Consider the following 57,671-nt stretch of genomic DNA (forward strand, 5'->3'; position numbering starts at 1 on the left):
CTGCAGGGCCGTCTTATGCTTGTCGCCTCTGAACGAGCCGCCTGCGCTTTAGGTGGCTGCTAGCTCCGGCGGCTAGAGGCTCGAGGTCATAAGTCAACCCTGCCAAAAAGGCAAAGAACGCCTTTCCGGCAGGGCCGTCTTATGCTTGTCGCCTCTGAACGAGCCGCCTCCGCTTTAGGTGTCTGCTAGCTCCGGCGGCTAGCCCCTCGAGGTCATATCTAAAAAATCCCCAAAGGCAAAAAACGCCTTCAGGGATTTTTTAGATATGCTTGTCGGGGCTGAGCAAGCCGCCTGCGCTTTAGGTTTTTAAAACTTAATTTTCTCCTGCAAGAACGCTTTTACTTCACTGATTGGCATTCTGACTTGATCCATTGTGTCACGGTCACGAACGGTTACTTGACCGTCTTCTACGGAATCAAAATCGAAGGTGATGCAGAATGGTGTCCCGATTTCGTCTTGACGGCGATAGCGTTTACCGATGGATGCCGTTTCGTCGAAGTCGATCATCAGATCCTGAGAAAGCTCTTCGTACACTTTGAAGGCATCGTCAGAAAGCTTTTTCGAAAGTGGCAGGACAGCAGCCTTGAATGGAGCCAGCGCCGGATGGAAGCGTAAAACGGTACGTGAATCATTCTCTAGCTCTTCTTCTTCATATGCATCACAAAGGAATGCAAGGGTCACGCGATCCGCCCCCAGTGAAGGCTCGATGCAGTATGGTACATATTTTTCATTGGTTTGTGGATCCATGTAGTGGAAGTCCTCATTTGAATGTTCCATATGACGCTTAAGGTCGAAGTCCGTGCGATCTGCCACGCCCCATAGCTCTCCCCAGCCAAACGGGAATTTGTATTCGATATCCGTTGTTGCATTGCTGTAGTGAGATAATTCATCTTTGTCATGATCACGCAGTCTCATGTTGTCTTCACTCATGCCAAGGTTGAGTAACCAGTTTTTACAGAATTCACGCCAATACGAGAACCACTCCAGATCTTCTCCTGGCTTACAGAAGAATTCCAGTTCCATTTGCTCAAATTCACGGGTTCTGAATGTAAAGTTACCCGGTGTGATTTCATTGCGGAAGCTTTTTCCTACTTGTGCAATACCAAATGGCATTTTTTTGCGCATAGAGCGCTGTACATTTTTGAAGTTTACGAAGATTCCTTGTGCTGTTTCAGGGCGTAAGTAAATTTCATTTGTAGAAGACTCCGTCACACCTTGATGGGTTTTGAACATCAAGTCGAACTGGCGGATGTCGGTGAAATCGTGGCTTCCGCAATCAGGACAGGCAATGTCGTGTTCTTTAATGATTTCTTCCATTTTATCGAAAGAAAGACCGTCGACGATCATTTCGATCCCTTTTTCTTCTAGCGCGTTTTCAATGATTTTATCTGCACGGTGACGTGTTTTACATTGTTTACAGTCAATCATCGGGTCGTTGAAATTCCCAACGTGACCGGAAGCCACCCATGTTTGAGGATTCATAAGGATACTTGCATCAAGACCCACATTATAAGGGGATTCCTGAACGAATTTCTTCCACCATGCTTTTTTGATATTATTCTTCAACTCGACTCCAAGCGGACCGTAATCCCATGTGTTGGCAAGTCCTCCGTAGATTTCTGATCCAGGAAACACAAATCCCCGGTGCTTTGCTAAGTTGACTACTTGTTCCATTGACATATAAGTCACTCCTTTTCTTTTTATGTAAATAAAAAAGCTCGTCCTTAGGCGCTTAAGGCCTAGGGACGAGCTTGATACTCGCGGTTCCACCCTAGTTGATATGCATATGCATACCCACTTTTCATCGGTAAGTTGCTCAGGATTTCCGTTTCCCTGCCTTCTGGGCTTTCACTGTCCCCAGTCGCTTATCGGTTAGCAAGTACTTATTGATCCATCATAGCATTATTGGTTGTAAGATGAAGACATTTTATCATGATAAAGAAATAAAAACAACTACAGTTTGATCCAAGTGAAATGATTTGAAGTTTTGTGTTAAAACAGATACTCTTTGTAAAGTGAAATTTTAACTATAGGTTGTCACAAATGGATGATAATATGCTCTTTTCATTTTGCTTGAATAGTATATAATATTTCATATAAAGTATAACATAAATCGTTTGAACGTTAGGTGGTGAGTAACAATCGAACTTAATAAGCGTCAAGAACATATTTTACAAATAGTGAAAGACAATGGACCTATCACTGGTGAACAGATTGCAGATCGATTAAACTTAACAAGAGCGACCTTAAGACCTGACCTGGCGATCCTGACCATGGCGGGATATCTGGATGCACGACCAAGAGTGGGGTATTTCTATACCGGTAAAACAGGGACCCAGCTGCTGACAGAGAACCTGAACAAAATTTATGTGAAGGATTATCAATCCATTCCTGTCGTGGTAAATGAAAATGTTTCCGTGTATGATGCAATCGTGACCATGTTCTTGGAAGATGTGGGTACATTGTTTGTTGTGGACGCCAATACATACTTAGTGGGGGTCCTGTCCCGTAAAGATCTTTTAAGAGCAAGTATTGGGAAGCAGGAACTCAGTACGTTGCCGGTGAATATCATTATGACAAGAATGCCGAATATCACGGTCTGTGAAAAAGATGACCAGTTGATTGGTGTGGCGAAGGACTTGATTCATAAACAAATTGATTCCGTCCCTGTCGTAAAGAAAACCGGGAATGGCGATCTCGAAGTCATCGGGAGAATTACGAAGACCAATATTACTAAAGCATTTGTAGCATTGGCAGATGAATATTAGAAGGTGGTGAACGATCGTGAAAGAACCGATCATCTATGTTGTATCCGACTCGGTGGGGGAAACTGCCGAATTAGTGACAAAAGCGGCGATAAGCCAATTCAATGGTTCCAATACGGTCATTAAGCGCTTTCCGTATGTAGAGGATCTGGAACACATTGACGAAGTGATTTCCTTAGCGAAATTGAACCAGGGATTGATCGTTTACACTCTGGTCAAGCCGGATATGCGTGCGTACATTAAAGAACAATCTGAAAAAGAAGAGCTTTATGCTTTCGACATCATCGGTCCATTAATGGATAAATACCAGTCTTCCTACCAAAAGGAACCTTTGTTTGAACCTGGGACTGTCAGAAAGCTTGATGATGATTACTTCAAGAAGGTGGAAGCCATTGAGTTTGCCGTCAAGTACGACGATGGGCGTGATCCCCGTGGTATCCTGAGAGCGGACATCGTGCTTGTAGGGGTCTCGAGAACCTCGAAAACACCTTTATCACAATACCTTGCTTTAAAAAGGATCAAAGTGGCCAATGTCCCTCTTGTACCGGAAGTCGATCCCCCAGAGGAATTATTTATGGTTTCTCCAAAGAAATGCTTTGGCCTTAAGATCAGCCCTGAGAAATTGAATACCATCCGCCGGGAAAGACTGAAATCTCTAGGTTTGAATGATCAGGCAAGCTACGCTAATATTAAGAGGATTGAAGATGAGCTCCAGTATTTCGAGAAAATTACTGACCGCATCGGATGTCATGTCATCGACGTAACGAACAAGGCAGTCGAAGAAACGGCCAATGTCATTACAAACATCTATCAAAATTCCAACGACTGAGCATAATTAAAAAAGATGATTCCCTTGAAATAATGGGGGAATCATCTTTTTATTTTTTAATGAAATTACGAACACCACCAAAAACCTCAAACAAATCAAGTTTTTATAGTGGTCAAACTTGTCCGATTATACTATAATAAAAAATTGTGATAAAAATATTTAAAATAGGTTTAGACTAAACTCTTAAGGAATAAACTAATTATTGTGATATGTCAAGTCTCGTCTGAATTACAATTCGACAATTTTAATCAAATCTCTAGGAAAGTTCCTAAAGAGAGAAGGAAAATACGGAGTGATGTAGAATAGTTAGTAATAGCGAACATAACCCTGCTGTATATGTAGATGCAGATGCATGCCCGGTAAAACAGGAGATCATAAAAATTACAAGAGGTTATGGCTTTAAAGTCATTTTTGTTGCTTCCCATGCCCATCGAAAGAATACACCTGACGAGGGTGAATGGGTATATGTGGATAGTTCGAAGGAATCAGCCGACTTGTACATCATGAATCACGTAAAAGAAAAGGATGTACTGGTGACGCAGGATATAGGACTTGCAAGTCTGGTGTTACCGAAAAAAGTTTATGCCATCTCTCCCAGGGGAAAAGCCTACAGGGAAGAGAGTATCGTGACAGCGCTTGATTATCGGTATCTTGCAGCAAAAGAACGCAAGAGAGGTAACTACGGTAAAGGTCCCAAGCCTTTCACTAATGAAGACAGGGTAACATTCTGTACATCCTTTGATAAAATCTTGTCGGAAATTGCAGGAGATTCGTAATCAATACAGAATGGATTAAGAGGGTTAATAAAAACAGGTGATAGAACATGTCTGAAAGAATCCCTGAAGATAAGTTGAATAAAATTTTGTCGTCGACAGATATTGTTGACGTTGTCAGTGACTATGTGCAATTGAAAAAGCAGGGACGTAACTATTTTGGTTTATGTCCGTTTCATGGAGAAAATACTCCATCTTTTTCTGTTTCCCCTGACAAACAAATATTTCACTGCTTTGGATGTGGTGCAGGTGGAAATGCGTTTACGTTTCTTATGGATGTGGATGGTCTAAGCTTCCTTGAAGCGGCCCAGAAACTTGGATCCAAAGTAGGCGAAGATATTTCCATTCAAACCCAAACAGCTGACCAACCGCTTCCTCCTCAGGAAGACGAGAAACAAATGATGGAAGCTCATGGCTTATTAAGTAAATTTTACCATCATCTTCTCCTAAATACAAAGGAAGGTCAGGACGCTCTGGAATATTTATTAGCTAGGGGCTTTACAACGGAAAGCATCACGAAATTCCAAATTGGATGGTCCCTACCGAGTTGGGATTTCACGGTCAAGTTCCTTGAAAAGCGAGGCTACTCTTTGGAACTGATGGAAGAGGCAGGCTTGCTCGTGAGAAGGGAAAGGGATAATTCATTCCTTGATCGCTTCAGGGGAAGAATCATGTTTCCGATTGTGGATGCGAAAGGCAATACCGTTGCTTTCTCAGGCAGGACCATTGATAAGGATGACGAACCAAAATACTTGAACAGTCCTGAAACAAAGATTTTTAATAAAAGTAGCATCCTTTATAACTATCACGGTGCAAGGTCGATGATCAGAAGAAAACAGCAGGCGATATTATTCGAGGGATTCGCCGATGTGATTTCAGCGAGCGAAGCCGGGGTGGAAAATGGTGTAGCCACCATGGGGACATCATTGACAGAGCAGCAAATCGGCCTTTTAAAACGATTAACGGATTCCATCACGATATGTTACGATGGTGATTCTGCCGGAGTGGAAGCTGCATTCAGGGCAGGGAAACTTCTTCATAAACATCAGCTGGACATCCGTGTGGCTACGATACCCGAACAGTTAGACCCTGATGACTACATCAGCAAATATGGTTCTGCCAAATTTCAACAGGATGTAATAGGGGCAAGTTTAACGTTCATGGCATTTAAGCTTCGGTATTACAAGCTGAATAAAAACTTAAATGATGAAGGAGATCGCCTCAAGTATATAGAAGACATACTTAAGGAAATTACTCAATTGAGTAAAGCGGTGGAAAAGGATTATTATTTGAGGTATTTGGCCGATGAGTTCGAATTATCCTTAGAGGCTCTTCAGCAACAACTATCCGAATTACAAGGTCCGGAAAACCGCGCATCTAATCCACCTAAACAGGTCGGTATGCAAGGTGATTTCAAACGGCATACGCAGACTAAATTGCTGCCTGCGTATCAAACCGCTGAACGAAGGTTGATTGCATACATGCTGAAGGATCCGAATATCGCTTATAAGGTCCAGGAGTGGCTTGCAGGTACGAATCTTAATATTGATGAACACCAGGCTATTATTACTTATTTATTGGGATATTATGAAGAAGGACTGCCTCCAAGTGCGAGTGCTTTTGTCGGGTACCTCCCTGATGAGAGGCTCAGAAGGATCGTGACGGACATAGAAATGATGTCCATTAGCGAAGAAAGTACGGATCAGGAATTAGCGGATTATGTAAATCAGGTGTTAAAACATCAAAAGATGTTGAGAATAAAGGAAAAAGAATTAGAAAGAAAAGAAGCGGAAAGATTAAAGGATTACAGGCAAGAAGCACAAATAGCGATGGAAATCTTACAGCTACGTAAGTCTCTATAAAGTTTTGTCAGGAAGTTGGAAGGAGGGGAACAAATGGCTGAAAAGTCAGCGCGTTCCAAGCAAATAGCGTCAGAATTAACTGTTGATCAGGTGAAAGAATTCTTAGTTAACCAAGGTAAGAAAAGAGGAGTCCTCACATACGAAGATATTGCCGATAAATTATCGGGCTTCGAATTGGATTCTGATCAAATGGATGAATTCTACGAACACTTAGGTGAACAAGGTGTAGAAATCGTTAATGAAAACGACGAAGATGATGATCCGGGTGCCACAGAGTTAGAGAAGGAAGAAGAAGAAGAGTTTAATCTGAATGATTTAAGCGTTCCTCCAGGGGTTAAAATAAATGATCCGGTTCGTATGTACCTGAAAGAAATCGGGAGGGTCGATCTTTTATCTGCAGAGGAAGAGATCAATCTTGCCAAGCGAATCGAAGATGGTGATGAAGAGGCGAAGCGACGTCTTGCCGAAGCAAACCTGAGACTTGTTGTCAGTATTGCCAAACGCTATGTAGGGCGCGGTATGCTGTTCTTAGACCTTATTCAAGAAGGGAATATGGGACTCATCAAAGCGGTTGAAAAATTTGATTACCGTAAAGGGTACAAATTCAGTACGTATGCTACATGGTGGATTCGTCAAGCCATTACCCGTGCGATTGCTGACCAGGCAAGGACGATTCGTATCCCGGTTCACATGGTAGAAACCATCAATAAACTGATCCGGGTCCAAAGACAATTACTTCAGGATCTAGGTCGTGAACCAGCACCGGAGGAAATTGCCGAAGAAATGGACCTGACTCCTGAAAAGGTCCGGGAAATACTCAAAATTGCTCAAGAGCCTGTTTCACTGGAAACACCGATTGGGGAAGAAGATGATTCTCACCTTGGTGACTTCATTGAGGATGCAGAAGCTCAGTCACCTTCGGAACATGCTGCTTACGAACTATTGAAAGAACAGCTTGAAGATGTTCTGGATACTCTTACAGACAGAGAAGAAAATGTTCTAAGACTGCGCTTTGGTCTGGATGACGGCAGAACACGTACACTTGAAGAAGTAGGTAAGGTGTTCGGTGTTACTCGAGAACGTATCCGTCAAATCGAAGCGAAAGCTTTAAGAAAACTGCGCCATCCGAGCAGAAGCAAACGATTAAAAGACTTTTTGGAATAGAAATATCCAATTACTGCCTCTATTGTGCATAGGGGTGGTTTTTTTTTGTCCAACTTAAAGGGTTTTTCCTGTTCTTTGCCGAATAAAGCTATAGGATTCAACAATAGAAGGTGTGACATTTGTGACAAGAACGAAGGATTCGAAAACAGAAACGATCATCAGGGAAATTCAATTTTGGAAGCAGACCAAATTACTTCCGGAACAATATTGTGATTACCTGATTGCATTCTATACAGGTGGGTCAGGAATCAATGATCGAAAGCAGGCCGTAAACCGGAGGTCGATCACATTTACAGACGTTTTAATTTCAATGTGCATTTTAGCGATTTCATTATTTGTCATTTATTTTACTGAATTGTCAATCGTTTTGCAAACAGCGATTTTGGCAGGTTTTGTCGGATTATTATTGGGGATGGGGATTTATTATACTAAGAAACAATTATCTCCTATGCTTCTCTATGCTTCGGCAGCATGTATCCTCCTTCTTTCATCTATTGATGTGTCTGAGGTGGTTTTTAAAGGAAGCTCTTTGGAATTATACATAACCTTGTTTCTCAACTGCTTCCTGTGGATGGGAGCAGGAGTGAAGTGGAAGCAGAATTATTTCTCCTTTGCAGGCTTTATAGGAGTAGTGCTCGTAAGTATTTATATATTACTATAACTTCTGAAAATTAAAAAGTTTTTTAAAGTTGAGAAAATTCACTTTCCCCTCTTATAATAGGAATGAGAGCGTATTCATAGAATTGTATGTGTATGCTTGAAAGCGCTATTATCATTCGAAGAAGTCTAGGGCTTTCAGTCATCAAAGTTAGACAAGGGGGATAAGGATGAATTTCGACTTAACACAAGAACAGGCAATGATTAAAAAGACAATCAGGGAATTCGCTGAAGAAGAGGTGGCACCTGGCGCATTGGACCGGGACCGTACAAAGGAATTTCCTAAAGAAATCTTTAAGAAGCTTTCGGACCTTGGTATGATGGGTCTTCCCTTTCCGGAAGAGTATGGCGGAGCCGGGGCGGATACCGTCAGTTTCGCCATCGTAACAGAAGAGCTTAGCCGTGCATGTGCCTCTACGGGGATCACGTACTCTGCCCATATTTCACTCGGTGGGGCTCCGATTAATCTATTTGGTACACACGAGCAGAAACAGGAATATCTGACGCCGATATGTACAGGGGAGTCATTTGGGGCTTTCGGTCTGACCGAACCTAATGCGGGTTCAGATGCAGGCGGAACCCAGACGACTGCTGAAGATAAAGGGGATAAATGGGTCGTTAATGGTAACAAGTGTTATATTACTAATGCCAGTTATGCAAATCATCTAGCGTTAACGGCGATTACAGGAAGAAACAACGGCAGTAAAGAGATAAGTGCCATCATCGTACCTACCAAAGCGGATGGATTTACCGTCATTGATAATTATGAAAAAATGGGTCTTCATTCCTCCAATACAACAGAGCTTGTGCTGGAAGACGTGGAAGTGCCGAAAGAAAATCTGTTAGGGAAACAAGGGGAGGGATTCAAGCAATTCCTTGTAACCCTCGACGGAGGTAGAATTGGAATCGGGGCGATGGCAGTCGGTGTTGCTCAGGCTGCTTTTGACAAGGCGCTTCAATATTCAAAAGAACGAAAACAATTTGGTAAGACGCTATCACAATTCCAAGTGACACAATTTAAACTGGCAGACATGGCGATGAAGATTGAACTTGCCAGGAACATGGTTCATAAAGCAGCCTGGTTAAAGGACCAGGGTAGACCATTTTCAAAGGAAGCTTCTATGTGTAAGCTATACGCTTCAGAAATCAGTATGGAAGTAGCGGACGAAGCGATTCAGATTCATGGTGGATACGGTTATATGAAAGAATACCATGTAGAGCGCTACTTACGTGATGCAAAACTTCTTGAAATCGGAGAAGGGACTTCAGAAGTGCAGAGAATGGTCATTTCAAGGTTGATCGGGTGCCAATAGGGTGAAAGCCTATATGTGAAAGGAAGGAGCTCAGCTGGTCCCCTATGGACTGACAGAGCTCCTGTCTTTATACTGTTTTAAGGTTTATATAGAATCGTTTTAGGGTGGATGTTAGGAAAAAAGAAGGAAATGTGTCTAATTTGTGAGAAAGATGGAAAAGTTAATTGATAGTACTTTTACTTTGTCAGTTTTTACAGTAAAATATAAGGTGTTGAAAAAAGCACTATTTTTGGATGTTTTACATAAGGGAGGTTAAATCATGAATCGTAATCCAATTATTCCATTCGTACTTATCATGGCTCTTGGAATTGGTCTTGTTTTCTTCTTGTCGATTGAAGGCCTTAACAATGCTGATGAGAAAGCGAAAGAAGAAAAGCATGGGGAGATGGCCGGTAAAGAAGGCGAAGAGGCTTCAAGCGGCGAATTCGATCCGGAAGCCAAGTACAAGGAGTCTTGTGTATCTTGTCATGGTGGGAACTATGAAGGTGGCGCTGGTCCTGCACTTAAGGGTACGAAACTATCTAAAGACGAAATCAAGGATAGAATCAAAAATGGTGGAGGCATCATGCCGGCTGGCCTTGTAGCAGATGAAAATCTTGATGCGATGGCAGACTGGATCAAATCACTTAAATAATGTGTGAATGAAAAAGGTTCTTTGTCTTTAGGCAAAGGGCTTTTTTTATATAGAAAAGTTGGTTAGAATGAGTAACATATCAAGAATCCAATAGAGTAAAGGTGAACAAATGAATATTCAACAATTATCAAAACGACTTGAAACAGTGGTCTCATACATACCTAAACAATCTAAGATTGCCGATATAGGGTCAGATCATGCTTATCTTCCATGTTATGCAGTGAACAAGGGCATTGCTTCGTCTGCCATCGCAGGCGAAGTGGTGAAGGGCCCGTTTCTTTCAGCCAAGAAACAAGTAGAGGATGCACAGTTGACGAAGGAAGTAGAAGTGAGATTAGGCAATGGTCTGGAAGTCATAGCTCCTGGAGAAGTAGAGTGTATTACGATTGCCGGAATGGGTGGCACATTGATAGCATCGATTCTCGAGGCCGGCAAGGACAAGCTTACGAATGACCCAAGATTGATTCTGCAGCCGAATGTAAGTGCGAGATCGATCCGGACTTGGCTGATGGATAATGAATGGGATCTAATTGGAGAAGAAATCCTTGAAGAAGATGACAAACTTTATGAAATTTTAATTGCGGAAAAAGGAAACCCAAAGAGCCATTACTCCAAGGACATTGAGAAAGAGTTGTTGCTCGGTCCATTCTTGATGAAAGAAAAGAACGCCGCTTTCATTAAAAAATGGAATCAGGAACTTCATCAATGGAAGAATATATTGAATAACATGGAACGAGCAGAAAAGACGGAAGCATTAGAACAACGAAAGAATGAGCTTAATAAGAAGATCAAAATGGTAGAGGAGGTCCTTAACCCATGAAAACAGTAAATGGTCATCAGATCATTCAGCTTTTCGAAGAATTCGCCCCTAAACACCTGGCTGAAGAAGGCGACCCGATCGGACTCCAAATTGGCAAGCTGAATGAAAAAGTCGAGAATGTCATGATCACACTGGATGTTCTTGAAAACGTAGTGGATGAAGCAATCAAGAATAATGTCAAATTGATCATTGCTCATCATCCGCCACTTTTCCGTCCTTTAAAGGCGTTGCATACAGATTCTTATCAAGGAAGAATGATTGAGAAATTAATCAAGCATGATATCGCCGTGTATGCGGCTCATACCAACCTGGATATAGCAACCGGCGGTGTTAATGACATGCTGGCTGACATGTTACAGCTACAGCAACCGTCAGTGCTCGTTCCAACCTACCAAGAGGAACTTAGGAAACTGACAGTATATGTACCGAAAGACCATGCAGAGGAACTCCGGATCGCCCTGGGTAAAGCAGGCGCAGGACATATCGGTCTTTATTCTCATTGCAGCTTCTCAACCGAGGGAAAGGGCAGATTTCTGCCTGAAGAAGGGACAAATCCTCATATAGGTAAGCAGGGGGAGCTTGAGGAAGTGACAGAAGAAAAGGTAGAGACTGTTTATCCCGTTTCTCTGGAGAAAAAAATCCTGAAGGCGATGTTCACCCATCATCCATATGAAGAGGTCGCCTATGATATTTATTCATTAAATAATGAATCGCCTGCCCTCGGACTTGGCAGAATAGGGTATTTACAAGAGGAAATGAGTCTTGAGGACTTTGCACTGGTGGTGAAGAAAACCTTTGGCATGGACGGGATCAGGATGATAGGTGATGGGAAATCGAAGGTGAAGAAAGTGGCGATACTCGGCGGTGATGGCAACAAGTTCATCGGGAAAGCCAAAAGACAAGGTGCAGATGTGTTTGTCTCCGGTGATATCTATTATCATACTGCTCACGACGCCATGATGATGGGGCTGAATGTAGTGGATGCAGGTCATCATATTGAGAAAGTGATGAAAGAGGGAGTGGCCGCTCATTTAGCTAGAAGATGCTCTGAGAAGGGATATGTCGTCAATATCTTTGCATCAAACGCAGAAACAAATCCCTTTACGTATCTGTAAAATAGAAAGACCCATTACCAGAATCTGGTAATGGGCCTTTGTTTATTTAGTTCCCATTTTCGCTTTACGCACTTTAGGGAGAATTTTATTTAATGGAACATTGCGCTCTCTTGTCCATGTGGACTCATCATTAGGGTCAAAGGCTTCAAGGAACTTAATGACTTCCTTCACGATCGGTGTAGGAGTTGACGCCCCTGCGGTAACCGCGACGATTTTTGAATCCTTGATCCATTCAATGTCCAATTCGCTAATATCTGAAATACGATGTGCAGGAGTACCAGCGATATCTTTCGAAACTTGAGCAAGTCGATTGGAGTTGTTGCTCTTCGGATCACCCACAACGATGAGAACATCTGCATCTCCGGCCTGCTCGGCCACTGCTTCCTGTCGGACTTGTGTTGCAAGGCAGATCTCTTTGTGCAGCTCAACGTGAGGGTACATCTCCTTCACTTTGTCCATCGTATCCAATACGTCCCACTGACTCATTGTCGTTTGGTTCGTTACAATGATCTTCTCGTTGTTTATGGATAATTTTTCGACGTCCTCCGCTGTTTCTACAAGATGAACGACGTCAGGTGCGACCCCAACAGCGCCTTCAGGTTCAGGGTGTCCCTTTTTTCCGATATAAATGACATCATAACCCTCAGCTTCTTTTGCGCGAATCAAATCATGTGTCTTCGTTACATCAGGACAGGTTGCATCCAGGGTGACAAGTCCTTTTTGCTTGGCGATTTCCTTCACTTCAGGAGATACACCGTGAGCCGTGAAGATCACTGTTCCTTCATTTACCTGTTCAATGATTTCTTTTCTATTGCTTCCATCAAGGGTAATGATTCCATCTTCTTCGAATGCATCGGTCACATGCTTGTTATGGACAATCATGCCCAGAATATAAATTGGACGAGGAAGCGATTTATCTAATGCAGCATTTCTTGCAATGACCATTGCGTCTACTACACCATAACAATAGCCTCTCGGAGTAATCTTAATAATTTCCATCTATGAATATCCTCCTACATGAGAAAAGGTTTTGTCTTCATTATAAAGGAGATTGTTCTATCTGACAAAGAGTTCGATATCCGGGGCGGATTTCCGTATTGCCCCATTTGTGCTTAAAGCCAAAAAAATAATCCCTGTCGGGTGATTCTTAACCCTTAGGGATTCGGCTTTTTTAAATATAAAGTTTTGGCTTTGAACGTGATTGGGCATGTGTAATATTTTGCTTTTCTTCATCATCCGATAATTCAACGGGTGCCTTTTTCTTCTTTTTACTCTTAACCGGGGCTTCAGCTTCGGGAATGTCAGTTTCATCTGTGCTTTCTATATCATCTGTGTTTTCTTCTGGCGCATCTGACATATCTTTTAGCCCCCGATACAGCTTCCACAGAGACGGGATGTTTTTGACCATTGGACCGTATTGTTGAAACATGGGGCCTAATTGTTGAGCGGTCTGTAGCATCTGTTGTGTATTGGATAAAAAAGAATTTACATTTCCCGGATTGAGGAGGGTCTGTATAATTCCACCTGCTGCCTGTGGAGAACGCTCAAACCCGGTTGAATTGGCAGAGGCATCTCCCCTGGAAAACTGTTGAAGGAGTCCGCCCCCTCCGTCAGCACCACGGTTTTCACCTTTTTTCAAAAGCTTAGACAACAACCCTTTGCCTTGTCCCCGACCCTTTCCTCTCTGATTCATCCCCATATTAAAGCCAGGGTTCGGGTTCTGCCTTCCAAATTGAAATGGAGGGGGTTGTGTCTGTCCCAGTCCAAAATTATTTCTGCCAGGTTGCTGCAATCCAAAGCCGTTGCCCCGCCGCTGTCTCATTCCGAAAGGGTTTCGCATATCCTGACCTTCATTTCTCATTCTTCTAGGCGGCATGATGACAGCCTCCTTTCATTGAATAAATTCATTAACACTATAGAGTATGCAATAGCTTAAAAAAGGGTATTGTGACAATATCATCTGAAATAATATCAGGATAACCTAGATGTTTTGCTGAAAATTGATTATAATGATTAGATGTTCTTTAAATATGACGCTTGCTAACGTTAAAATATAATCACTGACCATTTAAAAAGTGATCCGTACATTTTATATAGATATTTGTGGTGATGATGTGAACGGCATACGGCATCCATCCCGATGACAGCGTAAATAAAAGGATAGTAAGAAAAAAGGAGATGTAAAGAATGAAAAAGAATTTATTTCTACAATTTGGTTTCAAGTCATTCATCAATGAAGCAGTAGAAGAATTAGGATTTTACGAACCAACAGAAATTCAAAAGAAAATGATCCCTTTGATCTTAAAAGGGCAAAGCGCGATCGGCCAATCTCAAACGGGAACAGGAAAAACCCACTCGTATCTGTTACCGATCATCGAGAAGGTGGATGCAGCTTCTGAACAGGTACAAGCTGTCATTACTGCACCTACACGAGAATTGGCACAACAGATATATCAGGAAGTACTGAAGATCACGAAGGACAGCGACATCGTATCCCGTTGCTATATCGGTGGAACGGATAAGCAGAGAACCATCGAGAAATTAAAGCACCAGCCCCATATCGTAGTAGGGACGCCTGGACGTATCAATGATCTGGTGAAGGATCAGGCATTATTTGTTCATACAGCCCCACTGCTTGTCATTGATGAAGCGGATTTGATGCTTGATATGGGATTCATTGAAGATGTGGATCAAATTGCTGCAAAGATGCCGGAGAAACTGCAAATGTTAGTATTTTCTGCCACCATCCCGGAGAAGCTGAAGCCTTTCTTGAAAAAGTATATGGAAAATCCTCAATATGCGCATGTAGAGCCGGAACAGCTGTCGGCGAAGAATATTCAACACGTGATCGTTCCCTTAAAGAGTAGGGATAAAGTCAATCTTCTGTACAATATTTTAGTGGAGATCAATCCATATTTAGGGATTGTGTTCACGAATACGAAGCAAAAGGCGGATGAAGTGGCAGATGCCCTAATTGCTAAAGGATTGAAGGTCGGACGAATTCACGGAGATCTATCTCCACGTGAGCGTAAGAAAATGATGAAACAAACAAGGAACCTCGATTATCAATATATTGTGGCCACTGATCTTGCTGCCAGGGGAATAGATATCGAAGGAGTCAGTCACATCATTAATTTTGAACTGCCTCAAGACCTTGATTTCTATGTTCATCGTTCAGGTCGTACAGCTCGTGCCGGGAACAGCGGTATTGCTTACACCATTTATACGCCTTCAGATGAAGATGCATTGAATCGCTTGGAGAAGATGGGGATCAGCTTTTCACATCGGGATATTAAAAAAGGCGAATGGTCCGAGCTTCCACCTCTGAACAAACGTAAGAATCGTCAAAAATCGAACGTCGATGAGATTGATGAAAAGGCGAAGTCTTTGGTTCGTAAACCAAAATCGGTGAAACCGGGATATAAAAAGAAGATGAAATACAAAATGGATCAAATCAAAAAGCGGGAAAGAAGAATCAAAAATAGAAATAAGTAAGTGTTTGAACGTGATTCATTTGTACACATTCGATACAATAAAGAGAGATTTTCTTAGGAGTTGAGAAGAATGGTTAAGATTGGATCCCATGTTTCCATGAGTGGAAAGAACATGTTGCTCTCTTCAAGCGAAGAAGCGGTTTCGTATGGTGCGAATACCTTCATGATCTATACCGGTGCACCTCAGAATACGAGAAGAAAGAAGATCGAAGACTTAAATATAGAAGCTGGACTCGCTCATATGAAAGAAAATGGAATAGAGGACATCGTCGTGCATGCGCCTTATATCATTAACATTGGCAACACGACAAACCCGTCTACATTTGAGTTGGGTGTCAATTTCCTCCGATCTGAAATGGAACGCACTGAGGCTCTCGGTGCAGGGCAAATCGTGCTTCATCCCGGTGCTCATGTTGGGGCTGGGGCAGATAAAGGAATCGAGAAGATCATTGAAGGTCTGAATGAAGTATTGACCAGGGATCATAAAGTTCAGATTGCCTTGGAAACAATGGCCGGTAAAGGTTCCGAATGCGGCAGATCATTTGAGGAATTAGCTCAGATCATCAATGGAGTAAAGTTGAATGATCGCCTATCTGTCTGCTTTGACACATGTCATACCCACGATGCAGGATATAATATTGTGGAAGATTTCGATGGTGTATTGGAGGAATTCGATAAAATTGTTGGAATAGATCGCTTAAAGGTGCTTCATATTAATGACAGCAAGAATGAACGGGGAGCCGCTAAGGACCGTCATGAAAACCTAGGTTTCGGTCATATTGGATTCAAGGCACTTAATTATATTGTGCATCATCCGCAGCTTAAGGCAGTTCCTAAGATTCTGGAAACTCCATATGTAGGGGAAGATAAGAAGAATAAAAAAGCTCCTTACAAGTTCGAAATTGACATGCTGCGCAACCAATCCTTTGATGAAGATGTTTTAACGAAAATATTGAATCAGTAAAGAGTAGAGGAGGTCATCTCTCAAGATTTGAGGAAGCCTCCTCTTTCTATACTATCTGATAAGCTGTAAAAAGAGCTGGTTGATTTCCTTGGCTTTAGCTGGTCCGATGACCCTGGCAAGATCTTTCACTAGTTTGCTTCTCTTCGTATCATCGAAAATATTGATGTTTTTTCCTTTCACCTTGGCAACAATGCTTGTAGCCTGATCGGGCGTCAGTGAAATATTATATTGTTTGGCATACTTTAGCAGTTCATCATTTGTAATATGGTTGATTTTGTGATTGATCACATTTTGTAATAGCTTCATGTTTATCACTCCTCAACAGATACATATGTAGTTTTCATCAAGAAAGTGACACTTTTATTAGAAAATAAACTGAAAGGAAAGGAATTGGCGATGACTCAAAGAGTGCATAAGAAAGAAAGTCCCCTCCATTTCATTTACCGTCTATTCTTTATTACTATCGGAGCCGGGTTGGCAGCAGTTTCGATTGAGCTGTTTCTTGTACCGAATAATATTATCGATGGGGGGATCATTGGTATCTCACTGATCATGAATTATTTGGTTTCGGATTCAATCCCTTTCCTTAATTTTTCAACCCTGTTGGTTTTACTCAACCTTCCGTTTATGTATTCAGGGTACAAACAAATAGGAAAGACGTTTGTCGTGTCATCACTGTTTGCCATCGTCGCGTTGGCGATCATTGAAAGCCTCCTTCACCATATGGATCCATTCGTGACAGAAGAGATCCTTGCGACCGTCTTCGGGGGATTGATTCTTGGGGTAGGTGTAGGACTGGTCATCCGTCATGGAGGCTCGTTGGATGGAACTGAAATCTTAGGGATCCTATTGACTAAGAAATTGCCATTCTCCGTCGGTGAGTTTGTGATGTTCATGAATATTTTCATCTTCGGTTGGGCGGCATTTGTCTTTGGTATCGAAGAAGCCATGTATTCTGTCATGACTTATTATATCGCCTTCAAGACAATCGACACGGTCATTCAGGGAATGGATGAAACGAAAGCGGTCATCATTGTTTCGGATCATTACCTCGAAGTATCGGATGCCATTTTACAAAGGCTTGGAAGAGGTACAACCATGTTGAAGGGACGTGGTGGCTATACGGATAATGATAAAGAAGTCATCTATGTCGTGGTCACAAGACTTGAAGTGACGAAATTGAAATCCATCGTTTCGGATGTTGATGCGAATGCTTTCATCACGATCATGAGCACGCAAGAAACCAAGGGGGCACGTTTCAAGTCTGCCATTCATTGATACATGACGAATCATTCAAATTGTATAGAGAGAGGCTGGGACATAACTAAATCTATACACTCTAAAGACGAACAATGAGATTACGTGTTACACCGCTGCCCGATTCCGTGCAAGACTTCGCTTTCCTCGGGCGGAAGGCGAGCCTCCTCACAGCTTGCGCTCCTCGAGGGGTCTCACCTATTCCGCTTTTTCCCGCAGGAGTCTTCGTCTTGCACTCCAATCAACAGCTAGAACCTGCTTAATACATGGATAATAAAAGTTATAATCCGAACGAGTTAGATTTTTATCATATCACTCGTTTGGATTTTTCTTTATCTGAAACCCTTTTGTTCCAGCCTCTTTTAAATGAGGTACGGAATCATTTACAATTGATCACGCATCCTGTATACTACCATATGTGCTTTTAAATCGTAATGATTCTTATAAAGAGAGTTGATGAACATGGATACGACTTATCCAGTGATTAAAATAGAAGATGTGAATTTCCGTTATGAGCGTGAAAGAGTGCTCGAAGATATTAACTTAAACATCCCAAAAGGGGCTTTTCTAGGCATCGTGGGTCCAAATGGTTCGGGAAAATCCACATTGTTAAAGCTTGTCCTTGGTCTCTTGCGGGTGAAGCAGGGGAACATCGAGTTGTTCGGGATCCCTCAGCAGAAATTCAAAGAATGGGACCGCATCGGCTTTGTATCCCAGAAGGCGAACAGCTTCAATACTGGATTTCCGGCAACCGTATATGAAGTGGTTGCGAGTGGACTGGCTAAAAAGGTTGGCTTATTCAAGCGGGTTTCTTCTGCATACAGGCAGGATGTGTACGAAGCGATTGAATCTGTCGGGATGAGCAGGTTCACCAAGCGGAATATCGGCGAGCTATCAGGAGGTCAGCAACAGAGAGTATTCATCGCCAGAGCCCTCGTGAGCCGTCCTGAAATATTGATACTTGATGAACCTACAGTGGGCGTAGACAGCAAAAACGTTCAAAACTTCTATGATATGTTAGAAAAGTTGAACAAAGATTTAGGGATTACCCTTGTACTTGTCACACATGATATTGGATCGATTTCGAATAAAGTGACTCACGTTGCCTGCTTAAATAAACATTTACATTTCCATGGCAAAACAGAAGAGTTTGAAAAGCTTAAAGAAAATCAGCTTTCCTCTTTCTATGGTCATGATGTACATTTCTTAAATCATGAGCATGAACACCATCATTCATGATCGATTGGAGGGAAGACAATGATTCAAGCTATTTTTCAATATGAATTTTTACAAAATGCCTTTCTAACAGGGATACTGATTGGGATCATTGCCCCACTATTGGGAGCTTTCATCGTGGTAAGAAGGCTTTCTCTTATTGCGGATGCCCTCAGTCACGTCACCTTATCAGGGATTGCAGCTAGTCTATATCTGAGTAAAACCGTACCTGCTCTATCAGGGTTGAATCCCCTTTACTTCGGAATGGCGTTCTCTGTTATGGGTTCGTTATTTATTGAACGTTTACGTATGGTATACAAGCATTATCAGGAACTTGCCATTCCGATCATCTTGTCAGGGGGAATCGGAATCGGGGTCATTTTCATTTCATTGGCAGATGGCTTCAACACCGATTTATTTAGTTATTTATTTGGTAGTGTCAGCGCAGTCAGCAGAGGGGACTTGTATCTGATCGGGGGAATCAGCATCCTAGTGATCGGTGTCATTTCCTTATTATACAAAGAACTGTTTCTCCTATCATTTGATGAAGATCATGCAAAGGCGTCAGGAATCCCTGCAAAGGCGATACACTTTATCTTTATGATCATGGTGGCCCTTGTGATTGCCGCTTCCATGCGTATTGTTGGAATCCTTCTTGTATCTTCTTTGATGACATTACCGGTTGCAGCAAGTATCAGGATTGCCAATGGCTTTAAGCAGACGATCGGATTTTCCCTATTATTCGGTGAAATTTCTGTCATCGTCGGTTTGGTCAGTGCCTTTTATCTGAATCTTGCACCAGGTGGAACAATAGTGATGACGGCGATTTTGATTTTGCTTATGACAATTGTATATAAGAAACTGAGAACAGTGAATCATTCTTCTAAAGTAGAGGTGTAATAAATTGAATGTAACCGAAGCAATGGATCTTCTAAAAGCAAAGGGTTATAAACATACTGGAAAACGGGAGCAGTTACTTGAATTGTTTTCAAGTTCGAATAAATATTTAACCGCCAGGGAAGTGTTGGAATTCATGAAAGCTGATTATCCTGGTCTCAGTTTCGATACCATCTACCGTAATTTAAGCTTGTTTGTAGAGCTTGGGATACTCGAAGAGACGGAATTATCAAGTGAAAGGCATTTCCGATTTACGTGTGAAAGCCATCACCATCATCATCACTTCATTTGTATGGATTGTGGAAAAACGAAGGAAATACACACATGCCCCATGGAGGCGCTAAAAGAAAACCTGGCTGAAACCGGGTATGATATTTCAGGTCATAAATTCGAAATTTATGGTAAGTGTCCTCAGTGTCAATAGAGATCCTTTCAGGATCTCTTTTTTCATTCCTGGCACCTTCCCGTGTTTAATCACCTATAAACGAGGGAAAAAATAGTTGTATCAAAAGAAGAGGAGATGTAGCCATGGAATCCGTACCATTCACACACTGTCCCACCAATAAGAAAAACTGTGTCAGCACGATCGACCTTACATCCTATCATCGCATTGCACCTCTTCCCATCAGCGGAAGGATTGAAGATACGAAAGAGCGAATTCATAAGACCTTGAATCAATTTGAACATGTGGAAATCCAGGAGGAAGAGTCCCACTATGTGCATGCGGTCTTTACATCCAAATGGTTGAAGTTTAAGGATGACCTGGAAATTTACATTGATGAAAACACCAACCTGCTGCATATGAAATCGGGTTCGCGTCTCGGTTATTATGATTTCAAAGTGAATAGAAATCGTGTAGAACAATTCAAATCATTTTTTAACAAGCAATAGAAAAAGCCCCTGTCAGAGGCTTTTTCCATCATTGATTTTTTAGCCAGTTTTGAACCCAGGAGTTCGCTTCATGCCAATCATTCACGCGGATGACCCCATCGGGAATCGGCTTTTGATTGTAGGGCGTATTAAATAATACAACGGGTATGGAAAGTTCTTCTGATATGGCCACGGCATTATCGTGCTTATCTTCAAAGAAGATATCGACTCCATGCTTTTTAGCAGTTGAAATTTTATCATGCGATCCGATTAATTCGATATGATGATACATAAGGTCCTTTGCATCGAACCATTCCCTTGTGATTTGGATGAGATCCGATCTTCTGGCACTGATGAAATAAAGCTCATGACTTTCTTTCCACTGATCAAGGATCATCTTTGCACCGGAAGCAAGGGGAGATTCTTGATAGATGGATGGTTCTGCTTCTTTAAACCATTTCCCAAAAGTTTGAGGTGAAATATCCAGAACTTCGGTCAGTTCGTATTGGGTGATGTCCTGTAATGTCAAATTCAGTTTAAAATGATCATTTATGTGAGGCAGTAAAGATTCAGGGGACGTGACTGTCCCATCGATATCAATTCCAAAACGTTTCATTCTTTATCAGGCTCCTCTGTATAAAAACTCCTTCAATTTTATCATATTCCCCGTTTTGAAATAACCTTGTAAGAAATAAATCTTCAACTGAATGATAAAAATGCATGCCAACTAACAAAAATGACAAAGATTAGCATAGTAAAATAGCTGAACTGACACACAATAAGAAGGCTCCCAAACACAGAAAGTGAGGGATTGCTGTATGAGTGATGAACGACGCGAATTAAACAGCGTTGATCGAAATCTTCAAGATATCGACGTGTATTACGACAATCCGGAAACAGATGTGGATAGAGATGATTACAGAGAAGAAACAGCAGCAGAAATCGCTGCTCCAATGAACGTCAGCCGCGACTTTGAAAATGATGCCGTGGAAGATACGACAACATCAGGTCGTGTGTTAGGATACTCTGCACTTGCCTTGTCCATCCTTTCCTTATTCATTCTCCCGGTTATTATGGGGGCGGCAGGAATCGTACTTGGATTTGTGGCAAGACGCCGTGGAGCAGAAATGCTCGGAGCCTGGGCAATTGGAATTGGGGCCGTATCGATAATCGTAGGATTATTTGTACTGCCGTTCTTTTAAAATAAATCGTTTTTCTTGAAATTGGGAGCGTTTCAGGAAACCAGAAAAGAGGGCTGATCTTTGATCAGCCCTCTTTTCATCATTGCATTAAACTTGCTCCTGTTCTTTCTTTTCAGCTTCCTGCTTTGCGAAGTATTCTTCTGCAATCTTGTCGATTTCTTTCTTTAATTCTTCAACCATTGTTTCCTCAGGTACTTTACGGACCGTTTTTCCTTTGCGGAATAGAAGTCCTTCCCCACGGGCCCCGGCTATACCGATGTCAGCCTCTCTGGCTTCACCGGGTCCGTTCACTGCGCATCCGAGGACGGCTACTTTGATCGGTGCCTTTATGGTTGAAATGTATTCTTCCACTTCATTGGCGATTGAAATCAAGTCGATTTCGATACGGCCGCAAGTAGGACAGGAAATGAGTGTAGCTGCATTAGCTGCCAATCCGAATGATTTTAATAATTCCCTTGCAACTTTCACTTCTTCGACAGGGTCAGCGCTCAATGAGATACGAACCGTATTACCGATTCCGAGGCTTAGGATGGCCCCAAGACCTGCGGCGCTCTTTACGGTTCCTGCAAACAACGTACCTGATTCTGTGATCCCAAGGTGAAGCGGGTAGTCAAATGCCTTCGCTGCTTTCGTATAAGCCTCAATAGCTAAATTCACATCTGAAGCCTTCATGGAAACGATGATGTCATGGAAATCAAGGTCCTCAAGAATTTTAATATGATGAAGGGCACTTTCGACCATTCCATCAGCTGTTGGGTACCCGTACTTTTCCAGGATCTTCCTTTCTAAGCTTCCTGCGTTTACACCGATTCGAATCGGGATGCCTTTTTCTTTCGCTGCTTTGACGACAGCCTCCACTTTTTCACGGCGCCCGATGTTTCCCGGATTGATCCGGATTTTATCAGCGCCGCCTTCAATGGCTTTAAGTGCTAGTTTATAATCAAAATGTATATCGACAACAAGTGGAATATTGATTTGCTTTTTGATGTCAGCAATCGCGTTAGCAGCACGTTCGTCTGGACATGCGACACGCACAACTTGACATCCTGCTTCTTCAAGACGGTGGATTTCCTTAACCGTTGCTTCTACGTCATGCGTTTTAGTAGTTGTCATGCTTTGGATGACCACTTCATTATTACCGCCAATTGTTAAATCTCCGACTTTGACCGGACGTGTTTTTGAACGATGTATAATTTCACTCAAGTGTAATTCGCTCCTTTAGAAAGGTTCTCAAAGTTTCATTATAAGTAATACGAAGCTATTGTAACAGTGTTTTATGTGAAATGACAAGAAATAGGTGTTTTTTCGACTTGCAGAATTATTGATAATTCGGTATTTTATACGTCTTTCCTATCTGTATTTTCGCCGGAGGGACATCATTCAATTCTTCAAAGTCAGTGATGACCTTATCAATGGAAACAGGAATGGATGCATCAAGGAGATCTTCAACCAGGCTCAGCACTGTATCACCTGGCTTTACTTCCATTTCTACATAAGGAAGAGAAGAAGGCTCCCGGTCTCCATCAACAGGGGTAGAAGGCTCCGTTTGATTTACATTCACACGGGGCGCTGAATTTGCAACGGTGGCTTCTTTATACAAGAGCTTTAACGTTCCATTGTTTAAATCATAATAAACACTGTATAGAAGAATGATAATACCAAAGAATATAGCCATTCTTTTCATCCGTTTTTCCTCCCGATTAGTTTGATGGTTGAATGGTCATTGAAGGAGTTGTAAATTTATGAGGGATAAGCTTCTTCCATTTGTGATTGGTTTACTACCTATATTGATGGTGCTCGGGAACTCTATGCTTATTCCAATCATTCCCGATATTGAAGCAGATTTGCATTTAAAGTCCGGGTGGTCCGGGTTCATATTAAGTTCATTTACGATCCCGGCTGCCCTTGTCATTCCATTTACTGGGGTACTGTCAGATCGTTATGGGAGAAAGCGATTGATCCGCATTTCCTTATGGATCATGATTCTGGGAAGTCTATTATGTATATTCAGCAGAGAGGATATTAGTCTTTTTATGATCGGCAGAGGATTACAAGGTGTTGGGGCGGCAGGGACGACACCTCTTGCCATGGCGTTGATTGGCGACCTTTATCATGGGCAGGAACGATCACGGATGCTTGGCTCTTTGGAGGTTTTCAATGGTATCGGCAAGGTAGCAGCCCCCCTTGTTGGTGCGACTCTCGCGCAGCTTATTCTTTGGCACCAGTCCTTTTGGGTGTTCCCGTTTATATCGATCATGATTTTAGGCGGTTTACGATATACGGTTGAGTCTAGAGAACCTAAGCAGAAAATGGATAAACAATCATTCTCAGCTATCTTTCTGTCGAAGGGGCGTTTATTGATCCCCCTGTATGCGATCGGGGGAACAGGCTTATTTTTATTATTCGGCATGCTCTTCCATCTTTCCTACCATATTGAAAATACTTTTCAAATCGATGGGTTCTTCAAAGGGTTCACATTCATTTTTCCCCTTGGAGCGATGACACTTTGTTCCTATTGGTGTGGGAAAAGACTTAAGACGGATGAGGAATTGGGGTGGAAGTATTTAAAATATGGTTTGATCATGATGGCCGTACCGTTAGGATTGTTAATTGTGTTTCCGGCATTAGGATCTCTGATGTTCTTGATCACGATAAGTTTTGGTGGATTAGGCTTAATGCTGCCTATCATCAATACATTTATCACAGGGAGCGTGCCGGAACAGGATAGAGGGCTTGTTGTCAGTCTCTATGGAGCGGTAAGGTTCGGCGGTGTTGCTTTGGGGCCGATTGCCTTTGACATGTGGAGGCAAGATTCTGCACAGCTGTATGTGATTGCATTTAGCTTCTCATTGATCAACATCTTTCTTTATATCTTTCTTTCTTTACGGACAAAAGAGATTCACCCAGAGATTCAATAGTAATTATAGATAACAAAATCCCCGTCAGATCAACGGGGATTTTGTTTAATGACGAATTTTCCTTTGAGGAATTTCTTTCACTACTAAATAAAGGATAATGGTAATCACAAACCAATCCAAAATGGGAGCAGCGGGAATCTTGGTTTGCAATAATTCCATTAGGGTAAAAAATAACGAAGAAACAGTAGCTGAATAGGCTGTGATTCGAAAGCTCTGACGGTATTGCAAATTTCGCTTAAGGACATTTGCGAAGGTAACACCAATAAGAGCAAAAATGGTTATTTTCAAGAAGGTCATCCCCGAGGTGAACAGATATAGTATGAAGAGGGCAACGGGAATCAGTATCCATTTCAAAGCAGTGAGGGAATCAATCAAATCAAGTAAGCCTTCTTTCGATAAGGCGGTATCCCCAAACAGAGAGTAGGAGGAAGACTGTACGTGACCCTGGTTGATTACAACGAAATTCTTCTTCAGGAAAGCAATGGTATTTTCCTGTTTGTCAAGGTCCCCTTCTTTTATCTCGCCAGAATCATCAAAGATGATGGTCATATTGTCTTTTTCAATCGTCAGCGGTTCTGACTGCTCAGAAGATAAGGAACCGTCCTTAATTGTAAATGGTGGAAGTTCCTTATCGACTGATCCCTTCAAGGTATCGAGGGCATTACCGGTGAATGCTACAAAGTGTACGGCTGTTGGGATGATAGAAATAAGTGCCAACAAAAAAATGAAACGAATCGTCTTTCCGATCCCCTGGAACCGGAATTTTGCAATATCTTTTGGGGAATAGATACTCTTATACAATTGCTGAAATACATTCATTAATCAATTTCTCCTTTCATGCACGCTCTATCTATTTTATGCTTGTCTTTATGCTTCAGCAAGTATAGACCCTGAAAACAAATTAAAATCATTATCGTTTGTAATGTTACTGTAATAAAAGACGACTTTTATTAACCTATTGTAAATTTGGTGTGAAAAGTATTTACGTAAGCTCCATAATATATTAAAAATGATATGGGGTTTTTGTTGTTTAATGTCGAAAATATATGTAGGGGTTGAAAAGATGGAATTAAATTGGCAAGAAATGTTGTTTCAGTTCTTTGGAGGATTGGGTATTTTCCTCTTTGGGATAAAGTATATGGGGGACGGACTTCAAAAGTCTGCCGGTGAACGCCTGAAGGAAATCCTGGATAAGTTCACGACCAATCCATTCATGGGTGTATTGGCAGGTATCTTTGTAACGGTCCTGATTCAGTCAAGTAGTGGTACAACGGTTATCGTTGTCGGACTGGTAAGTGCCGGTTTCATGACCCTTAGACAAGCAATCGGAGTCATCATGGGTGCCAATATCGGTACTACGGTTACAGCATTCATCATTGGTGTGGATATCGGAGAATACGCCCTTCCGATTATCGCTGTCGGAACGATCATGCTATTCTTCTTCAAAAATAAGAAAATCCATAACTTTGGACAAATGATTTTTGGATTCGGTGCCTTATTCTATGGATTGGAACTAATGGGTGGAGGAATGAAGCCGCTTCGTTCTCTTGAGGCTTTCCATGATTTAACCGTTAGTATGAGTGATAACCCTATCCTTGGAGTTGTGGTGGGTACATTGTTCACTGTCATCGTACAAAGTTCTTCCGCTACGATCGGTATCCTGCAGGAGTTATACAGCTCAAACCTTGTTGACCTGCAAGCTGGATTACCAATCCTTTTCGGGGATAACATCGGTACAACCATTACAGCTGTACTGGCAGCCCTTGGTGCATCTGTGGCAGCAAGGCGTGCAGCAGCAGTCCATGTACTTTTTAATTTAATCGGAACAACTATTTTCTTAATCATATTGCCGTTTTTCACGAAGTTTGTAGTCTTTCTACAATCTACATTTAATCTAAATGAACCAATGACGATTGCATTCGCTCACGGAACGTTCAACTTGACGAATACGATCATTCAATTTCCGTTCATCGCCATCCTGGCGGTCATAGTAACGAAATTAATACCTGGACAGGACTCTATTGTCGACTATAATTCAAAGCATTTAGATCCTGTGTTTATCGAGCAATCTCCGTCCATCGCATTGGGACAGGCGAAAGAAGAGGTTCTCCGAATGGGTGCCTTTGCTGTTAAAGGATTGCAAGAAACAAATGAATTCCTCAAGACAAAGAGCTCGAAAAACGCTGAAACAGCATATCAGATTGAAGGTGCAATCAATAATCTTGACAAGAAGATCACAAATTATCTCGTTGATCTATCATCCTCGTCACTATCTGAGTCTGAATCAGAGCGTCATTCCATCCTTATGGATACCGTACGTGACATTGAGAGGGTCGGGGATCATTTTGAAAACATTATTGAATTAATCGAATATCAGCAATCCAATAAAGTGAAAATTACAGATGATGCCATGTCAGATCTTGAAGTCATGTTTAATTTGACCATTGAAACAGTTGAGAAAGCCATCAAGTCATTAGATTTGAATGATACTGAAATTGCCAGAGAAGTGGCTGAAAAAGAAGATCAAATCGATAAGATGGAACGTAAGCTGCGCAAACAACATATCCTGCGTCTGAATGAAGGCAAATGTTCAGGACAGGCAGGTATCGTATATGTGGATATCATCAGTAATTTAGAGCGTATTGGTGATCATGCCGTTAATATTGCTGAAGCAGTATTGGGAGTAGAATAAGACAGTCAGACTGACCTCTTTGATATTTGTCAAAAGGGGTCAGTTTTTTTTATACTCAAAGTGAGGTGTTGGAATATGGAAATTGTTTACTGGAGTATCATCATCGTACTCATGATCTTATCTTTTGTCGGCTTGGTGTACCCGATCCTGCCAAGTGTCATCTTTTTAGTGGGAAGCTTTCTTTTGTACGGGGTGTTTTTCAGTTTTGAGCCTTTCAGCTGGCTGTTCTGGACCGTGCAGATTCTCTTTGTTGCCCTGTTATTCGGTGCCGATTATATGGCGAACCTGATCGGAGTCAAAAAATTCGGCGGAACGAAGGCTGGTATATGGGGAAGTACCATCGGACTACTGGTTGGTCCGTTTGTCATACCCGTAGCAGGAATATTGATCGGTCCCTTCCTCGGTGCTGTCATTGGAGAATGGGTGGTCCATCGGTCAAACGTGAAGACTGCCGTTAAAGTGGGAATAGGATCCGTCGTAGGTTTTATCTCAAGTGTCTTTACAAAAGGAATCATCCAAGCGGTCATGGCCATTTATTTCTTCTGGGTCGTTTAAACAATACGATCTAGTATTTATAGGAATTCCTGATTTCTTAGGTGATTATATTCTTAGAATATAGGGTATTTTATTCTTGTACGAAAAAAGTAAAAGATTGAAGGCAAAATATTTGAACAGCTATAGTTGTTTTGGTAATCTTATACTGAAACGGCCTGAATATAGGTATTCAGGAAACTATACATAGGGAGGAATTTATAATGGCTTACGAATTACCGCAATTACCTTACGCATATGATGCATTAGAACCTCATATCGACAAGGAAACAATGAACATCCACCACACAAAACACCATAACGCATATGTGACTAAAGTTAATGATGCACTTCAAGGACACGACGATTTATTAAGCAAATCAATTGAAGATCTTGTTTCTAACTTAGACGCTGTTCCTGAAGGTGCTCGTACGGCAGTCCGCAACAATGGTGGCGGTCATGCTAATCACTCTCTATTCTGGACGGTATTATCACCGAATGGTGGAGGCGCTCCATCTGGAGAATTAGCAGATGCCATCTCTTCCAAATTCGGAAGCTTCGATTCATTTAAAGAAGAATTCGCGAATGCCGCTGCAACACGCTTTGGCTCAGGCTGGGCTTGGCTTGTTGTAAACAACGGTGAATTAGAAGTAACAAGCACACCAAACCAGGACAGCCCTTTAATGGAGGGTAAAACTCCTGTTTTAGGCCTTGACGTTTGGGAGCATGCTTACTACCTTAACTATCAAAACCGTCGTCCTGATTACATCAGTTCATTCTGGAACGTTGTAAACTGGGATGAAGTAGCAAAGCGTTATTCAGCTGCAAAATAATTTAATCTTTCCTGAAGAGGGGTTCTTTAAAGAACCTCTCTTTTTTTTGTATAAGTTTCTTCCCTTTTTCAAAAGATAGGGGTACGTTAAAGGGGAGTTTTTCACATGAGTAGCTTTAAAAAGGTATTAGGCGATATTGATTTAACGAAAGATCTCACTTTGCTCCTGTTAATCGGAGGATTGTACTCATTGAGTATTGCCCTCTCCAACACCTTTGTGAACATTTACCTTTGGAAGCAGTCAGGTGAATTCATTGATCTAGGGGTCTATAATTTAACCGTGGTCATCTTTCAGCCTTTGACATTTATTTTAGCTGGAAGACTGGCTAAGAAAGTGGACCGGGTGATTGTATTACGCTTCGGTGTTATTTTTTTGGCCTTCTTTTACATATCCGTCCTCGCATTTGGAGAATCGGCAGAAGATTTTCTAGTCGTATTGGGTGCGCTACTTGGAATCGGATATGGTTTCTATTGGTTGGCCTTCAATGTCCTGACATTCGAAATCACCGAACCTGAAACGAGAGACTTCTTCAATGGTTTCCTTGGTACACTGACTTCAGCGGGAGGCATGATCGGACCGATCCTTGCCGGTTTCATCATTTCAAGATTTGCTTCCTTTAAGGGGTATACCATTGTATTTGGAATCTCTCTTTTATTGTTTTCTGTCGCTGTAGTCATGAGCTTCTTCCTCAAAAGGCGACCGGCTTCCGGGAGGTATTTATTCCTTAGGATCCTGGAAGAGAGAAAACACAATCACAACTGGCGGCTCATCACCAATGCCCACTTTTTTCAGGGTCTGAGGGAAGGGACGTTCATCTTTATCATTTCTGTCTTTGTATTCATCAGTACCGGAAGCGAATTTGCGATCGGAACCTTCGGGCTAATCAACTCTGGCATAGCCTTTATCGGCTACTATGTCGCTTCCAGGGTCATAAAGAAAAACCTTAGGAAGCGGGCTATTCTTGCAGGAGGGATCCTCTTATATCTGGCAATATTCCTGATCGTATTCGATGTAACCTATACGAAATTATTGCTTTATGCAGGGGTCATTGCCATTGCATATCCCATTTTGTTGGTGCCTTATATTTCTATGACCTATGATGTTATCGGTACAGGATGGAATGCAGCTGAAATGAGAATCGAATATATCGTGGTAAGGGAAATATTCTTGAATCTCGGAAGGATTGTATCTGTACTTTCCTTCATCATAGCTGTGACCTATTTCAATCAGGAAGAAAGCATCCCCATCCTGCTATTGATCCTCGGGGCAGGACATACGCTGATCTATTTATTTGTACGAAAGGTCGTTCTGCCTCTATAAGGAACATAAAGCAAAGAGAGGGAAAGATTTCCTCTCTTTACTTATGGCTAGATTATCATTGAAGAATTCTATAAAATAATAAGAGAGGAAACAGGATGAATCTGCATCATTCCAATGGTTAATAAAAAGGATATCAGAGAAGAGTCAGGATGAATTTTTACATATAGGAAGGGCTGGAAGAATTGAAAAAAAATAAGAGAAAAAGAAAGACGCATGTTCCCGTTCGGATGAATTTGCTGTTTTTTGCCGTGTTCTTATTATTTTCTCTTCTTGTTCTTAGACTTGGACTTGTTCAGATTGTGAATGGGGAGAGCTATAAGAAAGAAGTGGAAAGAACAGAGGACGTAGTGGTTAATACAGGTGTACCACGCGGGAAGATGTATGACCGTTATGGCAATGTAATCGTGGATAACGTTCCACTCAATGCCATTACTTACACTCGTGCAAACAATACAAAGATCGAGGAGATGATCGAGGTTGCCTCCAAACTTTCTGAGTATATCAAAAAGGATACGGGTGACGTCACGGAAAGGGATAAGAAGGATTATTGGTTAATCAATCATAAAGAAGAAGCGGATGCCAAAGTCTCTGCTTCGGAAATCAAAAAACTTCAAAACAATGAAGACCTTTCTGAGGACGATGTGAATAAAAAAGTTTATCAAATGAGATTGGACCGTATCACCGACAAAGAACTTGCATCTCTTACTGATAAAGATTTGGAAATCATCGCTATTTACAGGGAATTTTCAAGTGGATATGCATTGAATCCACAAATTGTGAAAAATGAAGAAGTCACACCTCAAGAATTCGCAGCGGTCAGTGAGCACTTAAGTGAACTTCCAGGTGTCAACACAACTACGGATTGGAAGCGTTCATATGTATTTGATGATACGCTAAGAACCATTTTAGGAAATGTATCCTCTGCCAGGGAAGGATTGCCGAAGAATCTGGTAGATTCATATTTAGCCCAGGACTACAACCGGAATGATCGTGTAGGGAAAAGCTACGTAGAATTAGAATATGAAGATGTTCTTCAAGGACAGAAAGAGCAAATTAAAAATGTGACAAAAGGCGGAAGTGTGCTGGAGTCAGTCCTTGTGCAACAAGGACAGAGAGGGAAAGATATCGTCCTGACCATTGACATGGAACTTCAGCGTGAAATAGAGAAGATCATTGAAGAAGAATTAAGTAAGCAGATTGTCAATCGTAATGCGTCACCGAATTTGGATCGTGCATATGTTGTCATGATCGACCCAAATACAGGTGAAATCCTGGCCATGGCGGGGAAACAATATGTAAAAAATCCCGAGACGGGAAAATATGAAATGCGGGATGCTGCACTTGGAACCTTTACCTCTTCCTATGAAGTGGGATCAGTTGTAAAAGGCGCGACCGTACTTACAGGCTATATGACAGGTAAATTGACACCGGGAGAAGTATTGATCGATGAACCGTTGAGAATCAAAGGGACGAAACCGAAGACTTCATGGTTCAATAAATATCAGCAAATTCCCATGACCGATTTATACGCACTGGAGAAGTCATCCAATGCCTACATGTGGAAAGTTGCCCTGAAAATAGCGGGTGGCAGATATGTGCCGAACGAACCGATCGTGAATAATCCTCAAGCCTTCGATATCTTTAGAAATCACTACGCTCAATTTGGCTTGGGTGTACCGACGGGCATCGACTTACCTGGAGAATCTGCCGGACTGACAGGGACCAAGACAGACCCAGGTTTCTTGCTAGATTTGGCTATAGGACAATTTGATACGTATACGACCATGCAGCTGGCTCAATATGTTTCCACCATCGCCAATGATGGTTATCGTGTACAGCCTCATATCATGAAGGAAATAAGAGAACCTACCAATGAGAAGGATAGTCTCGGTCCTATCTTGTTTGAAAAAGAAACAAATGTGCTGAACCGCATCGACGCTACGCAGGCACAGATTGAACATGTTCAAGATGGGTTTTACCGTGTTTATCATAATCCTGAAGGAACGGGTTATTTATTCCATGATGCTCCATACAATGCGGCAGGTAAATCGGGTACAGCCGAAACATATGTAGATGGTGAATTAAACTATAACACTACCTTGATCGGATATGCACCGTTTGACAACCCTGAAGTAGCCTATGCTACGCTGGTTCCAGCATCGCATATCCAAGCAAGCGGCGTGGCGGATCCGTATGTAAATAAATACATCTCCAGACGGGTGATGGATAAGTACTTCGAGTTAAAGAAAGAACGTGCAGAAAAAGTGAAAGACCCAACATCGGTTAACAAGAAAGTGGAAAATGCAGAAGAAGCGGAAGAACAGATGAAAGAAGAAAGAGAAGAGAATAACTAATAAAAAAAAGCTGATTTATGGGAAAATTGTTCCATAAATCAGCTTTTTTTTGACATGAATACAGAAAAATTTGATCGATTTCATTGTGCAATTAAGGAATGAGAGCTTTTTTTTATAAGGGTACATAATTCATTAAGCATTATACAATACTAGTCCTATAAGGTTTTTTGCAGTTATGAACCGCGGGATCATGAAGAAAAATGTCGAATTTACAAAACCTTTACAATCGATTAAAACACAATTAACACTCATCTATTAATCTATAACTCGTAGGACAAAACAACCAATATTTTAGGGGGAATTAAAGAATGAAGAACTTCAAGAAATACGGTCTGCTTTTAATCATCGCAACGCTAGTAGCATTTGCCGCTGCATGTGGGAACGGAAGCAGCACAGACGAAAATGCTGGAGACGAAAAAGAAGGTTCAGAAACAGCTTCTGGTTCAATCGTAGTTTCAGGTTCTTCTGCAATGCAACCACTTGTTGCAGCAGCAGCTGAAGAATTCATGGCAGAAAATCCGGATGCAGATATCCAAGTTAACGCTGGAGGATCTGGTACAGGATTATCCCAAGTTTCTGAAGGATCAGTTCAAATCGGTAACTCGGATGTATTCGCTGAAGAAAAAGAAGGAATTCCAGCGGACGAGTTAGTTGACCATAAAGTAGCGGTTGTAGGTATGACAGCTGCAGTTAATCCTAATGTTGGTATCGAAGAAATTTCTAAAGAAGATCTTAAAAAAGTATTCACTGGTGAAATCAAGAACTGGAAAGAGCTTGGTGGTAAAGATCAAAAGATCACGCTTGTAAACCGTCCTGATTCTTCTGGTACACGTGCTACATTCGTTAAATTCGGTCTTGATGGAGAAACTCCTGCTGAAGGAATCACTGAAGATTCTTCAAACACTGTAAAGAAAATCATCAGCGAAACTGAAGGAGCAATCGGTTACCTTGCATTTTCTTACTTCACAGATGACAGTGTAACTCCACTTGCAGTTGATGGTGTAAAACCAACTGACGAAAACGTACAAAAAGGTGATTTCCCAATTTGGGCATATCAACACTCTTACACTAAAGGTGAAGCTGAAGGTTTAGCTAAAACATTCCTTGATTACATGATGAGTGAAGATGTTCAAACTGGTTTACTGAAAGACCAAGGTTACATTGCTTCTACAAAAATGGAAGTAGAACGTGACGCTGAAGGGAAACAAACGAAGAAGTAATTGAGTTGCAATGAAATAAATTGATAGGGTAAATGCGAATGGGCATTTACCCTATTATCTCGTATTTAGGGGTGTTTACGGATATGGAAAATAAGCTACCTGCCTCAAAGAGGCTGATCAAAAGTAATAAATCTTGGATGAACGGTGAATTTAAGGGAAGATTCTTAGTGACATTAAGCGCAGTCATCATGATTGCCGCAACAATATCCATTACCATTTTCTTAACTTCAAAAGGTTTACAATCATTTATTAAAAATGGTGTAAGTCCAATTGAGTTCTTAACCAGCCCGGATTGGAAGCCTACAGGCGAGAATCCAATGTATGGTGCTCTCCCGTTCATTTTCGGTTCCTTTGCTGTTACAATTCTTTCTGCATTAGTTGCAGCACCGCTAGGTATTGGAGCAGCTATCTTTATGACAGATATCGCTCCATCATGGGGAAGGAAAATCATGCAGCCGATTGTAGAACTCCTTGTCGGGATTCCATCAGTTGTTTATGGATTTATAGGGCTTACAGTGTTGGTTCCGTTTATTCGAACGAATACTTCCGGTATCGGTTTCTCATTGCTTGCCGGAATGATCGTATTATCAGTGATGATATTGCCTACTATCACGACCATTGCGACGGATGCCATGAGTTCGTTGCCTAAAAGCCTTCGCGATGGCTCATATGCATTAGGGGCAACAAGATGGCAAACCATAAGAAAAGTATTAATCCCTGCAGCATTGCCAACTTTATTGACAGCTGTAGTACTAGGTATGGCGAGAGCATTTGGTGAAGCATTGGCTGTTCAGATGGTCATCGGAAACACCAGAGATCTTCCTCAAAGTATAGTAGATGCGTCGGCAACATTGACAACGATCATTACGTTAAATATGGGACATACAACTTATGGAAGTGTGGAGAATAACACGCTATGGTCCATGGGACTTATTCTATTAATTATGTCTTTCGTATTTATCTTATTAATCCGCTACTTATCATCTAGGAGGAAAGTCTAATGAATAGTAAGAGAGCAGACAAGATAGCTACAGGTATTTTCATTGGAATAGCAACGGTCATTATTGCGCTTTTAGTGGCACTATTTTCTTATATATTAATTAAGGGCCTTCCTTACGTAACGTGGGATTTCCTTACAACCCCATCAAGTGCTGTTCGCGCCGGTGGTGGAATCCGTGACCAATTATTCAATTCATTCTATATCTTGATCATCACTATGATCATTACGGTACCACTTGGAGTCGGCGGAGGCATTTATATGGCTGAATATGCAAAGCCGGGTAAAATCACGAATACAATCCGTTCATGCATTGAAGTATTGGCATCGTTGCCTTCTATTGTCATCGGAATGTTTGGATTATTAGTGTTTGTTAATACAACAGGCTGGGGATATACCATTATAGGGGGAGCACTGGCACTTACGGTATTTAACCTTCCTGTATTGGTTCGAGTGAGTGAAGATGCCATCAGGGGAGTACCCCGGGAGTTGAAAGAAGCTAGCCTTGCTCTTGGGATCACCAATTGGCATACAGTGAAAACCGTCCTCATACCTGGAGCATTCCCATCTATTTTGACGGGGGCTATCCTTGCATCGGGACGTGTATTCGGTGAGGCTGCTGCGTTATTATTCACAGCCGGCCTATCGACTCCCAGGTTGAACTATATGGATTGGAATCCAGTTTCACCTACATCACCTTTAAATCTATTCAGACCGGCTGAAACCCTGGCTGTTCATATTTGGTCTGTCAATACTCAAGGTTTAATCCCTGATGTAGACGAAAAAGCAGCAGGTGCATCAGCCGTCTTGATTCTTTCGGTCTTGATCTTTAACCTTGGTGCACGGTTCATTGGAAGCTACATTCACAATAAAATGACAGCGACAAAATAATAGAAGGTGTGATAGTACATGTCTGTTCAATTAGAAATGAAACAGAAGCGCTCTTCAAGAGTAGCGGATAGAATCAAAAAAGAGACCATCATCGATGTTCAGAATTTAGACTTCTATTACGGTGATAATCACGCAGTGAAAAATATTAATATGGAAATCGAAAAAAATGCTGTAACAGCGTTAATCGGCCCTTCAGGTTGCGGGAAATCCACCTTCTTAAGAACGGTTAACCGCATGAATGATCTAGTGCCGATCGCCCGCGCAGAGGGGAAAATCATGTATGAAGATGTCAATCTTCTAGGTAAGGACATTGATGTAGTAGCTCTTCGCAAAGAGATCGGGATGGTTTTCCAAAAGCCGAATCCATTCAGTAAGTCCATTTATGAAAATATTGTTCATGCACTGAAATTTTCTGGAGTTAAGAAGAAGAGTGTGCTCAATGATCTTGTAGAAGAAAGTTTGACTAAAGCGGCACTTTGGGATGAAGTAAAAGACCGCCTTCATACTTCAGCACTGTCACTATCAGGCGGACAGCAACAGCGTCTATGTATTGCAAGAACGATTGCTATGAAACCGACTGTCATGTTATTGGATGAGCCTTGCTCGGCGCTTGATCCAATCTCAAATGCAAAAATAGAAGAATTGATCACCGAATTGAAGAAAGAGTACACGATTATCATTGTCACCCACAATATGGGGCAGGCATCCCGTGTTTCTGACAAAACGGCATTCTTTTATAATGGAGACTTAGTGGAATTCGATCAAACCGAAAAGATTTTCACCAATCCATCAGAAAAGAGAACAGAAGACTACATTTCAGGGCGTTTCAGTTAATCATTTAGTTGGAGGGGTTTCGCGTGGCAGTAGCAACAACGAAAAAAACGGCATTTAACGTTAATGACTTGAATTTATGGTATGGCAATAACTATGCGTTAAAAAATATTACATTTCCTATATATGATAAAGAGGTAACAGCTATCATCGGGCCATCAGGATGTGGAAAATCGACATTCGTCAAAACATTGAACCTAATGAATCGTTCTGTTCCCGGGATAAAAATGTCCGGTGAAATCATTTATGACGGAACGAATATCCTTTCCGACAAAGTTGATTTGGTTGAATTGAGGAAGAAAGTCGGGATGGTATTCCAAAAAGGGAATCCGTTTCCTCAAAGCATCTATAACAACATTACATTCGGACCGAAAGTACATGGGGTTAAAAAGAAGAAAGAGCTTGATGAAATTGTCGAGTCCACTTTAAAGAGTGTTGCGTTATGGGATGAAGTAAAAGATCGATTGGATGCCCCGGCCATGGGCCTTTCAGGTGGTCAACAACAGCGGCTTTGCATTGCCAGAGCGCTCGCTACCAAACCTGACATCCTATTGATGGACGAACCAACGTCTGCATTGGATCCGATTTCCACCGTCAAAATTGAAGAGTTGATCGGTGAGCTAAAGAAACAATATACCATTGTGATTGTCACTCATAATATGCAGCAGGCAGCCAGGGTTTCTGATAAAACGGCATTTTTCCTATTAGGGGACTTGATTGAATTAGATGAAACCGATAAAATATTTTCTAATCCCACTGACAAAAGAACGGAAGATTATGTGTCGGGTCGATTTGGATAATACGCACAGATTAAAAAAGGTTCTTCATCATTACTTAGCAAAGGGGAATAAGTATGGCGATAAGAAGAAATTTTGATAACAATTTAAAAGAGTTGAAAGACAAGCTTTTTGATATGGCTGATCTTGCTAAAACGTCTTTAAAAGAGTCTGTGGTCGCCTTAAAGACACAAGACATTGAAAAGGCAGAGGAAATCATCAAAAAGGATCACGTGATCAATCAATATGATAATGAAATTAACAACCTTGCCATTATATTAATCGCAAAAGAATCACCTGTTGCGACAGACTTGCGAAAAATCATCTCGGCATTAAGAATCTGTTCGGAAATCGAACGAATCGGGGATATGGCGACGAATATCGCGAAGTCTACGCTGCATATAGGGAATCAAAAATTGATCAAACCGATTGAAGAAATCCCTAGAATGCTCTCGATTGCTGAAGAAATGCTTGAAGAAGCGTTGACGGCTTTCTATACAGAGGATGCTTCCATGGCGAAAAAAGTAGCGGATCGGGATGATGAGGTTGATGAATTATACGGTCAATTAGTTAAAGAACTGATGACCTATATTCCGAACTATCCAAATGAAATCAGCCAAATCACTCAACTGGCCTTTACGTGCAGATATATCGAACGCGTAGCGGATCATGTGACGAACATTTGTGAAAATGTCATTTTCTTAGTCACTGGCGAACGTTTTGATTTAAATAACTAAGTTTTTTGCGTCCCTTCATATGATGAAGGGACGCTTTTTTTGTTTTAATTAACAGTCCTTCGGTTCAATTTGTAAAGATTATATTAAGATAATGTCGAATCTATAGAAAAAATGGGTATTTTGGTACATATTCTTAATAGATATAAAGTTTTACATACAGGAGGATACAATGCTGAAAATATCTATTCCCTTTAGGAAATATGTACTGAGAATGAAAGAAAATCGATTTTTAGCCCGGATGTCATACCATCATTCAATAAGAAATAAACTTGCCTACACGTTCCTATTGAATGCCATGCTGTTTATATCATGCGTGGGCTTGGCGCTCTTCAGTTTGAATCATTTGATGCAGGATATGCGATTTATGAAGGGTACAGGGGAACACTCTGTTGAAATCACAGAGTTAAGCAGGCTTATAAATGCGAAGGATATTCGGATTGCCGATTACATAACATTTTTAAATGATGGAGATGTGAAAGAATATCGTAAATTAAGGGTAGAGCTTAACGAGAAGACAAATAAAATCCTGAAAGATCTGGACAAGGAAGATCAAAAACTGATTCGGACATTCTCTCAGCATAATAACATGATCGATGAACTGTTCATCAAAGAAATTGCTCCAGCTGTCGTTCGCTTGGATGAAGATATTTATACAAATGCCCGGAAACAAATAAGTGTTCTTAGAGATGAAAATAATGAATTATTATTGAAGATAAGAGAGCGCACCCTCGAGCGGCAAAATTCTGTTATGAAGACGACTGAAAATAATATGAACTCACTTTTTTTCTGGTTGATTGGTTTTGTGGTACTTTCCCTGGTCGTGAGTGGTTTCATCGTAACGTTTGTTTCAAACAAGATAAATAGGAGCATAGGGAAAATCCTTACCGTTACCAAAGCTGTCGCACAGGGTGATTTAACCCAATCGGTTCCCCCTACCAGGAGCAAAGATGAGATTGGTCAGTTAAACTACTCTATCAGCCATATGGTAGAGCGTTTAAGGGAGCTGGTGTTCGCGATCAAAGACGGGTCTTCAACGGTCCAGAGCAATAGCCAGCACATAAAAACTCTCGCAGACTCCATCAATGCCTCTAGTCACCAGGTATCCGATTCAATGTATCGTTTATCGATCAGTTCCGATGATCAAGTGGCAGCAGCACATCAACTGAATTATCAGTATCAGACCTTCAATGATCAGGTCACTCAAGTGGAAATGAATGGGCACTCCCTGTCAGAGCTCTCATCGTACATGCAAGGAATCGCAGTAAATGGATTCGCATCCATGAATTCTACAACAGACCAAATTGAAATGGTGTATAAGAAAATAAAGAAAACATATGATCTTCTGGATAGATTAGAAAAGAGCGCAACCGATATCAGCAACCTGACAAAAATCATAAAGAAAATTGCCGATCAGACCAATTTACTTTCACTCAATGCTTCCATTGAAGCTGCGAGGGCCGGAGAAGCTGGTAAAGGATTTTCTGTAGTTGCAAATGAAGTGCGCAAGTTGGCACAAGACGTAGATTCCTCATTGGTCGAAATGAACCATAGCGTTCTGAATGTTCAACATATATCCAATGAAGTTTCCAGTTCTTTAAAAGATGGATATCAAGAGCTGGGTATCGGGAAGGAGTACATTCAAACGACAGGAGATCATTTTAAGGAGATGAAGGAACAAGTCTCTGGTATGGACGGAAATATCACGGATATTTCAGGCAGCCTGGAGCTATTAAAAGAATACATGAATCATATTCAAGGAGCATTTCAAAGCGTTTCTGCTGTCGGCAAAGAGTTTAACAACGGTACGATTACCATCAATTCTTCAGTCCAGGAACAAAATAGTTTGATTGAAACGTTATATGGGCAATCGGATGATCTAATCCAAAAAGCAGATCAGCTTTCTGAATTGGTTAAGACATTTAAGATGTAAAAAAACGGCCAACTCCGGAGTTGGCCGTTTTTTTATTTTATCCGACTTAAGAGTTTTTAATGACGGTCAGGACTTCTTGTTTGGATAATGCGGATTGCTTTGTAATCTGGTCCACGTTCACGCCCTGCTTATGGAGTGAAATCACCTGATTTTTTATGATTTCGTTAACAGGATTCTTTTGAAATGTTATCTCTCCATCCATCATCAACTCTTCCTCCAGTACACTTATCCGCTTCTTCAGTTTATAGTTCTCCTGCAGGACATTCATCGATAGTTCTTCCATGTCTTTTTCAATATCACTATACCGATCCCGTTGGAAAAACGAAAGTGCTAGTAACAGGATAGAGAAGCTTACTAATCCAATGAATAGTAAATTCACTATATCACCCCATGCTGTATTTTTTCCTTCTTTATTTATAGCACAGTTAGGGCTCTAACTCTATATGGCAGCAGGATGAAATTGTGGGATAATCCAATATTTTGTCGAAAACAACGAAAGAAAAATGTCGCTATTAAAATGTAATCGCTTTATTATCATTTCAGAATAATAAATCTCAAAAAAAATGCAGGATGAATCCTATTATCACTGCATTTAACAAGATACGACAAAATGCGTTTATTGTAGGTTTTTCAATACGGTGTTACGATAAATTTAAGAATAATTGTCATAATATTTAGATTGGGATCATATAATATATGTTTACTCTTTGGGAGGAATTGTTTTGATAACAGAAATCATTAAATTGAAGGAACAAGGAGTGTCTTTCAGAAAGATTGCCAAAGAACTGAATACGACCGTTGGAAAAGTTCAGTATCAATGGGTGAAGTACCAGAAAGCATTGGAGAATAAACAGGAACCCCGGACGGCTAAAGTGTTGATGGAGCAGGATATACCTAAAAAACGTGTCGGAAGAGCTTCATTTGGCAGGCGGATGCCAAAGCAAAGGGCAAAGAATCCACGAGCTACAGAGTTGACGATCATGTTTTCAACTTCTTCGAGAATCTATTGTCATTGGAATATATCACAAGAATGGATCCGACTGGTAAAGGAACATTTTAAGATGAAATCCGATCCTCAGCCATTCGTTCTTCGATTATATGATATTACCTCTATTTCCTTTAACGGACATAATCAACATCACCATTCGGACTCCTACGTACCATTTACTGAAAGTGATTGGTTCGTAAATGGTTTGAAAGAAAATAGAAGTTACTGCATGGAAATCGGATTACGGCTCCCTTCAGGTGACTTCGTTGCATTCACCCGTTCCAATGTTCTTCATACACCAAGAACATCTCATCATCAGGAGTCTCATAGTATGAAAGAACTTATAGAATATGAGCAGGGATTGATTAAGGAACCGAAGTGGGTCGAACATGTGAGCACGTATTCGTATTATGTAACGAATGGAGGGGAAAAGGCATGACGGCACTTTCAAATATCATTGTTTACCCAAAGTTCAATGAACTTCCATTCTCTGATATTTATGAAAAGGAAGAAGCTCTTCTTTCATTACTTATGGAGAATAGTGAATTAATCGAATTTCTTGAAAGGCATGACGGACATTCCATTCCTGTGGTATTAAATCCTCTCTTTCTTTCCCTTTATATGAGTGAGGAGTTTAAAGAGCGGTCAACTGAAATGATCCAGGCAAATCTACTGCAATCAGGCCTACGTGATAAACAGAAGTGGCAGCTCATCTATTCACAGTGGTCAACCTGCGAAATGAATTTCGTACAAGCATACAAACAGCTCGCAGTACAAGGGAAAATAAGGATTATTCCTACGACGGTCAGTCCTTTTCCATTAACTCATTTCCGGACACCAAGAGCGATAGAATCCCAGGTAAGGATGAGTACGTTATTGTTCAAGCAATATTTCCAGATGATACCGGAAGGATTCTGGTTACCTCAAGCCGCTTATGTTCCGGGTATTGACCTTTACCTTACTCAGCAGGGAATACAATATAGCTTTATATCTTCCTTCTCCTACGAACATAGTGAGAAAGAACACGACAGTGGGGTCATCAGGACACCAAGGGGATTGAAGCTTCTCCCTATTTCAGAAAGTACAATAGAGGAGGGAATAGAAAGCGATCTCCCGCTTTCCATCCTTCAGATTAAAGAGCTTACAGACTATGATGCATTAACCGAGCTGGATGATGGGAGCTTGCATCATGAACTGGAAACCCATATGAAAAAACCTACTTCTCTATCAAGAGTGGGATTCGGATATCTTGGGATGGAGAAGCAAATCCCAATTATGCCTGATGCCTCTATAAGAAATAGTAGGAAGATTCATCGCATGGAGGAGCAGTTGGAGAACATTGTGAGCATGACAGATGAGGCTGAGTGGACTCATCAGCTCATAAGAGAATGGGTATCATCTCTGGAAGGGTTCAATGAGGAGGATGGAGTATTAACCATTCATTTTGACACCTTGTTTGAGCAAGTCAAGGACGGCCGGAAGGATGATCATTTCCTTCTTCATCGGAAAAGGTTGGTCCCTTTTCCTTCTGATGAAGTATTGGAGAAGCTTAATGCAGGTACGCGCGATGGGGTGGAAGGGAAGTATGATTCAGTCCTGATTCTCTCATGGGAATACCCACCTAATATCGTCGGCGGATTATCGAGGCATGTGTATGATTTAGCCAATAACCTTGTGAAAAAGGGAAAGCATGTACATGTCCTTACAACCAAAGCAAATGATACACTTCCCCTGGAGAAGATGGAAGGGGTCACGATTCATCGGGTGCATCCCTTGCACCCTTATGAAGAAGATTTCTTTAAATGGGTATTCGATTTGAATCAGGCATTCATTCATTACGCTCATGACTTAGTAAAAGATGAAAGGATTACACATATTCATGCCCATGACTGGATTGTTTCAACATCGGCAATGAAGCTGAAAGAATACTACTCCCTTCCGCTCATCACTACCATCCATGCCACTGAACATGGCAGGAACCAAGGGATTTATACCGATTTGCAACATAAGATTCACAGAGAAGAACAGCTACTCATTTCTGCATCGGATCATCTAATCGTATGCAGTGAGCATATGAAAGAAGAAATTAAAAGCTTATTCACCATTGATGCGCCAATTGCTGTGATACCGAATGGTGTGGAACTGGAGAAACTGGATCAGTTTTCTTTGTATGATTCTCAGCAGCCCCAGATACCATATTTCTTTTCAATCGGAAGAATGGTGCATGAGAAAGGCTTTGATACCATCATCAGGGTAGCATCAAGGCTAAAGAAGGAAGGCCGGGACATCTCATTTGTCATAGCCGGGAAGGGTCCGATGCTCGAACATTATCGTCAGACTGTCATCCAGGATGAACTTTCTGATACCGTATCATTCGTCGGGTACATTTCTGATCGGGAACGGAACGACTATTTGAAAAATTGTCTGGCTGTTATCTTTCCTAGTTTGTATGAACCCTTTGGGATCGTAGCTTTAGAGGCAATGGCGTTCCGTAAAGGGGTTGTGGCATCCAATACGGGTGGATTGAAATCAATCGTAAAACATGAACAGACCGGCTTGTTATTTGAACCGAAAGATGAGACGAGTCTCTACACCCAATTGGTTTCGTTAATTGAAAACCCTAAAAAGTCGGAACAATTAGGCGGACTTGGATTTAAAATGGCAAAATCCATGTTCAGTTGGGATCGGATTGCAGACCAGACCATTCATGTCTATGAAGATGTCCTTCTTCAATCCAAAGTGGAAGGCATAAAAAGATGAAGGCGGTCATATTGGCAGGTGGAGAAGGGAAGCGATTAAGGCCCTACACGATGTCCATTGCAAAGCCCATGGTACCGATCCTGAATAAGCCGATTCTTGAATATAGCATTGATCTCCTTAGGTCTTATGGAATAAAAGACATTCTGATTACAACATGTTATAAAAGTGAAACCATTAAAGAATACTTCGGAAATGGGGAACGGTTCAATGTGAATATTACTTACCTGGAAGAAAGGTCCCCTCTTGGTACTTCCGGTGGTTTGTTCCTCGCCCGACACAGGTTGCGTGAACCGTTCCTTGTCTTAAGCGGCGATGCATTTACCAATATTCCCATTGATAAGGTCATAGAATTCCATTATGGGAAAAGAGCGGTCATGACAGTAGTATCTAAGGAAGTGGCAAATCCGAAAGAATACGGGATCTGTCATACAGATGATACCCGAAAATTAGTCAACTTCATCGAAAAACCTGAAGAGTGGGTCGGGAATGAGGTCAATACTGGTGTATATATGATGGATCCGATGCTGCTTGATCGCTATGCCCATACCGGTGCCAGGGACTTTGGGCAGGATTTCATACCACTGATGCTTCAAAACAATGAAGAAGTATACGTGTTCAAGACCAGTGCATATTGGCGGGATATCGGCAACCCGGAAGAATACAAGGGTGCAAGGGACGATCTGATGAGGGGACATTTCTCTCCCCCTTCTTTCAAAAAAGCGTACCACCATTCAAGGGACTTTATGGAGCCTTTCATCACCCGGCTTCAGGTGGCGTGCCCAAATGGAAAAAAACCGGTGGTGTTAGCAAAACTGCTTGAGACGGTTCCCACTTCCTCCAACCAGAAAGAGATCGTGTTCGATCATAGAGATGGGGGGAGGACGAAGATTATCAGTGATCCAAATAGAGGATTCATCATATACTCCAAGGCAGATAGACGGAATCTTGCAAGGGAGCTTGCAAGGTATTATGGAAAGAAAATAAAAATCTGGCAAAAGGTGTAGAGGCTAATGAAGGATAATCCTATACGTACATTCCATATCCAAGGGATAGCCTGGAGTAAGAAAAATGACTATGTGCCCATATCCGGTCAATCACACGCCCTTAATGACATTAAAGTGAGTGTGAGGGAAGAAGTTGAGGGATGGGGGGATTCCTGCTTATTCGAAATGGAGAACACTTCAAAAGAAGACCGTCAATTAAAGGTATTCTTTCTGATTGAGTGGCTTGCATGCGCAGAAGATGGGGTGGGGGTACTTTCGCTGACAAAGGATACATTCTGGAATTACAGTGGCAAACATGTTGCGATTACCAATATCGTTTCCTGTGCCCAATCTGTAAAGAAAACCATTTATCCACTTAATCTGAAAGGACTTAAGTTATGGAAGAAATCCTTGAGTAATGGAAGCTTATATTACTATCCCATCACCAATGGCCGGAATATGATGGTGTACATGCTTGACTTTTCTTTCAAGCCTTTTGAAGTGAAACAGGGGAAAGTATATGCGATTGTTGGGGCTATGGAAGAAGAGGTCTCAAATTTAAGCGACAGAATAAAAAACGGACTAGCATTTCCAAGAGAAAAGTGATATTATAGAAAAGTCGTATGAATAGTAGATGATGTATATGTTTGGAGGGAAATTATAATGCGTGTAAACATTACTTTGGCTTGCACAGAAACTGGTGAGCGTAACTATATTACAACTAAGAACAAGCGTAATAACCCAGATCGTTTAGAGCTAAAAAAATATTGCCCGAAATTAAAGCGTGTGACTCTTCACCGCGAAACGAAATAAGCAGCCGGATTTTATCCGCTGCTTTTTTTTATGCTTTATTAGGTGAATGCCTGTGTGATAACCTCGGGGCGCATCGCAATTACATAGGAAATCGATTAAAATAGAGTATGATTACAGGCCATGGAGGGATCGTATGTCTAAAAAGGAGCTGCGGAAATCTCAGCTGCAAATATTGAAGTCCATTGATCAAATTACATTCCAACAAAAATGTTTTCAAATCGAACAGCGCCTCTTTCAATCTCCTGAGTGGCAGAATAGCCAAACGGTTGCGCTAACCTTATCAAATCCTCCGGAAATGAACACTTGGAATATCATTCAAAGAGGCTGGGAAGAGGGGAAAACAGTTGTTGTACCTAAGTGTCTCCCGAAGAATCGGCAAATGATCTTTTATCAATTGCATCATTTTCATCAATTGGAACAATCCTACTTTAATTTATATGAACCGGTCCCTGAAAAGTCCACGGCTGTTCAAAACAAATCGATTGAATTAATGATCGTCCCGGGCTTATGTTATACGGTTACGGGTTACCGGCTTGGTTTTGGCGGAGGTTACTATGATCGATTGCTTTCCGCCTATACAGGATCAACCATGTCTCTTGCATTTGAAGAACAAATAGTCGATACACTGCCGGTGGAACCCTTCGATATGAAGGTTTCCACTATTCTCACGGAAAAGCGACGGATACATTGTGACGGTTGAATCTTTTTTTCTTATTCTCTTTATTCTCGCCATTTCCATAGGTGGATGGAAGACAAAGAATTTAAGTTCATCAGGTGCTGTGATGGCAGTGGTGATCGGTCTTTTCATTGGGAACGCATATGGTTTCAAGGGGTTATTTGTATTGGGCGTTTTCTTCTTGTCATCAAGCATATGGTCTCATCTATTTAAGAAAGCCAAGGTTGGAATAGAGGACCGGCTGGCTAAGACGTCCATAAGGGATTGGCAGCAGGTATTGGCAAATGGCGGTCCTGCTGCCCTGTTTGCCTTGATGTTCAGCTTGACTGGGGAAGAGGTTTTTACATTTGCTTTTGCCGCTTCGATAGCAGGTGCCAATTCAGATACGTGGGCCTCTGAAATTGGCCCGCTCAGTCATAAATCCCCTTTTTCTATAAGATCATTCAAGAGAGTTCCCAAGGGCACATCGGGAGCCATTTCTCTTGTTGGTACTGCAGCAGCTGTCATAGGGTCAGTCATTATTTCCCTGACGGCACTCCTAATGTTTGACGGTATGGATTTTATAAGCTTAATGCTGATCACTGTTTCTGGATTTCTCGGCAACATTATCGATACTCTGCTGGGTGCTTTCGTCCAACTGGATTTCAGGTGTAGAGTGTGTGGGATTCATACAGAATCCACTGTCCACTGTGGTAAGCAGACTGAAAGGACGAAGGGCTTCTGGATGAATAATGAGCTTGTCAATGCCCTTTCAAGCCTTATGGCAGGTGTGATCCTTCTTCTCTTTTATTGGAGATAGGAAAAAACGGAAAATGCAAAAAAAATTTATTGGATAAGCTGATCAGATATGATCCAAACTACTAGTAGGAGGGATCATGATGAACGGATGGACAAAATGGTTAGTACTTGGCGGTTTGGTTCTCTTTCTTGTTCCAAATCGATATCGATTATTGAACCTGTTATTAGGGAATTTCCTCGTTCGTAAATTTGCCGTAAAAGCAGCAATGGGCGTGCCGGGAATCCGCTCGAAATTTATCCAAGGTGCATTTCGGTCTTGATTCATAAAGATGACTGCAGGGAGGGAATGTCCTCACTCTGCAGTCTTTTTTGTTTACACCTTAAAAACAGGTTCGGTATAGTAAGGATATATACATATATGAAGATTAAGACTCTGGGAGTGGTAAAAGAGTTTATAAGAAAGTAGTGGATGTTGTGGATTTACGTTATCATTATTTATTTTGGAAAGCGGCTCACCATCTGGTGGAATATAAAGAATATCGGATACTCAATCTTTCTCAGAATCAGGATGAGATATGGCTGGAAAATTCGAGGGTGAAAGAGGCAAATATCATCCGGATCGTCAAAAGGGACCTGGATTGGGGTAACTGGGTCAAGCGGGATTTGGAAATGACTACCGTAAATGGGGAGAAAATAAGAAAATCCCTGGGGAAAAGGCAACTGACAATAAAAAACCTCTACATATCAACCTATCCTCCCGTCGATGGTGATCCTGATTTACTTCGGGATCCTGTGGAGCATCGAAAGACAAAGGTTCAGCCTATGCTTCTTCATGGTGAAAAAAGTGTTGAAATGCTGAAAGGGGATCCTTTATTCAATGAAGGAGAATGGGAACTTCCCCCTGAAATACTGGAAGCGAATGTCGATTGGATCAAGAACATGACCCTGACGTCATCTAAACGGCAAGTTCAGAAGGAGAGACAGCTATTCGAGAGGGGTAAGCCGTTTTTCACTTATTTCTTCATTGCCGTTCAAGTCATCATGTTCCTTATCCTCGAACTGAATGGAGGAAGCAAGGACCCGGAAACGCTCATAGAATACGGTGCGAAGTATAACCCCCTTATGATCGAAGGAGAGTGGTGGCGCCTCGTGACCCCTATCTTCCTTCATATAGGATTATTGCATCTTTTGATGAACACACTGGCGCTTTATTATTTGGGGATGGCAGTGGAAAAGATGTTCGGAAGGACCCGGTTCGTTGTCATTTACTTGCTGTCGGGAGTGACTGGTACTCTTGCCAGCTTCCTGTTCACTTCCAATCTATCAGCCGGGGCAAGCGGAGCGATCTTTGGGTGTTTCGGTGCTCTCCTTTACTTTGGTGTATTGCATCCCAGCACTTTTTTTCGAACAATGGGCCCGAACATCATTGGTGTGATCTTATTGAATCTGGCCCTTGGATTCTCCCTTCCAGGCATTGATAACGCTGGTCATTTAGGCGGATTGATAGGGGGATTTCTTGTAGCCGGTATCGTCAGTCTTCCACACAATGTCCGTCCCCTTAAGCAGATATCATTCCTTGTGGGAAGCCTTTTGCTCATAGGTATATTGGTATGGCAAGGGATCGGAACGGATTCCGCGACATGGGATGTCGATACAGTCAATGGGGTGGCCCAGGAAAAGATATCGAATGGAAATTGGGAGGAAGCAGAGAAGCTCCTTATCCCGGTGGTTGAGGAAGGTTCGCCAAATGCCCAGACATTTTTCTATCTTTCGTATGCTGAAATCAAACAGAATAAATTGGCAGCCGCCGAAAAGCATTTGATGGCGGCCATAGAAGAAGATGAAAGCTTTCATGAAGCTCACTACAATCTGGCATTGATTCTGATTGATTCTGGTAAAAAGGAAGAGGCTCTCCTTCATGCAAAAAAAGCCTATGAGCTAAATAGGCAAGATGGAAATTATGAGAAGCTGTATAAAGAACTTCAGGGAAACCTTTAAATGGAAATCAGTTGTCTGAGTAAGGAAGCATCCCCATTTTGATCAATCAGCAGCACAAGGACTTCCTTTTTATCCTTTTTCACCAATATAAGCGGGATGGCACTGTCTATGGATTCCACGACAGAGCCGTCCTCTTTTTTGATTCCGAGATAATAGTTTTTATACAGACCCTCCCACAGATTTCCGACCAGGCGATCCCATTCCTGTTTGGTGAATCCTTCCAATGGGCGGCTTTCGTACATAGGAAGTGAGGTCAAAGGGAAGGAAGTATAGTCTTTGATCTGTATCCCCTTTGAAGAAATCCCTTTTTCCCATAAGTAGTCAAGTTGTTGTTTCGTCACCTTGTCGAGGATTCCCTTCCACTCGTTTTCCGCTTCGGTCCCCGGTTGTCTGAAAGCATTTAGGGGACTGAAATTGGAATCGATCACATACAGTGTATCTTCGGACATTTTCTGGGCACTGGTGAAATCAGTGTCGGATTCATGTATCTCGGAATAATGGAAAGATACGGCTTGTAGGAGACTGCTTTCCTTGCCTTTTATTGTGGATTGCTCCACAATTTGATCTGTATCCTGTTCCCATTCATTCATGAGCCCCTTCAATCTCCCGTTCATATATAAAAAGCCGACATCCTGACGTAAATAAGCCGGTGTATCAAGCTTTGAAGATACCTTCCAGTCCACTTCGTAATGATCGTTCTTCTTCTTCGGCTCAAGCATGAGGATCGTAGCCGCTGATTCGTAGGAAACATTTTCATTGATCGGAAAAAAAATAATACTTTCTTCTGTCTGTGGTTTGTAGATGTATTGAATGCCGAGAGTGACTAGACACATGATGATCAAGAAGGGCATTGCTTCTTTCAACCTATGTTTCATTTTGTTCACCCCAGTGGTTTGTCCATTTAGTACATAGTATGTAGATCTGTATTTGAATATGATACGATGTATGATTTCCGGTTACCTTGTCTAGGATGGTAAAGATGGAAATTCATGTAAAGGTATTGGGAGTGAAGGCTAATGTCAAACGAAAAGAAAAAGCCTGTCTCTACTCAGATTGAAGAAAACACCAATTATTTAAGGGACACCTTAGCAGTGGACAAGAGCTTTGATGTCATTCAATTGGATCTGGAGTATGCTGAGCGAAAAATGGCCATGTTATTAGTGGATGGCTTTGTAAAAGACGATATCATGCATTATTTAATGAAGCTCTTATCGGGGCTCAGTCCTGAACAATTGGAAGAAGATACGTTAGAGAAGTTATTGAAGACGTACATTCCTTATATAGAGATTGAACAAGTAGATGACTTGAATCAGGTGATTGATTTAGTATTAGCGGGTCCGACAGCCCTTGTAGTGGACGGAATCGACAAGGTCATTATGATTGATGCGAGGACCTATCCGGTAAGGGGACCTCAGGAACCGGATATCGAACGGGTTGTCAGGGGTTCAAGGGACGGGTACGTCGAGACGATTGTCTTTAATACCGCATTGACGAGAAGGAGGGTTCGCGATCCCTCTCTTCGCATGGAATACATGCAGATTGGGAGAAGATCCAAGACCGATATCGTTGTCAGTTATATAGAAGATATCGCCGATCCGAACCTGGTGCATAAAATCAAAGATGCGCTTTCAAAGATCGATACAGACGGACTTGCGATGGGTGAGAAGACGCTCGAGGAGTTCATCGCCGGGCGTCATTGGAATCCCTATCCATTGGTAAGGTACACAGAACGGCCAGATACAGCGGCAGCACATCTTTACGAAGGTCATATCCTGATTATGGTGGACGGCTCCCCGAGTGTCATGATCACCCCGACGACCTTTTGGCATCATCTTCAACATGCCGAGGAGTATAGGAATAAACCTTCTGTAGGAGCGTATCTCCGGTTCGTAAGGTTCATTGCCGTATGGTCGTCAATCTTCTTGCTGCCGCTATATTATTTATTTGCGATTCACCCCGAACTCCTGCCGGAAGCCCTTCAATATGTGGGACCGAATGATGTGGGAGAAGTTCCATTGTTCCTTCAATTCTTAATTATTGAAGTCGGAATCGATATATTGAGGATGGCGGCCATTCATACTCCATCTTCTCTGGCAACTGCCCTGGGTCTCGTGGCCGCATTGATGATCGGCCAGGTTGCGGTGGAAGTCGGTCTATTCATCAATGAAGTCATCCTTTATCTGGCCATTGCTGCAATCGGTACGTTCTCTACTCCAAGTTACGAAATGAGTCTGGCCAACCGTCTCGTGAGAATATACCTATTAATTTGTACGGCTTTATTCGGGGTTTACGGATTTGTGATAGGGATATTCTTATGGATCATCATGCTTTCAAGGATGAACTCCTTTGGCATTCCATATATGTGGCCATTCATCCCATTCAACTTCAGGGCATTCAGGGACGTATTTCTTCGTTCACCCATGCCACTTAAGAACAGGCGTCCGAGATTTCTTCATCCTAAAGACCCGGACCGGTAGAAACGATAGATTAGAGATTTCCTTATTGGATAAACCTTTAAGGGAATCTCTTTTTATTTGCAATGGTAGTGCTCTTCTAAAAAGTCTCTTTTTGCAAAGATTGTTGCTTTTGAAGAACTAGTTCCCCTCATCTTGAAAAACACGCTGATTAACAGAGTATGGAATAACGATAATCTTTGTTTTTGATTGAGAAGAAAGCGGTTTTCACTTATACTTTATAGTGAAGATTTGAAAGCAGGTGTATGGCATGAAAACGATTTATGATATCCAACAGTTACTAAAAAGTTACGGAACCATTATATATGTTGGGCATCGTCTTTCCGACCTGCAGCTAATGGAAGGCGAACTAAAGGAACTCTATCAATCCCAGCTAATTGAAACCCGTGATTTTCAGACTGCTTTATTGTTGTTGCGACATGAAATAGAGATTGAAAAAGAAAAACAGGACAGGTGATATAAATGACAGAAAAATGGTTGGTTGGAGTGGACTTAGGGGGAACGACAACAAAAATTGCGTTCTTGAGTAAATATGGAGAGCTTCTACATAAATGGGAAATCCCCACTGATAAATCAGAAAACGGAAAAAATATCATCGTGAATATTGCCAAAGCGATTGATAAAAAGCTTGAGGAACTGGATCAAACTAAAGAAAAACTGGTCGGGATCGGCATGGGAGCACCAGGACCCGTCGATACAGCAAAAGGCATCATTTACGAAGCGGTCAATTTAGGGTGGGAGAATAATACACCGTTAAAAGATCTGCTTGAAGTTGAAACAGGATTGCACGCAGTCATTGACAACGACGCAAACTGTGCCGCATTGGGTGAAATGTGGAAAGGGGCAGGAGATGGTGCCAAGGATCTTGTATGTGTCACATTAGGAACAGGTGTGGGAGGCGGTGTGATCACAAACGGAAATATCGTCCACGGTGTGAAAGGGGCAGGTGGTGAAATCGGCCATATCACAGTAGTTCCAGAAGGTGGTTTCCAGTGTAATTGCGGAAAGACGGGATGTCTTGAAACCGTTGCTTCTGCCACTGGTGTCGTTCGCTTAGCCAATGAGAAACTGGATGCTGTTGCGGATGAATCCTCACTTAGAGAGCTGAGAGACTCCCGTGGCACGATCAATGCGAAGGACATCTTTGATGCAGCGAGAGAGACCGATGAACTTGCCCTTGCTGTCGTCGATCAATTAGCATTCTACCTCGGGTTATCCCTTGCAAATCTAGGAAACGGATTGAACCCTGAAAAAATCGTGATCGGTGGCGGAGTCTCGAAAGCGGGGGATATCTTATTAAAGCCGGTCAAGAAACATTTTGAACAATTTTCATTTCCTACAGTTCGTACCTCGACGAACTTAAGTATTGCCACTCTTGGAAATGATGCCGGAGTGATCGGAGCCGCATGGTTAGTCAAGAACAAAATCTGATTGTATGAGTGATAAAATGATGACAAAAGAAGAACTTTCCAGACTGGAAGGTTCTTTTTTTTGTTGCCTTTGTTAGTGCAAATAACCCACGGACCATTGTACCGTTTTTTATTAATCATGTTTTTTTGAAACTTTTAATGGTTTCAATCGTCTAATAGTATGGGTAAGTTAATAAGACTTTAACTATTATACGCCCTCAATATGAAACCGCGTTTGACGTTTTGTAAAAAAAGTATTAATATAAGTCAAGATTGCTTCGAATTATTACCTTATTTTACCATTACTATAATGAAAGTGTTACATACGAAGGAACCGTTTGTAGCAAGGAGGCTGAGTACATGAATATAAGAAAGACACCTAAAGTACCGCTGATCATCATCGCGGCACTGCTCCTCTGGATCAAAACGTATATTGTCTATAAAACTAGCTTTGATATAAAGATAGAAAATACACTCCAGGAACTGATTCTTTTTATTAACCCGCTAAGTTTCTTACTATTCATCTTTGGAATAGGATTACTCCTTAAGAAGGATAAATCACGTACCCGTTATATTATCTCAATAAGCTTCATCCTATCGTTTATCCTGTACGGGAACGTCGTGTTCTATCGATTCTTCGACGATTTCTTGACATTGCCTGTCCTCTTTCAAACGAGCAACTTCTCTGATTTAGGCACAAGTGCCAGCGCCATCATGAGCTGGAAGGATATATTCTACTTCACTGATGTGATCATGTTAATTCTCATCATTAAAATAAAGCCAACCTGGTTTTCTTTACAGAATTACTCCAGGGCCAACCGACGGGCTTATTTCCTGGTGGCGACAGCCCTTGTTTTCTTTAACCTTGGCCTTGCAGAATCGGAAAGACCTCAATTACTTACAAGGACATTCGATCGTGAAATGCTCGTCAAGAATATTGGCACATACAATTACCATGTATACGATATCTTTCTTCAATCCAAATCTTCTGCACAGAGAGCATTGGCAGATGGAAGTGAGCTGGCAGACATCGATAACTATGTCAGGGCAGGGTACATTGAGCCCGATAAAGAAATGTTCGGAGCAGCCAAGGGTAAAAACCTGATCATTGTATCTCTTGAGTCACTGCAAAACTTTGTCATCAACAGTGAAGTGAACGGTCAGGAAATCACGCCTTTCCTGAATGACTTCATCGGGGAAAGCTACTACTTTGATCAATTCTACCATCAAACCCAGCAGGGAAAGACGTCAGATTCAGAATTCATCCTGGACAACTCCCTTTACCCGTTGAATCGGGGAGCTGTTTTCTTTACCCATTCAGGGAATGAGTTTGAGTCGATGACGGAAAAGCTCGGGGAAAACGGATATTATACAACAGCCATGCATGCAAACAATAAAAGTTTCTGGAATCGTGACATTATGTATGATTCGTTAGGATATGAACGTTTTTATTCCTTACCGGATTATGATGTAACAGAAGAAAACTCAGTAAACTGGGGTATGAAAGATATCCCGTTCTTTAAGCAGTCTGTAGAGCATATGAAACAAATGCCGCAGCCGTTCAGTACTAAGATGATCACATTAACGAATCATTACCCTTTCACTTTGGACGAAGAAGATAAGTTGATCGATCCCTATACTTCCAATGATGGTACAGTGAATCGCTATTTTCAAACGGTCCGTTATATGGATGAAGCAGTGAAGAACTTCATCACTGATTTAAAGGAAGCCGGACTGTATGAGAACTCTGTCATCGTGATGTATGGAGATCATTATGGGATATCTGAGAACCATAATAAGGCGATGAGTCAATATCTTGGTAAAGATATCACACCATTTGTGAGCACTCAGCTTCAACAAGTACCGATGATTATCCATATCCCAGGTCAGAATGGAAAGATCATTTCCAAAGTGTCAGGGCAAATTGACCTGAAGCCGACCATCATGCACCTTCTCGGAATCGATACCAAGGAAGACATACAGTTTGGATCGGATATCTTCTCCGAGGAACATGAAGATCTCGCCATACTTCGAGACGGTCGATTCATCACGAAAGACTACGTGTATGCTGGAGAAAAATGCTGGGACAAAGAGACAGAAGAAAAAACGGATATGAACTATTGTGAACCATTTAAAGAGCGGGTGAATAATGAGCTCGAGTACTCCGATAAGATCATTTACGGAGACCTGCTTCGCTTTTATGGAGACAATGAAAATACGGACAATGACGAATCATAGACAAAAGGCTTGCGAAGATTTTCGCAAGCTTTTTTTGTCATGAAACTTCGAACTGTTCATACATGTAAGTAAGGACATATGTATGGGGAGGTTCTATCATGAAAGTGAAAGTGCGCAGTGGGGACACCCTTTGGTATTACAGTCAGCTGTTTTACATCCCGATCGGGCTCATCATCGATTCAAACCCTTCCGTTGAACCGAATAAATTGAAGATCGGTACAGAAATAGATCTCCCCGGTTTTAGGGAAGTAAATTATACGATCAGAAAAGGTGATACCTTTTGGGCACTCGCCAGTGAGTGGAACATTGGCGTCGACGCCTTACTTCTATTAAATGAAGGCGTAAATGCGAATGGACTGCAAATAGGTTCAACCATCATTTTGCCGTCCAGGGTTATTACTCCCATCGTCAAAGGAAAACAGGCATATCATTCTAAAATACTCCATAAAGACATTAAAAGCCTAAAAGAGATTTACCCTTTCATAAGATTAAGGTCTGTTGGGGAGAGTGTTCTGGGTGACGACCTTGTGGAAATCCGGGTGGGGACCGGAAAGAAGAAGGTTCAATTGAATGCTTCCTTTCATGCAAATGAATGGATCACGACCGCCATCCTTATGTCGTTTCTCAATGAGTATTTACTGTCCCTGACCAACAGTAACCCAATAAGAGGTATAGAGACCTTGCCGATCTATGGGGATGTGACGGTGTCATTCGTGCCGATGGTGAACCCCGATGGAGTGGATCTTGTTCTGATTGGACCACCGGAGGATAGAAGGAAAGAACTGCTTGCCATCAATAGGGGCAGCACGGATTTTACCGGATGGAAAGCCAATATCAAGGGAGTGGATCTGAATAATCAGTTTCCTGCCAAATGGGAAATCGAAAAGGAAAGAAAAGAGGAGAAAGCACCTGCCCCGAGAGATTTCCCAGGATATAAGCCCCTTTCAGAGCCTGAAGCCATCGCAATGGCTAACCTTGCACAGCAAGAGAATTTTGATCGTCTCCTCGCCATTCATACCCAGGGGAAAGAGTTTTATTGGGGTTATGAAGGGTTGGAACCTCCGGATGCCGCCAAACTTGCAGCTGATTTTACCAGAGTGAGCGGATATGAATCTGTCAGATATATTGACAGCTACGCAGGCTATAAGGATTGGTTCATTAAGGAATTCAAAAAAGCAGGATTCACTCTGGAGTTAGGAAAAGGGATCAATCCGCTACCCCTTTCTCAATTTGATGAAATCTACCAGGACGTCCTGGGCATATTCCTTGTTTCCATTTATCGCTGGTACTAACAAAAGTGGAGGCGGTTTGACCTCGAGGGGCTAGCCGCCTCCGCTTTTTGTGCTGAGGAGGCTTGGCCGAACTTCCATAGAAATCGGAGCAGTTCCCTTCACCCTCCAGCACAACCTAACGACAGAGCATACGCAAGCCGAATCTTGTGTATGAATAACAATAATCTTTTTAAAAGCTTTTATTTATGACAGTACACCAAAGAAATGGGTTGGTGAAAAAACCCTCGAAAAAACGATGAATTTGTTCCATAAATAACTATTGTAGAAATCAGCAATCAGGAGTAAAATTAATCATCATCCTAGTGAATAGTAACCGATATTGTGGTGACCCAAAAGGTGTATATATGAGCATCTGGTCATCACTTTTTTTGAATTTTTGTAATGTTTTTTTAATATTTTTGAAACATTTTTGCTTTAAAAACGTACTAATTAATATGAAATAAAATGGGAGGGGGGAAGAGGATGAAGAAGAAAAAATTAAGCTTGATCATGCTCATGATGTTGTGCATATTGTGGTTGCCGGCATGTCAGTCAGACGAGACGCAAACCCCCCCCTCAGAAAAAGTGAGTGCTGAGAAGAAAGAATTGATGGCCAACCACCTTCCTGTCGATGGATTTATTGAAAATGTGGGCTGGCTGTCTAACTCTGAAATTCTGAGTGTGAAAGATGAGGGGGGTGTCACCTCCTTCTTTATCTACAACTTATATGATGGCACCAGTAAAAAAATCTATGAAGTGAACTCCTCATATGTCACTGCAAGCATTTCACCGGATATGAAAAAAATATTCATCCATTCGTCCCCTGCTTCATATTCAGCGCAGGTGACCATAATAGATGCAACGGGAGAGATCCAATTTCAAAAGGATGTACCTTCCTATGAATTGACTCATTCATGGAATCAATTCAGCGAGGATGTTTTGTTAATGACAAGTTTCAGCGAAGATTGGAGCTTTCAGGTTTTTGAAATAAACCTGGAGAATAAGACAATGAATCCCATCGAAGTGGAGCAGCCATTTGTTCAGTGGCAATCAGAATCCTCCATCCTTTTTCAAGATTGGAGTTCGAATGAGCTGAGTGTATCAGCACCGCTGATTTCTCAAAATATCCTCAATAATGAAAAGAAAATGATTGTGGAGGATAGTGTTCACTTCAATCAGTTCGATGATTCTCTATTATCAGTTCATTCAGGTGAAGATCGGATGCCGTTCACATATCAGTTCATTGATACCAATGGAGAAATTCAATCTGAATTTACAGTAGAACTATTGAGCCGTTACTCTGATTGGTTAATTCCTTATTATGATATGATAGAAAAGGATGGTCGCTTGATTACGTTCGTTGCAAACGAGCCAGGCTCTTTTGATACGTACACAGGGACGTTTTCTTTAAAGAGCTGGGATACGGTTTCAGGTAAGGAGAACGTGTTATTTGAAGATCTCC

General features: G+C 41.6%; 56 protein-coding genes and 1 pseudogene (1 of these 57 running past the window's edge). 47 read left to right on the top strand and 10 right to left on the bottom strand.

Features of this window, described 5'->3' with window-relative positions:
- Positions 1-306: 306 nt before the first annotated feature.
- A complete protein-coding gene (locus KYJ26_RS20730) occupies positions 307-1,680 on the bottom strand; it encodes a glycine--tRNA ligase (RefSeq protein WP_219169628.1) in 1,374 nt (457 codons plus the stop codon).
- A 461-nt stretch (positions 1,681-2,141) separates the two neighbouring features.
- Here KYJ26_RS20730 and KYJ26_RS20735 point away from each other — a divergent pair, with 461 nt between their 5' ends.
- The 10 genes from KYJ26_RS20735 to KYJ26_RS20780 all read left to right on the top strand — a co-directional run bounded on the left by KYJ26_RS20735 (position 2,142) and on the right by KYJ26_RS20780 (position 11,932).
- Positions 2,142-2,768 (top strand): helix-turn-helix transcriptional regulator, encoded by a 627-nt coding sequence (locus KYJ26_RS20735; protein WP_219169715.1) that lies wholly within the window; start codon positions 2,142-2,144, stop codon positions 2,766-2,768.
- A gap of 13 nt (positions 2,769-2,781) precedes the next feature.
- Positions 2,782-3,594, top strand: a complete 813-nt coding sequence (locus tag KYJ26_RS20740) for a pyruvate, water dikinase regulatory protein (protein WP_219169717.1) — start codon at positions 2,782-2,784, stop codon at positions 3,592-3,594.
- A 302-nt stretch (positions 3,595-3,896) separates the two neighbouring features.
- Positions 3,897-4,370: a YaiI/YqxD family protein gene (locus KYJ26_RS20745; RefSeq protein ID WP_219169719.1), complete on the top strand. Its 474-nt coding sequence runs from the start codon at positions 3,897-3,899 to the stop codon at positions 4,368-4,370.
- A gap of 47 nt (positions 4,371-4,417) precedes the next feature.
- Positions 4,418-6,229, top strand: coding sequence for a DNA primase (gene dnaG / locus KYJ26_RS20750; protein WP_219169629.1), 1,812 nt, complete (start codon positions 4,418-4,420; stop codon positions 6,227-6,229).
- A 33-nt stretch (positions 6,230-6,262) separates the two neighbouring features.
- Positions 6,263-7,393, top strand: coding sequence for an RNA polymerase sigma factor RpoD (gene rpoD, locus KYJ26_RS20755; protein WP_219169630.1), 1,131 nt, complete (start codon positions 6,263-6,265; stop codon positions 7,391-7,393).
- Between the two features lie 121 nt (positions 7,394-7,514).
- Positions 7,515-8,054 carry a hypothetical protein gene (locus tag KYJ26_RS20760; RefSeq protein ID WP_219169632.1) on the top strand — a complete coding sequence of 180 codons (540 nt, stop codon included), beginning with the start codon at positions 7,515-7,517 and terminating at the stop codon, positions 8,052-8,054.
- A 166-nt stretch (positions 8,055-8,220) separates the two neighbouring features.
- On the top strand, positions 8,221-9,363 hold the full coding sequence (locus KYJ26_RS20765; RefSeq protein WP_219169634.1) for an acyl-CoA dehydrogenase family protein: 1,143 nt from the start codon (positions 8,221-8,223) through the stop codon (positions 9,361-9,363).
- A gap of 259 nt (positions 9,364-9,622) precedes the next feature.
- Positions 9,623-9,997 (top strand): cytochrome c550, encoded by a 375-nt coding sequence (gene cccA / locus KYJ26_RS20770; protein ID WP_219169636.1) that lies wholly within the window; start codon positions 9,623-9,625, stop codon positions 9,995-9,997.
- Between the two features lie 109 nt (positions 9,998-10,106).
- Entirely contained in the window at positions 10,107-10,817 is a 711-nt protein-coding gene (locus KYJ26_RS20775; protein WP_219169638.1) for a tRNA (adenine(22)-N(1))-methyltransferase, read from the top strand.
- Positions 10,814-11,932, top strand: a complete 1,119-nt coding sequence (locus tag KYJ26_RS20780; protein WP_219169639.1) for a Nif3-like dinuclear metal center hexameric protein — start codon at positions 10,814-10,816, stop codon at positions 11,930-11,932. Before KYJ26_RS20775 ends, KYJ26_RS20780 begins: the two co-directional genes overlap by 4 nt.
- A 42-nt stretch (positions 11,933-11,974) precedes the next feature.
- On the opposite strand, the gene KYJ26_RS20785 is transcribed toward KYJ26_RS20780, so the two are convergent.
- Together KYJ26_RS20785 and KYJ26_RS20790 are read right to left on the bottom strand one after the other, a co-directional pair.
- Positions 11,975-12,931 (bottom strand): 4-hydroxy-3-methylbut-2-enyl diphosphate reductase, encoded by a 957-nt coding sequence (locus KYJ26_RS20785; RefSeq protein ID WP_219169641.1) that lies wholly within the window; start codon positions 12,929-12,931, stop codon positions 11,975-11,977.
- Between the two features lie 172 nt (positions 12,932-13,103).
- On the bottom strand, positions 13,104-13,808 hold the full coding sequence (locus KYJ26_RS20790) for a YqfQ family protein (protein ID WP_219169643.1): 705 nt from the start codon (positions 13,806-13,808) through the stop codon (positions 13,104-13,106).
- Between the two features lie 311 nt (positions 13,809-14,119).
- Here KYJ26_RS20790 and KYJ26_RS20795 point away from each other — a divergent pair, with 311 nt between their 5' ends.
- Together KYJ26_RS20795 and KYJ26_RS20800 are read left to right on the top strand one after the other, a co-directional pair.
- Positions 14,120-15,427, top strand: a complete 1,308-nt coding sequence (locus tag KYJ26_RS20795; protein WP_219169645.1) for a DEAD/DEAH box helicase — start codon at positions 14,120-14,122, stop codon at positions 15,425-15,427.
- Positions 15,428-15,496: 69 nt separating this feature from the next.
- Entirely contained in the window at positions 15,497-16,390 is an 894-nt protein-coding gene (locus KYJ26_RS20800) for a deoxyribonuclease IV (RefSeq protein ID WP_219169647.1), read from the top strand.
- A 51-nt stretch (positions 16,391-16,441) separates the two neighbouring features.
- On the opposite strand, the gene KYJ26_RS20805 is transcribed toward KYJ26_RS20800, so the two are convergent.
- Entirely contained in the window at positions 16,442-16,696 is a 255-nt protein-coding gene (locus tag KYJ26_RS20805) for a DUF2624 domain-containing protein (RefSeq protein ID WP_219169649.1), read from the bottom strand.
- Positions 16,697-16,786: 90 nt separating this feature from the next.
- Here KYJ26_RS20805 and KYJ26_RS20810 point away from each other — a divergent pair, with 90 nt between their 5' ends.
- From KYJ26_RS20810 to KYJ26_RS20830, 5 genes are all read left to right on the top strand, one after another.
- Entirely contained in the window at positions 16,787-17,668 is an 882-nt protein-coding gene (locus tag KYJ26_RS20810; protein WP_219169651.1) for a YitT family protein, read from the top strand.
- 441 nt (positions 17,669-18,109) lie between these two features.
- Complete coding sequence (locus KYJ26_RS20815) at positions 18,110-18,886, top strand: metal ABC transporter ATP-binding protein (RefSeq protein WP_219169653.1); 777 nt, start codon at positions 18,110-18,112, stop codon at positions 18,884-18,886.
- 18 nt (positions 18,887-18,904) lie between these two features.
- Complete coding sequence (locus tag KYJ26_RS20820; protein WP_219169655.1) at positions 18,905-19,762, top strand: metal ABC transporter permease; 858 nt, start codon at positions 18,905-18,907, stop codon at positions 19,760-19,762.
- A gap of 4 nt (positions 19,763-19,766) precedes the next feature.
- Positions 19,767-20,183, top strand: a complete 417-nt coding sequence (locus tag KYJ26_RS20825) for a Fur family transcriptional regulator (RefSeq protein WP_219169657.1) — start codon at positions 19,767-19,769, stop codon at positions 20,181-20,183.
- 104 nt (positions 20,184-20,287) lie between these two features.
- A complete protein-coding gene (locus KYJ26_RS20830; protein ID WP_219169659.1) occupies positions 20,288-20,650 on the top strand; it encodes a DUF1499 domain-containing protein in 363 nt (120 codons plus the stop codon).
- A 28-nt stretch (positions 20,651-20,678) separates the two neighbouring features.
- On the opposite strand, the gene KYJ26_RS20835 is transcribed toward KYJ26_RS20830, so the two are convergent.
- Positions 20,679-21,245 (bottom strand): hypothetical protein, encoded by a 567-nt coding sequence (locus tag KYJ26_RS20835; RefSeq protein WP_219169661.1) that lies wholly within the window; start codon positions 21,243-21,245, stop codon positions 20,679-20,681.
- Positions 21,246-21,447: 202 nt separating this feature from the next.
- Here KYJ26_RS20835 and KYJ26_RS20840 point away from each other — a divergent pair, with 202 nt between their 5' ends.
- Positions 21,448-21,831 (top strand): DUF4190 domain-containing protein, encoded by a 384-nt coding sequence (locus KYJ26_RS20840; protein WP_219169663.1) that lies wholly within the window; start codon positions 21,448-21,450, stop codon positions 21,829-21,831.
- Between the two features lie 87 nt (positions 21,832-21,918).
- On the opposite strand, the gene ispG is transcribed toward KYJ26_RS20840, so the two are convergent.
- Positions 21,919-23,025, bottom strand: coding sequence for a flavodoxin-dependent (E)-4-hydroxy-3-methylbut-2-enyl-diphosphate synthase (gene ispG, locus KYJ26_RS20845; protein ID WP_219169721.1), 1,107 nt, complete (start codon positions 23,023-23,025; stop codon positions 21,919-21,921).
- Between the two features lie 124 nt (positions 23,026-23,149).
- Complete coding sequence (locus tag KYJ26_RS20850; protein WP_219169665.1) at positions 23,150-23,515, bottom strand: hypothetical protein; 366 nt, start codon at positions 23,513-23,515, stop codon at positions 23,150-23,152.
- Between the two features lie 58 nt (positions 23,516-23,573).
- On the opposite strand from KYJ26_RS20850, the gene KYJ26_RS20855 reads away from it, so the two are divergent.
- Positions 23,574-24,749, top strand: coding sequence for an MFS transporter (locus KYJ26_RS20855; RefSeq protein WP_219169667.1), 1,176 nt, complete (start codon positions 23,574-23,576; stop codon positions 24,747-24,749).
- 45 nt (positions 24,750-24,794) lie between these two features.
- Here the strand turns inward: KYJ26_RS20855 and KYJ26_RS20860 are convergent, their stop codons facing one another.
- Positions 24,795-25,568 (bottom strand): DUF1189 domain-containing protein, encoded by a 774-nt coding sequence (locus tag KYJ26_RS20860; RefSeq protein ID WP_219169669.1) that lies wholly within the window; start codon positions 25,566-25,568, stop codon positions 24,795-24,797.
- 244 nt (positions 25,569-25,812) lie between these two features.
- On the opposite strand from KYJ26_RS20860, the gene KYJ26_RS20865 reads away from it, so the two are divergent.
- From KYJ26_RS20865 to KYJ26_RS24405, 13 genes and pseudogenes are all read left to right on the top strand, one after another.
- The gene (locus tag KYJ26_RS20865; protein WP_219169671.1) at positions 25,813-27,441 is read left to right on the top strand and encodes a Na/Pi cotransporter family protein; all 1,629 of its coding nucleotides are present in this window, start codon (positions 25,813-25,815) and stop codon (positions 27,439-27,441) included.
- 75 nt (positions 27,442-27,516) lie between these two features.
- The gene (locus tag KYJ26_RS20870; RefSeq protein WP_219169673.1) at positions 27,517-27,996 is read left to right on the top strand and encodes a DUF456 domain-containing protein; all 480 of its coding nucleotides are present in this window, start codon (positions 27,517-27,519) and stop codon (positions 27,994-27,996) included.
- A 200-nt stretch (positions 27,997-28,196) separates the two neighbouring features.
- Positions 28,197-28,805: a superoxide dismutase gene (locus KYJ26_RS20875; RefSeq protein WP_034757581.1), complete on the top strand. Its 609-nt coding sequence runs from the start codon at positions 28,197-28,199 to the stop codon at positions 28,803-28,805.
- 105 nt (positions 28,806-28,910) lie between these two features.
- The gene (locus KYJ26_RS20880; protein ID WP_219169674.1) at positions 28,911-30,125 is read left to right on the top strand and encodes an MFS transporter; all 1,215 of its coding nucleotides are present in this window, start codon (positions 28,911-28,913) and stop codon (positions 30,123-30,125) included.
- Between the two features lie 227 nt (positions 30,126-30,352).
- Positions 30,353-32,479 carry a peptidoglycan D,D-transpeptidase FtsI family protein gene (locus KYJ26_RS20885; RefSeq protein ID WP_219169723.1) on the top strand — a complete coding sequence of 709 codons (2,127 nt, stop codon included), beginning with the start codon at positions 30,353-30,355 and terminating at the stop codon, positions 32,477-32,479.
- A 308-nt stretch (positions 32,480-32,787) separates the two neighbouring features.
- On the top strand, positions 32,788-33,699 hold the full coding sequence (locus tag KYJ26_RS20890) for a phosphate ABC transporter substrate-binding protein (RefSeq protein WP_219169675.1): 912 nt from the start codon (positions 32,788-32,790) through the stop codon (positions 33,697-33,699).
- Between the two features lie 83 nt (positions 33,700-33,782).
- Positions 33,783-34,700: a phosphate ABC transporter permease subunit PstC gene (pstC, locus tag KYJ26_RS20895; RefSeq protein ID WP_257475171.1), complete on the top strand. Its 918-nt coding sequence runs from the start codon at positions 33,783-33,785 to the stop codon at positions 34,698-34,700.
- Positions 34,700-35,587, top strand: a complete 888-nt coding sequence (pstA, locus tag KYJ26_RS20900) for a phosphate ABC transporter permease PstA (protein ID WP_219169676.1) — start codon at positions 34,700-34,702, stop codon at positions 35,585-35,587. The genes pstC and pstA overlap by 1 nt, the downstream gene beginning before the upstream one ends.
- Positions 35,588-35,623: 36 nt before the next feature.
- On the top strand, positions 35,624-36,421 hold the full coding sequence (gene pstB, locus KYJ26_RS20905; protein ID WP_257475173.1) for a phosphate ABC transporter ATP-binding protein PstB: 798 nt from the start codon (positions 35,624-35,626) through the stop codon (positions 36,419-36,421).
- Between the two features lie 23 nt (positions 36,422-36,444).
- Positions 36,445-37,218 (top strand): phosphate ABC transporter ATP-binding protein PstB, encoded by a 774-nt coding sequence (pstB, locus tag KYJ26_RS20910; RefSeq protein ID WP_219169678.1) that lies wholly within the window; start codon positions 36,445-36,447, stop codon positions 37,216-37,218.
- A gap of 53 nt (positions 37,219-37,271) precedes the next feature.
- A complete protein-coding gene (gene phoU / locus KYJ26_RS20915; RefSeq protein WP_219169679.1) occupies positions 37,272-37,931 on the top strand; it encodes a phosphate signaling complex protein PhoU in 660 nt (219 codons plus the stop codon).
- Between the two features lie 769 nt (positions 37,932-38,700).
- A pseudogene (locus KYJ26_RS24400) lies at positions 38,701-38,922 on the top strand (HAMP domain-containing protein); the annotation flags it as partial.
- Positions 38,923-39,042: 120 nt separating this feature from the next.
- Positions 39,043-39,861 (top strand): methyl-accepting chemotaxis protein, encoded by an 819-nt coding sequence (locus KYJ26_RS24405; RefSeq protein WP_374939785.1) that lies wholly within the window; start codon positions 39,043-39,045, stop codon positions 39,859-39,861.
- Positions 39,862-39,907: 46 nt separating this feature from the next.
- On the opposite strand, the gene KYJ26_RS20925 is transcribed toward KYJ26_RS24405, so the two are convergent.
- Positions 39,908-40,240, bottom strand: a complete 333-nt coding sequence (locus tag KYJ26_RS20925) for a hypothetical protein (protein ID WP_219169683.1) — start codon at positions 40,238-40,240, stop codon at positions 39,908-39,910.
- 343 nt (positions 40,241-40,583) lie between these two features.
- On the opposite strand from KYJ26_RS20925, the gene KYJ26_RS20930 reads away from it, so the two are divergent.
- The 9 genes from KYJ26_RS20930 (at position 40,584) to KYJ26_RS24305 (ending at position 48,817) form a co-directional block, all read left to right on the top strand.
- On the top strand, positions 40,584-41,288 hold the full coding sequence (locus KYJ26_RS20930) for a DUF4912 domain-containing protein (RefSeq protein WP_219169685.1): 705 nt from the start codon (positions 40,584-40,586) through the stop codon (positions 41,286-41,288).
- On the top strand, positions 41,285-43,609 hold the full coding sequence (locus tag KYJ26_RS20935) for a glycosyltransferase (RefSeq protein ID WP_219169687.1): 2,325 nt from the start codon (positions 41,285-41,287) through the stop codon (positions 43,607-43,609). Before KYJ26_RS20930 ends, KYJ26_RS20935 begins: the two co-directional genes overlap by 4 nt.
- Positions 43,606-44,613 carry a nucleotidyltransferase family protein gene (locus KYJ26_RS20940; protein ID WP_219169689.1) on the top strand — a complete coding sequence of 336 codons (1,008 nt, stop codon included), beginning with the start codon at positions 43,606-43,608 and terminating at the stop codon, positions 44,611-44,613. Before KYJ26_RS20935 ends, KYJ26_RS20940 begins: the two co-directional genes overlap by 4 nt.
- Before the next feature lie 6 nt (positions 44,614-44,619).
- The gene (locus KYJ26_RS20945) at positions 44,620-45,198 is read left to right on the top strand and encodes a hypothetical protein (RefSeq protein ID WP_219169691.1); all 579 of its coding nucleotides are present in this window, start codon (positions 44,620-44,622) and stop codon (positions 45,196-45,198) included.
- A 57-nt stretch (positions 45,199-45,255) separates the two neighbouring features.
- Entirely contained in the window at positions 45,256-45,405 is a 150-nt protein-coding gene (rpmG, locus tag KYJ26_RS20950) for a 50S ribosomal protein L33 (RefSeq protein WP_064091498.1), read from the top strand.
- A 133-nt stretch (positions 45,406-45,538) separates the two neighbouring features.
- Positions 45,539-46,105, top strand: coding sequence for a 5-formyltetrahydrofolate cyclo-ligase (locus KYJ26_RS20955; RefSeq protein ID WP_219169693.1), 567 nt, complete (start codon positions 45,539-45,541; stop codon positions 46,103-46,105).
- Complete coding sequence (locus tag KYJ26_RS20960; protein ID WP_308807581.1) at positions 46,095-46,880, top strand: DUF92 domain-containing protein; 786 nt, start codon at positions 46,095-46,097, stop codon at positions 46,878-46,880. Before KYJ26_RS20955 ends, KYJ26_RS20960 begins: the two co-directional genes overlap by 11 nt.
- A 76-nt stretch (positions 46,881-46,956) precedes the next feature.
- Positions 46,957-47,139, top strand: a complete 183-nt coding sequence (locus KYJ26_RS20965) for a hypothetical protein (protein ID WP_219169695.1) — start codon at positions 46,957-46,959, stop codon at positions 47,137-47,139.
- 154 nt (positions 47,140-47,293) lie between these two features.
- Positions 47,294-48,817 carry a rhomboid family intramembrane serine protease gene (locus KYJ26_RS24305; RefSeq protein WP_219169697.1) on the top strand — a complete coding sequence of 508 codons (1,524 nt, stop codon included), beginning with the start codon at positions 47,294-47,296 and terminating at the stop codon, positions 48,815-48,817.
- Here the strand turns inward: KYJ26_RS24305 and KYJ26_RS20975 are convergent.
- The gene (locus tag KYJ26_RS20975; protein WP_219169699.1) at positions 48,814-49,692 is read right to left on the bottom strand and encodes a hypothetical protein; all 879 of its coding nucleotides are present in this window, start codon (positions 49,690-49,692) and stop codon (positions 48,814-48,816) included. The genes KYJ26_RS24305 and KYJ26_RS20975 overlap by 4 nt on opposite strands.
- A 141-nt stretch (positions 49,693-49,833) precedes the next feature.
- On the opposite strand from KYJ26_RS20975, the gene KYJ26_RS20980 reads away from it, so the two are divergent.
- The 6 genes from KYJ26_RS20980 to KYJ26_RS21005 all read left to right on the top strand — a co-directional run.
- Positions 49,834-51,294: a spore germination protein gene (locus tag KYJ26_RS20980; protein WP_219169701.1), complete on the top strand. Its 1,461-nt coding sequence runs from the start codon at positions 49,834-49,836 to the stop codon at positions 51,292-51,294.
- Between the two features lie 247 nt (positions 51,295-51,541).
- Positions 51,542-51,748 carry a YqgQ family protein gene (locus tag KYJ26_RS20985; protein ID WP_219169702.1) on the top strand — a complete coding sequence of 69 codons (207 nt, stop codon included), beginning with the start codon at positions 51,542-51,544 and terminating at the stop codon, positions 51,746-51,748.
- Between the two features lie 5 nt (positions 51,749-51,753).
- A complete protein-coding gene (locus KYJ26_RS20990; protein WP_219169704.1) occupies positions 51,754-52,722 on the top strand; it encodes an ROK family glucokinase in 969 nt (322 codons plus the stop codon).
- Positions 52,723-53,060: 338 nt separating this feature from the next.
- Entirely contained in the window at positions 53,061-54,938 is a 1,878-nt protein-coding gene (locus tag KYJ26_RS20995; RefSeq protein WP_219169706.1) for an LTA synthase family protein, read from the top strand.
- Positions 54,939-55,036: 98 nt separating this feature from the next.
- The gene (locus KYJ26_RS21000; protein WP_219169709.1) at positions 55,037-56,230 is read left to right on the top strand and encodes a M14 family metallopeptidase; all 1,194 of its coding nucleotides are present in this window, start codon (positions 55,037-55,039) and stop codon (positions 56,228-56,230) included.
- A 462-nt stretch (positions 56,231-56,692) separates the two neighbouring features.
- Positions 56,693-57,671 carry the 5' portion of a YqgU-like beta propeller domain-containing protein gene (locus KYJ26_RS21005; RefSeq protein ID WP_219169711.1) on the top strand. 128 nt of this gene lie beyond the right edge of the window, so 979 of the gene's 1,107 nt are visible here — the first part of the coding sequence; the start codon lies at positions 56,693-56,695; the stop codon falls past the right edge of the window.

Source organism: Rossellomorea orangium (genome assembly GCF_019334305.1).
Taxonomy (GTDB): domain Bacteria; phylum Bacillota; class Bacilli; order Bacillales; family Bacillaceae_B; genus Rossellomorea.

Coding starts and splice junctions, on each gene's coding strand:
- KYJ26_RS20730 (WP_219169628.1), bottom strand. CDS start 1,680: ATGTCAATGGAACAAGTAGTCAACTTAGCAAAGCACCGGGGATTTGTG.
- dnaG (WP_219169629.1), top strand. CDS start 4,418: ATGTCTGAAAGAATCCCTGAAGATAAGTTGAATAAAATTTTGTCGTCG.
- rpoD (WP_219169630.1), top strand. CDS start 6,263: ATGGCTGAAAAGTCAGCGCGTTCCAAGCAAATAGCGTCAGAATTAACT.
- KYJ26_RS20765 (WP_219169634.1), top strand. CDS start 8,221: ATGAATTTCGACTTAACACAAGAACAGGCAATGATTAAAAAGACAATC.
- cccA (WP_219169636.1), top strand. CDS start 9,623: ATGAATCGTAATCCAATTATTCCATTCGTACTTATCATGGCTCTTGGA.
- KYJ26_RS20775 (WP_219169638.1), top strand. CDS start 10,107: ATGAATATTCAACAATTATCAAAACGACTTGAAACAGTGGTCTCATAC.
- KYJ26_RS20780 (WP_219169639.1), top strand. CDS start 10,814: ATGAAAACAGTAAATGGTCATCAGATCATTCAGCTTTTCGAAGAATTC.
- KYJ26_RS20785 (WP_219169641.1), bottom strand. CDS start 12,931: ATGGAAATTATTAAGATTACTCCGAGAGGCTATTGTTATGGTGTAGTA.
- KYJ26_RS20790 (WP_219169643.1), bottom strand. CDS start 13,808: ATGCCGCCTAGAAGAATGAGAAATGAAGGTCAGGATATGCGAAACCCT.
- KYJ26_RS20795 (WP_219169645.1), top strand. CDS start 14,120: ATGAAAAAGAATTTATTTCTACAATTTGGTTTCAAGTCATTCATCAAT.
- KYJ26_RS20800 (WP_219169647.1), top strand. CDS start 15,497: ATGGTTAAGATTGGATCCCATGTTTCCATGAGTGGAAAGAACATGTTG.
- KYJ26_RS20805 (WP_219169649.1), bottom strand. CDS start 16,696: ATGAAGCTATTACAAAATGTGATCAATCACAAAATCAACCATATTACA.
- KYJ26_RS20810 (WP_219169651.1), top strand. CDS start 16,787: ATGACTCAAAGAGTGCATAAGAAAGAAAGTCCCCTCCATTTCATTTAC.
- KYJ26_RS20815 (WP_219169653.1), top strand. CDS start 18,110: ATGGATACGACTTATCCAGTGATTAAAATAGAAGATGTGAATTTCCGT.
- KYJ26_RS20820 (WP_219169655.1), top strand. CDS start 18,905: ATGATTCAAGCTATTTTTCAATATGAATTTTTACAAAATGCCTTTCTA.
- KYJ26_RS20830 (WP_219169659.1), top strand. CDS start 20,288: ATGGAATCCGTACCATTCACACACTGTCCCACCAATAAGAAAAACTGT.
- KYJ26_RS20835 (WP_219169661.1), bottom strand. CDS start 21,245: ATGAAACGTTTTGGAATTGATATCGATGGGACAGTCACGTCCCCTGAA.
- KYJ26_RS20840 (WP_219169663.1), top strand. CDS start 21,448: ATGAGTGATGAACGACGCGAATTAAACAGCGTTGATCGAAATCTTCAA.
- KYJ26_RS20850 (WP_219169665.1), bottom strand. CDS start 23,515: ATGAAAAGAATGGCTATATTCTTTGGTATTATCATTCTTCTATACAGT.
- KYJ26_RS20855 (WP_219169667.1), top strand. CDS start 23,574: ATGAGGGATAAGCTTCTTCCATTTGTGATTGGTTTACTACCTATATTG.
- KYJ26_RS20860 (WP_219169669.1), bottom strand. CDS start 25,568: ATGAATGTATTTCAGCAATTGTATAAGAGTATCTATTCCCCAAAAGAT.
- KYJ26_RS20865 (WP_219169671.1), top strand. CDS start 25,813: ATGGAATTAAATTGGCAAGAAATGTTGTTTCAGTTCTTTGGAGGATTG.
- KYJ26_RS20870 (WP_219169673.1), top strand. CDS start 27,517: ATGGAAATTGTTTACTGGAGTATCATCATCGTACTCATGATCTTATCT.
- KYJ26_RS20875 (WP_034757581.1), top strand. CDS start 28,197: ATGGCTTACGAATTACCGCAATTACCTTACGCATATGATGCATTAGAA.
- KYJ26_RS20880 (WP_219169674.1), top strand. CDS start 28,911: ATGAGTAGCTTTAAAAAGGTATTAGGCGATATTGATTTAACGAAAGAT.
- KYJ26_RS20885 (WP_219169723.1), top strand. CDS start 30,353: ATGAATTTGCTGTTTTTTGCCGTGTTCTTATTATTTTCTCTTCTTGTT.
- KYJ26_RS20890 (WP_219169675.1), top strand. CDS start 32,788: ATGAAGAACTTCAAGAAATACGGTCTGCTTTTAATCATCGCAACGCTA.
- pstC (WP_257475171.1), top strand. CDS start 33,783: ATGGAAAATAAGCTACCTGCCTCAAAGAGGCTGATCAAAAGTAATAAA.
- pstA (WP_219169676.1), top strand. CDS start 34,700: ATGAATAGTAAGAGAGCAGACAAGATAGCTACAGGTATTTTCATTGGA.
- pstB (WP_257475173.1), top strand. CDS start 35,624: ATGAAACAGAAGCGCTCTTCAAGAGTAGCGGATAGAATCAAAAAAGAG.
- phoU (WP_219169679.1), top strand. CDS start 37,272: ATGGCGATAAGAAGAAATTTTGATAACAATTTAAAAGAGTTGAAAGAC.
- KYJ26_RS24405 (WP_374939785.1), top strand. CDS start 39,043: ATGTATCGTTTATCGATCAGTTCCGATGATCAAGTGGCAGCAGCACAT.
- KYJ26_RS20935 (WP_219169687.1), top strand. CDS start 41,285: ATGACGGCACTTTCAAATATCATTGTTTACCCAAAGTTCAATGAACTT.
- KYJ26_RS20940 (WP_219169689.1), top strand. CDS start 43,606: ATGAAGGCGGTCATATTGGCAGGTGGAGAAGGGAAGCGATTAAGGCCC.
- KYJ26_RS20945 (WP_219169691.1), top strand. CDS start 44,620: ATGAAGGATAATCCTATACGTACATTCCATATCCAAGGGATAGCCTGG.
- rpmG (WP_064091498.1), top strand. CDS start 45,256: ATGCGTGTAAACATTACTTTGGCTTGCACAGAAACTGGTGAGCGTAAC.
- KYJ26_RS20955 (WP_219169693.1), top strand. CDS start 45,539: ATGTCTAAAAAGGAGCTGCGGAAATCTCAGCTGCAAATATTGAAGTCC.
- KYJ26_RS20965 (WP_219169695.1), top strand. CDS start 46,957: ATGATGAACGGATGGACAAAATGGTTAGTACTTGGCGGTTTGGTTCTC.
- KYJ26_RS20975 (WP_219169699.1), bottom strand. CDS start 49,692: ATGAAACATAGGTTGAAAGAAGCAATGCCCTTCTTGATCATCATGTGT.
- KYJ26_RS20980 (WP_219169701.1), top strand. CDS start 49,834: ATGTCAAACGAAAAGAAAAAGCCTGTCTCTACTCAGATTGAAGAAAAC.
- KYJ26_RS20985 (WP_219169702.1), top strand. CDS start 51,542: ATGAAAACGATTTATGATATCCAACAGTTACTAAAAAGTTACGGAACC.
- KYJ26_RS20990 (WP_219169704.1), top strand. CDS start 51,754: ATGACAGAAAAATGGTTGGTTGGAGTGGACTTAGGGGGAACGACAACA.
- KYJ26_RS20995 (WP_219169706.1), top strand. CDS start 53,061: ATGAATATAAGAAAGACACCTAAAGTACCGCTGATCATCATCGCGGCA.
- KYJ26_RS21000 (WP_219169709.1), top strand. CDS start 55,037: ATGAAAGTGAAAGTGCGCAGTGGGGACACCCTTTGGTATTACAGTCAG.